The sequence below is a fragment of the uncultured Microbulbifer sp. genome (assembly GCF_947489355.1).
Classification (GTDB): Bacteria; Pseudomonadota; Gammaproteobacteria; order Pseudomonadales; family Cellvibrionaceae; genus Microbulbifer.
Window position 1 is genome coordinate 57672 of sequence record NZ_CANLDD010000010.1, and the last position, 42266, is coordinate 99937.

General features: G+C 54.3%; 37 protein-coding genes and 1 pseudogene (1 of these 38 only partly in view). 20 read left to right on the forward strand and 18 right to left on the reverse strand.

Annotated elements, in window-relative coordinates; all coding sequences use genetic code 11:
* From Q1A48_RS06745 to Q1A48_RS06755, 3 genes and pseudogenes are all read left to right on the forward strand, one after another.
* On the forward strand, positions 1 to 19 hold the final stretch of the coding sequence (locus Q1A48_RS06745) for a hypothetical protein (RefSeq protein ID WP_299942699.1). The gene continues 572 nt to the left of window position 1, outside the view; only the last 19 of its 591 coding nucleotides appear in the window; its start codon lies beyond the left edge, outside the window; it ends in the stop codon at positions 17 to 19.
* A 333-nt stretch (positions 20 to 352) separates the two neighbouring features.
* Positions 353 to 667, forward strand: a pseudogene (locus Q1A48_RS06750) (transposase); the annotation flags it as partial.
* Between the two features lie 505 nt (positions 668 to 1172).
* On the forward strand, positions 1173 to 2378 hold the full coding sequence (locus Q1A48_RS06755) for a lysozyme inhibitor LprI family protein (protein WP_299942701.1): 1206 nt from the start codon (positions 1173 to 1175) through the stop codon (positions 2376 to 2378).
* A 242-nt stretch (positions 2379 to 2620) separates the two neighbouring features.
* On the opposite strand, the gene Q1A48_RS21760 is transcribed toward Q1A48_RS06755, so the two are convergent.
* Both Q1A48_RS21760 and Q1A48_RS21765 read right to left on the reverse strand, forming a co-directional pair.
* Positions 2621 to 2968: a transposase gene (locus Q1A48_RS21760; RefSeq protein ID WP_366523388.1), complete on the reverse strand. Its 348-nt coding sequence runs from the start codon at positions 2966 to 2968 to the stop codon at positions 2621 to 2623.
* Positions 2949 to 3500: a phage integrase N-terminal SAM-like domain-containing protein gene (locus Q1A48_RS21765; protein ID WP_366523389.1), complete on the reverse strand. Its 552-nt coding sequence runs from the start codon at positions 3498 to 3500 to the stop codon at positions 2949 to 2951. Before Q1A48_RS21765 ends, Q1A48_RS21760 begins: the two co-directional genes overlap by 20 nt.
* A gap of 177 nt (positions 3501 to 3677) precedes the next feature.
* Here Q1A48_RS21765 and Q1A48_RS21770 point away from each other — a divergent pair, with 177 nt between their 5' ends.
* From Q1A48_RS21770 to Q1A48_RS06765, 3 genes are all read left to right on the forward strand, one after another.
* Positions 3678 to 4325, forward strand: coding sequence for a phytanoyl-CoA dioxygenase family protein (locus Q1A48_RS21770; RefSeq protein WP_366523386.1), 648 nt, complete (start codon positions 3678 to 3680; stop codon positions 4323 to 4325).
* 107 nt (positions 4326 to 4432) lie between these two features.
* Complete coding sequence (locus tag Q1A48_RS06760) at positions 4433 to 4819, forward strand: hypothetical protein (RefSeq protein WP_299942704.1); 387 nt, start codon at positions 4433 to 4435, stop codon at positions 4817 to 4819.
* Positions 4819 to 5427 carry a hypothetical protein gene (locus Q1A48_RS06765; RefSeq protein WP_299942706.1) on the forward strand — a complete coding sequence of 203 codons (609 nt, stop codon included), beginning with the start codon at positions 4819 to 4821 and terminating at the stop codon, positions 5425 to 5427. Before Q1A48_RS06760 ends, Q1A48_RS06765 begins: the two co-directional genes overlap by 1 nt.
* 266 nt (positions 5428 to 5693) lie before the next feature.
* On the opposite strand, the gene Q1A48_RS06770 is transcribed toward Q1A48_RS06765, so the two are convergent.
* The 5 genes from Q1A48_RS06770 to Q1A48_RS06790 form a co-directional block, all read right to left on the reverse strand.
* Positions 5694 to 6455 carry a TerC family protein gene (locus Q1A48_RS06770; protein ID WP_299942708.1) on the reverse strand — a complete coding sequence of 254 codons (762 nt, stop codon included), beginning with the start codon at positions 6453 to 6455 and terminating at the stop codon, positions 5694 to 5696.
* Positions 6456 to 6756: 301 nt separating this feature from the next.
* Positions 6757 to 7107, reverse strand: coding sequence for a DUF2007 domain-containing protein (locus Q1A48_RS06775; RefSeq protein WP_299942710.1), 351 nt, complete (start codon positions 7105 to 7107; stop codon positions 6757 to 6759).
* A gap of 223 nt (positions 7108 to 7330) precedes the next feature.
* Positions 7331 to 7729 carry a hypothetical protein gene (locus tag Q1A48_RS06780; protein ID WP_299942712.1) on the reverse strand — a complete coding sequence of 133 codons (399 nt, stop codon included), beginning with the start codon at positions 7727 to 7729 and terminating at the stop codon, positions 7331 to 7333.
* A gap of 309 nt (positions 7730 to 8038) precedes the next feature.
* A complete protein-coding gene (locus Q1A48_RS06785; protein WP_299942714.1) occupies positions 8039 to 9547 on the reverse strand; it encodes an aldehyde dehydrogenase in 1509 nt (502 codons plus the stop codon).
* 90 nt (positions 9548 to 9637) lie between these two features.
* Entirely contained in the window at positions 9638 to 10300 is a 663-nt protein-coding gene (locus Q1A48_RS06790; protein ID WP_299942716.1) for a fumarylacetoacetate hydrolase family protein, read from the reverse strand.
* Between the two features lie 146 nt (positions 10301 to 10446).
* Here Q1A48_RS06790 and serA point away from each other — a divergent pair, with 146 nt between their 5' ends.
* The 4 genes from serA (at position 10447) to glk (ending at position 14481) form a co-directional block, all read left to right on the forward strand.
* Positions 10447 to 11694: a phosphoglycerate dehydrogenase gene (gene serA / locus Q1A48_RS06795; protein WP_299942718.1), complete on the forward strand. Its 1248-nt coding sequence runs from the start codon at positions 10447 to 10449 to the stop codon at positions 11692 to 11694.
* 251 nt (positions 11695 to 11945) lie between these two features.
* Positions 11946 to 12854: an EamA family transporter RarD gene (gene rarD, locus Q1A48_RS06800; protein ID WP_299942720.1), complete on the forward strand. Its 909-nt coding sequence runs from the start codon at positions 11946 to 11948 to the stop codon at positions 12852 to 12854.
* Between the two features lie 151 nt (positions 12855 to 13005).
* Positions 13006 to 13314, forward strand: a complete 309-nt coding sequence (locus tag Q1A48_RS06805; protein WP_299942722.1) for a DUF1272 domain-containing protein — start codon at positions 13006 to 13008, stop codon at positions 13312 to 13314.
* 204 nt (positions 13315 to 13518) lie between these two features.
* Positions 13519 to 14481, forward strand: a complete 963-nt coding sequence (gene glk, locus Q1A48_RS06810) for a glucokinase (RefSeq protein WP_299942723.1) — start codon at positions 13519 to 13521, stop codon at positions 14479 to 14481.
* Positions 14482 to 14682: 201 nt separating this feature from the next.
* On the opposite strand, the gene Q1A48_RS06815 is transcribed toward glk, so the two are convergent.
* The 7 genes from Q1A48_RS06815 to Q1A48_RS06840 all read right to left on the reverse strand — a co-directional run bounded on the left by Q1A48_RS06815 (position 14683) and on the right by Q1A48_RS06840 (position 23135).
* The gene (locus Q1A48_RS06815) at positions 14683 to 16203 is read right to left on the reverse strand and encodes an efflux transporter outer membrane subunit (protein WP_299942725.1); all 1521 of its coding nucleotides are present in this window, start codon (positions 16201 to 16203) and stop codon (positions 14683 to 14685) included.
* Positions 16181 to 17302, reverse strand: coding sequence for an HlyD family secretion protein (locus Q1A48_RS06820; RefSeq protein WP_299942727.1), 1122 nt, complete (start codon positions 17300 to 17302; stop codon positions 16181 to 16183). The genes Q1A48_RS06815 and Q1A48_RS06820 overlap by 23 nt, the downstream gene beginning before the upstream one ends.
* A gap of 2 nt (positions 17303 to 17304) precedes the next feature.
* Positions 17305 to 17517, reverse strand: a complete 213-nt coding sequence (locus Q1A48_RS21775; protein ID WP_366523387.1) for a DUF1656 domain-containing protein — start codon at positions 17515 to 17517, stop codon at positions 17305 to 17307.
* A gap of 17 nt (positions 17518 to 17534) precedes the next feature.
* Positions 17535 to 18038: a hypothetical protein gene (locus Q1A48_RS06825; RefSeq protein ID WP_299942729.1), complete on the reverse strand. Its 504-nt coding sequence runs from the start codon at positions 18036 to 18038 to the stop codon at positions 17535 to 17537.
* Between the two features lie 5 nt (positions 18039 to 18043).
* Entirely contained in the window at positions 18044 to 19741 is a 1698-nt protein-coding gene (locus Q1A48_RS06830; RefSeq protein ID WP_299942731.1) for an FUSC family protein, read from the reverse strand.
* A gap of 269 nt (positions 19742 to 20010) precedes the next feature.
* Complete coding sequence (locus tag Q1A48_RS06835) at positions 20011 to 21414, reverse strand: sigma-54 dependent transcriptional regulator (RefSeq protein WP_299942762.1); 1404 nt, start codon at positions 21412 to 21414, stop codon at positions 20011 to 20013.
* A gap of 125 nt (positions 21415 to 21539) precedes the next feature.
* Entirely contained in the window at positions 21540 to 23135 is a 1596-nt protein-coding gene (locus Q1A48_RS06840; RefSeq protein ID WP_299942733.1) for an ATP-binding protein, read from the reverse strand.
* An 85-nt stretch (positions 23136 to 23220) separates the two neighbouring features.
* Here Q1A48_RS06840 and Q1A48_RS06845 point away from each other — a divergent pair, with 85 nt between their 5' ends.
* Positions 23221 to 24849, forward strand: a complete 1629-nt coding sequence (locus tag Q1A48_RS06845) for an NAD+ synthase (RefSeq protein WP_299942735.1) — start codon at positions 23221 to 23223, stop codon at positions 24847 to 24849.
* 51 nt (positions 24850 to 24900) lie between these two features.
* Here the strand turns inward: Q1A48_RS06845 and Q1A48_RS06850 are convergent, their stop codons facing one another.
* Complete coding sequence (locus Q1A48_RS06850) at positions 24901 to 25833, reverse strand: outer membrane protein assembly factor BamD (RefSeq protein ID WP_299942737.1); 933 nt, start codon at positions 25831 to 25833, stop codon at positions 24901 to 24903.
* Positions 25834 to 25951: 118 nt separating this feature from the next.
* Between Q1A48_RS06850 and rluD the strand changes: the two genes are divergently transcribed.
* The 5 genes from rluD (at position 25952) to Q1A48_RS06875 (ending at position 35347) form a co-directional block, all read left to right on the forward strand.
* A complete protein-coding gene (gene rluD, locus Q1A48_RS06855; protein ID WP_299942739.1) occupies positions 25952 to 26905 on the forward strand; it encodes a 23S rRNA pseudouridine(1911/1915/1917) synthase RluD in 954 nt (317 codons plus the stop codon).
* A 92-nt stretch (positions 26906 to 26997) separates the two neighbouring features.
* Positions 26998 to 27771 (forward strand): peptidoglycan editing factor PgeF, encoded by a 774-nt coding sequence (gene pgeF / locus Q1A48_RS06860; protein WP_299942741.1) that lies wholly within the window; start codon positions 26998 to 27000, stop codon positions 27769 to 27771.
* 341 nt (positions 27772 to 28112) lie between these two features.
* Positions 28113 to 30719 carry an ATP-dependent chaperone ClpB gene (gene clpB, locus Q1A48_RS06865; RefSeq protein ID WP_299942744.1) on the forward strand — a complete coding sequence of 869 codons (2607 nt, stop codon included), beginning with the start codon at positions 28113 to 28115 and terminating at the stop codon, positions 30717 to 30719.
* Between the two features lie 500 nt (positions 30720 to 31219).
* The gene (locus Q1A48_RS06870) at positions 31220 to 32254 is read left to right on the forward strand and encodes an efflux RND transporter periplasmic adaptor subunit (protein ID WP_299942746.1); all 1035 of its coding nucleotides are present in this window, start codon (positions 31220 to 31222) and stop codon (positions 32252 to 32254) included.
* Positions 32255 to 32272: 18 nt separating this feature from the next.
* Positions 32273 to 35347 carry an efflux RND transporter permease subunit gene (locus Q1A48_RS06875; RefSeq protein WP_299942748.1) on the forward strand — a complete coding sequence of 1025 codons (3075 nt, stop codon included), beginning with the start codon at positions 32273 to 32275 and terminating at the stop codon, positions 35345 to 35347.
* Here the strand turns inward: Q1A48_RS06875 and Q1A48_RS06880 are convergent.
* Together Q1A48_RS06880 and Q1A48_RS06885 are read right to left on the reverse strand one after the other, a co-directional pair.
* The gene (locus Q1A48_RS06880; protein WP_299942750.1) at positions 35337 to 35795 is read right to left on the reverse strand and encodes a hypothetical protein; all 459 of its coding nucleotides are present in this window, start codon (positions 35793 to 35795) and stop codon (positions 35337 to 35339) included. The two genes, Q1A48_RS06875 and Q1A48_RS06880, sit on opposite strands and share 11 nt — an antisense overlap.
* 884 nt (positions 35796 to 36679) lie before the next feature.
* Positions 36680 to 37159: a DUF4124 domain-containing protein gene (locus Q1A48_RS06885; protein WP_299942752.1), complete on the reverse strand. Its 480-nt coding sequence runs from the start codon at positions 37157 to 37159 to the stop codon at positions 36680 to 36682.
* 442 nt (positions 37160 to 37601) lie between these two features.
* On the opposite strand from Q1A48_RS06885, the gene Q1A48_RS06890 reads away from it, so the two are divergent.
* The 4 genes from Q1A48_RS06890 to pssA all read left to right on the forward strand — a co-directional run bounded on the left by Q1A48_RS06890 (position 37602) and on the right by pssA (position 41872).
* Entirely contained in the window at positions 37602 to 39338 is a 1737-nt protein-coding gene (locus tag Q1A48_RS06890; RefSeq protein WP_299942765.1) for an acetolactate synthase 3 large subunit, read from the forward strand.
* 10 nt (positions 39339 to 39348) lie between these two features.
* Positions 39349 to 39840, forward strand: a complete 492-nt coding sequence (gene ilvN, locus Q1A48_RS06895; protein ID WP_299942754.1) for an acetolactate synthase small subunit — start codon at positions 39349 to 39351, stop codon at positions 39838 to 39840.
* 24 nt (positions 39841 to 39864) lie between these two features.
* Complete coding sequence (gene ilvC, locus Q1A48_RS06900; protein ID WP_299942756.1) at positions 39865 to 40890, forward strand: ketol-acid reductoisomerase; 1026 nt, start codon at positions 39865 to 39867, stop codon at positions 40888 to 40890.
* A gap of 112 nt (positions 40891 to 41002) precedes the next feature.
* Positions 41003 to 41872, forward strand: coding sequence for a CDP-diacylglycerol--serine O-phosphatidyltransferase (pssA, locus tag Q1A48_RS06905; protein ID WP_299942758.1), 870 nt, complete (start codon positions 41003 to 41005; stop codon positions 41870 to 41872).
* Between the two features lie 113 nt (positions 41873 to 41985).
* Here the strand turns inward: pssA and Q1A48_RS06910 are convergent.
* Positions 41986 to 42266: hypothetical protein (locus Q1A48_RS06910; protein WP_299942760.1), on the reverse strand; the 281-nt coding region annotated here is incomplete at its 5' end.

The following is a 42266-nucleotide window of genomic DNA, read 5'->3' on the forward strand; positions in this document are numbered from 1 at the left end:
GAAAGACGGTTACTACTAAACTTCATAAAAAAATACAGTACCTCAGCCACTACGATGTATGGACCTCCACAAGCTTTGCTTGTTCCGGCCCGTGTGCTTTGCGTTATGTGCCTGAGCCAGAGAGACTGAAGATTAACAATTAGTGGTCACTTCAGAAGAGAGTCAAAGGTGATGCTGTGGCTATTTCTAGCTTCGTTTATCATTGGTTTACTTGTTGCAATACTCTTCCCAAACTTTAAAGTTTCATTCCAATAGGATAACTGTCTAGATTCAGGTGGCAGCTTTGATTATGAGCTATGCCCACGTGACCAACCACCCGTATAAGGAAAACCACCAGTGCAAGTAAAAAAACATGACAAGAGCCGGCACGATCAAAAATGCTGCACATTTTTTGGATCTCAGCGGCAAAGATGGCATCCTGACCCCGCTGATCAAACAGCTTACCGAAGCAGCTATGAGCGCGGAGCTGGAGGAGCACCTCGCCGGCGAGGGCAAGCCCAACCGCAAACATGGTCATACATCCAAAACCATGAAAAGTCTGGCGGACAGCTTCGAGTTACAGACAACGCGGGACCGCGCTGGCACCTTCGAGTCACAGATCGTCAAGAAGCATCAAACCCAGCTTACCGACGAGCTGGAGCGCAAGATCATCGCCCTGTTCATCCTCAGGTGGCGTTCGTGCCCTGAGGGTCTGGGTATTGCGACCCGTTTGACGGGGTGGGGCTGGGAGTAGCCCTCAACCAGGGCTCGGCGTAGCGCGGGCCAGAGTGACTTTATCCACTGGGGATAGTCTTCGATGGAGATACCATCGACACCAGTGGCGCCTTTGTTCCGACACACTTGCTTCCAGGCAGTACGCAGGTTCTCCGGCGCCAGTACCTGCGCATACAGATTACTCTACAAAGCTGGGAACAAATCACTGCCGCTATGGGATTGACCGTCGTTTGTCGGCTCGCAGGTTTGCGCTCGGGCCTCCTCCAGACAACCCCTCGCGGGGTTGTCCTTGCCGTTGGCTAGTAGTTATGATCACCGGTAATCCGGTGATCAGGCTCTCCTACAGAGGACTTTCACCTCATTAGTTCATGCCCATGCTGGGCGTACACAAGCGCTGCACCCGACTCCGGCGGTATCCCGCCTCCGCGGGTGAGTTTGGAGTTAGGCGAACAAGAAATATGAAATACTTTTTAATCTTAACATCAATACTTTCGATAAATTCTTATGCGGCAAGCTTTGATTGCTCTAAAGCTTCTACAAAAATTGAGCACGCAATATGCTCAAATACTCAATTGAGCGAATTGGATGATAAATTGTCTGCTTCTTTTTCCGGTTTGAAGGTCCAGCTAGAGAAAAGCGATTTTCAAATACTTTTAAGAGAGCAAAGAAAGTGGATTAAACAAAGAGCTAATTCTTGTGAAGGTAGTAAAAGAATAAATAAATGTTTGGTTCGGACTTACGAAAATAGACTAAATACACTTGATATATTTTCGATGAAAAAGTTACCACCTCTAACTGACTTGGATGCTATCTGCTCCGGTAAATCTAAAAGAAACACTGTAAATGAAAAATTATTTGATATAAATAATGATGGAGCAAATGAAGTGGCAGAACAATGCAGGGGAGGAACAATGAACAACCCCTGTATGAATTTTAAAGATTTAAATGGTGAGAGGATATCGCTTAGAACAATAGGATTTGAATGGAATACATATTGGACTCGCTATTCGAGTTACTTTGAATACAACGGTAAAGTTTACAACTCTCATGAAACTGACAAAGGCCCTTCACATATACGATATACAACACCAGAAAACCATAGCTATGTAGTATGTGAATTTGAGAATATAGAATCAGAAAAATTTCACCCAACACAGGAATCTTCAGTAAGCAGTGATATTTGTTCTTTAGCAGGTGATAAAAAGCTTCAATATATATCTTTAAATGACAAGCCACAGATAACTCGCAAGCAGATCAGGGAGGTAGGGAGATATGAGACAGGTATAGAAAGACAAGGGTATTTAGATGTCAATAATGATGGGGGTATGGAGCTTGTCGCTCAGGTAGACTATGCGAGTGGTGCCGGCAGGGGATGTGATTTCCTATATTATGATGAGCTAAATATTGAGGATGGAACCTTTAAAAATACCAAGGGGCAAACTCCCCTATTAAAAATGCAAGGAGTCAATTTGGATTATAGACACCCTAATTGTGGAGGCATGAACAATAGCCTGTTTAGGCATGATGGTAAAATTTACTATGAGATAAACACGCGTAAGGAACATCGGATATCCATATTAGAAGGGGACCAAATAAGGAATATTTGTGATGTTAAGAGATCTGTGGAAACAAATGTTAAATACATCGGCCCGCCTAACAAATAAGGATAGGTTGCGCTTGCCGCAACATATCTGGTTGTTGAACAAGCCTGGCCAGCTCTACTTATGTAAATAAATTGAAGGGGAATTGGTTTCGGAAGGCCGACGTGAGTTTTGGTAATTTTTTACGGGCGAGCAAGAGCCTCGCCCCACAAGCGATTGCAAAATTCGTTGTCACATAGAGTGTTGGCTCCTTTGCCTAAGGCCCGTTAATCCTCGCGCTGGTGTCGTCCGTGCACTAACCGTTTTTATCCAGGTTGGGGTTTTCGAGGGTAAATACCCGTCATCCGCATAGGGCTGCGGCAGTGAGGGCAAGGCAAGCTCGCGGATATCTGCTTCGGTGGCGCCCGCCTTTGTACATTCAGCACCCGCTGCAGAATGCGCATAGCCGCTTTCACGTTGCCATGTAAGTACCCGTAGTCTCGTGCACGGCGAAAGCCCTTTGGCAAACGGCGTTGCAGGATCAGTCTGATAAACTGCTCGCCGGTTACTGTACAGGTTTTCCATTGATCGGTTTTGGCATCGCGGTAGCGAAAGGCCACGTTGCAACCGTTATCGGACAAAATGTTGGTATGACTAATGACGCCACGATACAGATAAGGGCAAACTCATGCGGAAGCAGGTGAGAATGGAGGTCTGGTAGCGCCGTTCGCGGGTACCGTTGATCAACCGCTCCAGCTCTTTGAAAGTCAGCACATCGGGAAGGCGTCTCTCTTGAGGGGGTCTGATAATATATACCCACTGCCAGTCGCGCTTACGCTTACTAGTAAAGCAGGAGGGAAGAATGCCCCTCTGCCAGGATCGTATGAGGCATGGATGCCGATTACGAGCGTACAGGGAGGTATTCACAGCGTGTCCTGGGAGAGGGGTATTCTTTCCTTCCGACCCGGTAGTAAGTACGTGCTTGTAAAAGAACTGAAGGCCATTGCGATCTCCCTCTGCCGTTGGCCAGGAGTGAGTACTGATGAGTGGCTCGAAATAGTCCTCAAGCTGCCTTTGGGCGAGAGTGTCGGGCGGGCTGTCAAAGTACTCGCAGACGCGCCGTATGGCATGGCTGTATAGATTCAATGGTCGATTCGGCTTTGCCCTGGCGTTTGAGTGCGCTAAGATGTTTTCGCTACAGTGAATCGAATCGTTTCTGCTGTGCTTTGTTCATAAAGATATTCCTCTGGTTGTCGTTCTCGGGGGTGAGTACGTGGAGGAATTATCTTTATTTCAGCGGAGTTACCTTTGCCGCGTAGTGGCTTCGTTCAACAAGCATCAGCACGAGCGCTCGCGACAAACGCGGACTCGGCGTTACATGGTATGACTAAGCATCTAGTGAAATTCAATGAAGATGGATTCATCGTTGTCCCAGATATAGTTTCTATCTCTGAGGTACACGAAATCAGTTTACGCTGTAAGGACTTACAATTTCATAGGGCCGGGACGCGCAACCTGCTTAATCATAATTGGATTCAGGCGCTGTCTCTGCGTATTTCTCTTCATCCAATAATTAGTCGTCTTCTGCCCTCAAAAGCAAAGTCAGTACAGTGTACCTACTTTCATAAGTCCAAGGACAAAAACTGGCTTGTTCCCCTGCATAGAGACACCAGCATTCCAGTGAAAGTCAAGTTCGAGGCGCCCGACTGGGACGGCTGGAGCAAAAAGGAGGGGGTTTGGTTTGCAAAGCCGCCTGAGGAAGTGCTGCGAAACCTGGTGGCCGTACGCGTCCACCTTGAGAGAAACACGATCGAAAATGGAGCGCTTCAGGTAATCCCGGGATCACATCGACACGACGAAGTTGCAAATAATCGCACTACCTGTGACATACCATCTGGGGGCGCATTGGTAATGCACCCATTAATTCTTCATTCTTCCTCGAAGTTGAGTTCAGGGCGTCGAAGAGTACTACATTTTCTCTATGCACCACCTACTTTACCGGCTCCAGCGGAGTGGGCGCATGCCATGTAACCAGTCTATGGTGCATCAGCTCAGCAAGCTGGACTTGGACCTCCATTCTGCGCTTTCGGCGCTCCATTACGGTCGCACAGTAAAAGTATTATGTGTAGGGGGAGAATGTGAGTAATTCTGATTTAGAGCATAAGTTCGAGCTATCCTCGGGACATTCTTGTCAGCTGTTGCGAATCCGAAAGGATTTAATTCCAAATTACTATATTTTAGCTTTTTCTAAAACACAGGGAGAACCAACTCCTGAAGAAGTTACAGAAATGTTAAAGTTAGGTACTTTTCATGCGCAAAAATTAGCAGAAGAAGTTGTCGGTGACCCTGAAGCCTTTACAGTTTTATATAGTGGATATAGCGCTAGACGTGAAAAAGGCTGGCACGTGCATATTGTTTTGTTGGGAAGCCGGTGGAAGAAAGCTTGGCTTTATATGATTTTATCTGGCAAGAACCTCTCTCAAGCATTTGGTTTGCGTAAAGATGATGCTCCAGGAATTAAATAATGGAGGAATCAAAGTGGCTGGAATTAATGGAAAGATTAGGCTTCGATTCAAATATTGAAACCTATTTAAAATTGCAGTCTCATTATGATAAAAAGCATCGCCATTATCATAATTCCAGCCACATAAATGCCACATTAAAGAATTTAGAGCAAGTTAAGCATCTGGCAAATGACTATAATGCCTTGGAAATTGCCCTTTGGTTTCATGATGCTATCTACAAAGTTTTTTCATCAGGCAATGAGTTAAATAGCGCTAATTGGGCGTCTCAGTTTCTGAAGATAAATAAGGCTCAAGATAATTTTATAGAAAATGTGCATCGATTAATTATGGCAACTCTACATAATACAGTATTCTATGACAATGATGAAAGGCTTATTGTAGATATTGATCTATCGATTCTGGGAAGTCATGGTGAACTTTATAATAAGTTTGAGCTATGGGTGGGGAGGGAGTACAAGCTCATTCCCGGTTTCATATATAAGAAAAAGCGCAAAAAAATCTTAGAAGGCTTTCTGGCTAGAAAGAGAATATACTCCCATGAATATTTCTTTGAAAAGTTTGAGGAGTCAGCAAGAAAAAATATAAGAAATACTATTGATAGTTTATAAATCATATCCGAAGCGCTGTAATCGGACCCTGCAAACTGCCACACTTTTTGCTCAAAAACCCCGCCAGCTTGTTGCGCAGTTGAGTTGTGCGTTATACGCACTGAGAGATGCCTTCTTTAACAGAGGCATAGATGAAAAACAAGAAAAGTTAGCCAGACGGTCTTACCGCCGCTATTGTAGCGCGATTATAGATAGCCACGTCGTCGCCATTGTGCGGGGCGCCATACGAACCCCCGCACAATGGGCAGTGGTAGACCATTGCCCCCTTATTCCCCGCTGTCATTGCGTAGCCTGTGGTGTAACTTGATCGGCGGGGCCTGCTGCTTCTTGCTGCGCAGGCGCAGGTTGAGCATCTCCACCATCATGGAGAAAGCCATGGCAAAGTAAATATACCCTTTGGGTACATGCACATCAAAGCCTTCCACCACCAGGGTCAGACCCACCATAATCAGAAAGGCCAGCGCCAGTATCTTTACCGTTGGGTGCCGATCAACAAAATCACCGATGGGTTTGGCCGCAACCAGCATCACAGCAACGGCCAGGACAATGGCAACCGCCATAATGGAAATCTCATCTACCAGTCCCACCGCGGTAATGACCGAATCCAGGGAGAAGACAATATCCAGAAGTGCAATCTGCAACAGGACTATGCCGAAGCCGGCGCTGCCCAGAGTCGCGGCGTCCGTCTCTGCCCCTTCAAGGCTATTGTGGATTTCGTGGGTCGCCTTGCCTATCAGGAACAGGCCACCCCCAATCAAAATGATATCGCGCCCGGATATTTCCATTCCAAACAGGCTAAACAGGGGTTCTACCAACCCCATGATCCAGACGATGGAGAACAGCAGGGCCAAGCGGGTGACCATCGCCAGGGTCAGGCCAATAAAGCGCGCGAATTCCCGCTGCTTGGCCGGCAGCCGACCGACGAGAATGGAGATAAAGATAATGTTGTCGATGCCCAGTACTATCTCCAACGCGGACAGGGTGGCCAGCGCAATCCAGGCCTCCGGGTTGACTACCCACTCGAACATAAAAGTGTTCCTTTTTTTGAATGCGGATATTGTGTCACTGTTAACTTTGTCGGCGACCAGCTTAGCACAGCGCAGGGAAATGCCGCAGCAAACACAATTTGGCCCAAATGCCAGAGGGGGCGGCAGTGCTGCCTAGAGGCTCGGCTCTTTCAAAAACGATAACAAAGGGGAGGGAGCAGGTAACCGGTTTGTTGGTGGGTTTAAATAATGAGCGTGTGCGTTGTTCCCGCCGTTGTTCTATTCGCCCTTGCGTCCTGGTGTTTCAGATTCAATACCTGGCGCTCTCCTTTGCGGCCCGGTTCTAGCGTGGCTCTCGCGCTGTCGGCCTGGTACCACCACACTGCCAGCAATAGTCAAATGCAGCCCCATTCTCTTCACTACAGTGCGGGCAGTGCCAGCCCTGCCCTGTTTCGACATCCTCCAACAGCCGACGTGCATGCTCAAAGTCACGGTCCCGTTCCAGCCACAATTCCGGCCATGCCTGGTTGGGAGCCAGCTCTCCGGATGCCCCCTGGGCAAACGCGTTTTTCAGGAATACCGGGATACCGGCCACCTCAAGGCGGCTTTTCGCCAATTCGACCAACAGGCGGTTTTCGTGGGTGTAGATCAGCTTCATCATAAAATAGGGCGCAGTACCCTCGGCAATTAACACGTGTTTTTGTGGACGACTGGATTGCTGTTGCGAAAATTGGGGCGCCAGGAAGATGCTGTGGCCTGTATTTTAAGGGGCGCATGCGGGGGCGTGACCCGAAGCGGCACTTTCCTGTACCCATTGACAACCCGGCTGTCTATTTGGTTGCCAGTTTAACAAAACGACGCGTGAAGTAACCCTACAGAGTGACGGGCCAGGCAGAAATTCGAAACAAAGTGACCCGTTACTCCGGCTCGGCCAGGGTGCAGTCCTCTACCGCACAGTAATCCTCATGGGACACCGTGATAATTTCCAGAACGTTGCCCAGTGAATTGAGTGCGGCCCGACTATGCACCAATACTCTGCCGGAGCGACTGGCGATATATTCGATGACGGCTCTGCCTTTGGAGCTTTTGTACACCGCCAGGCGCTGGCCTTTTTCCACTGAGTCGCCGTGGCTGACCAATAGCTGAATCCACTCCCTGGGGTGAATCTGTGCGGTACCCGTGCGCGAAGTGCCCGCGTGACCCTGCCCGGTGCCCAGCAGACCCGCTATCTCTCCGAGGGGAGGGGTCTCCGCTGCCCCTACTTGTGTCCATCCACTGAGAGTCAGGATCACTAAAAACAGGAGGACTCTTTTCAACCCATTTCTCCCACACGCAGTTGACTTCGCGGGAATACAACCCGCACCACTGGGCATGTCACCATCGCCTTTTGCAAGGGGTGATATTTTAGGTATAGCTGACTCGGTAATTCACGCCAGAAAAAGCGCCTGTGCGCCGTCTATGTGTGGGCGCGGTGGTGATTCGGGCTTTCAGTGAGCCTGGTGGTCACCGTCTCGGAAATCAGGGGGGGTGGCGCGCACTTACCTGTATAGCAGGGCTGCGGCGCCACCGCTTTGTGGCGTCAATACCCGGAACCTGAGTGGGGGCCGGGTTGGTCGGGGCGTGGTTCAGCCAAGATCAATCCAGGTGGATTTCAGCTCGCAGTATTTGTCCAGCGCATGCAGGGATTTGTCGCGGCCGTTGCCAGACTGCTTGAAACCGCCGAAGGGCACCGTGATATCGCCACCGAAGTAGTTGTTTACCCACACGGAGCCCGCATAGATATCGCGGGCCATACGGTGGGCGCGGCCCAGGTTGTTGGTCCAGATACCCGCTGCCAGGCCGTAGATGGAGTCGTTGGCAATGGCGAGGGCTTCCTCTTCGGTCTCAAACTCCATTACCGACAACACCGGCCCGAAGATCTCCTCGCGGGCGATGGTCATATCGCCAGTCACGCCGCGAAATACCGTGGGCTCATAGTAGTAACCCCCCGCGACCGCTTCCACGGGTCTGCCGCCACATACCAACTGGGCTCCCTGCTCCAGGCCCTTGGCGACGTAAAATGCAACCGTATCAAACTGGCTGCGGTCGATCAGTGCCCCCATTGCCGTATTCGGGTCCTGGGGATGACCGGGTTTGAAGTGTCGAGCGGCTTTGCGCACCTTTTGGGTAAACGCCTCAGCGATACACTTTTCCACCAAGAGACGCGAGCCGGCGGTGCAGGTTTCGCCCTGATTGTAGAAGATGGCCAATGCCGCCGCTTCGGCGGCCCTGTCCAGGTCCGCATCGGCAAAAACAATATTGGGGCTTTTGCCGCCCAGCTCCAGAAAGGTGCGCTTTAGATTCGATTGGCCGGCATATTCCGTGAGGGACTTGCCCACCGCGGTGGAACCGGTAAACGTGAGGCAATCAATGTCCATGTGCAGACCCAGCGCCTTGCCCAGGCTGCTGCCCGGCCCCGGCAGTACATTCAGCACGCCGTCCGGCAGGCCCGCTGCCTTGGCCAGCCCCGCCAGTTTGATGGCGGTGAGCGGGGTATTGGAGGCGGGCTTTAAAATCACGCTGTTGCCGGTGGCCAGTGCCGGGCCCAGTTTCCAGGCGGTGGTGGACAGGGGGAAGTTCCAGGGCACAATTGCCGCCACCACCCCCAGGGGCATGCGGGTAATCAGGCCCAGTGTGCCGGGGCCTGTGGGTGCCACTTCGTCGTAGATTTTGTCGATGGCTTCGCCACTCCAGCGGAGTGTGGTGGCCGCGCCGGGAACATCCACCGCCATGGTATCGCCGATGGGCTTGCCCGCATCCAGGCTCTCCAGCAGGGCGATTTCCACCTGGTGCGCCTCAATCAGTTCGGCGAAGCGCACCAGCACTTTCTTGCGTTCCGTTGGTGGCATTTTCGACCAGATGCCGGATTCAAAAGTCTCGCGCGCCACGCGTACCGCCCGATCTGCGTCCTCGGGGCCACAGCTGGCAATCTGTGCCAGTGCTTCGCCATTGGCTGGATTGTGGATAGTGCGGGTTTTGCCGGAGAGGGCATCGACATAGTGGCCATTGATAAAGGCGCGGTCCTCAATCTTCAGAGAACGCGCTAGGGCCTGCCATTCCTGCAGGTTTCGGGGCGTAGTATTTTGTACTGACACGGCACACCTTGTTTGGGGTTGAAACTTGTTCGGGTTATATCGAAAACGTGATCACAAATCAAAGGGCATCTGTTGGCGGTCGCCTTGGGTTCAGGCCACCCGGGTCTCCACCTGCAACCAGTCTTCCTGCAACTGCATGGTGATTTTGTCACCGCGATGTAGTTCGCCAACCCCCGAGGGAGTGCCGGTCAGCACCACATCGCCGGGTTCCAGGGTAAAGTGGTTGCTGATATAGGCCACCAGATCAAGGATCGGCGTGAGCATTTGCCGGGTCATACCGCGCTGGCGCAGCTCGCCATTTAGCCACAGGGCATAGTTGAGCGCATCCCAGTCCGGTAGCGAGCCCAGTCGGACAAAGGGGGACAGGGGGCAGGAGTGATCAAAGCCCTTGGCCTTCTCCCAGGGGTGCCCGGCCTTTTTCAATTGCGCCTGCAGCGTGCGCAGGGTCAGATCCAGCCCCAGTCCCAGCCCCGCCAGCGCCGGGGGGACCTCGGCGGTATTGGCACCGCGCAGCCGGCGGCCGATCAACAGCGCAAGTTCCCCCTCAAAGTGACAACTGCCGCGCCCCACTGGCAGGTGAATAGGCCGGCGTATATCCACAGCCGCCGTGGCCGGTTTGATAAACAACAGCGGTTCCTCGGGCACCGGGTTATTGAGTTCCGTGGCATGGCTGGCGTAATTGCGCCCCACGCACACGATCTTGCCCAATGGGAATGGCGCCGGGTGGCCACAGTTAAATTGATGTTGATACATAAATAAACAAAATAGTTAGGATAGTTATTTCGAATAAAGTGATATAAGCCGCCTGTGCTATGATCGCGCTTTTGCTTGGCGCCGGGCAATCGAGAAGCGCCCAGCAGGAATGCGCGCCCTATTCACACCCGGTGAAGAGATAGTTTATGGCTCCACACAATCCCGATCAAAGAAAGTCCCTGCAAAAAGACAAGATTCGTATCCTGCTGCTGGAGGGCGTGCACCAGTCCGCTGTGGATCTGCTCGCTTCCCGCGGCTACGCCAATGTGGAGTATGTAAAGACGGCACTGCCCCAAGAGCAATTGATTGAAAAGATTGCCGATGTGCACTTTATTGGTATCCGCTCCCGCACCCAGCTTACCCGCAAGGTATTGCAGAGTGCCCCCAAGCTGGTGGCCGTTGGCTGCTTCTGCATCGGTACCAACCAGGTGGACCTGCCGGCTGCTACAGCGCTGGGAATTGCCGTATTTAACGCACCTTATTCCAATACCCGCAGCGTGGCCGAGCTGATGATCGCTGAGGCGATCCTCATGCTGCGGGGCATTCCGGAGAAAAACGCTGTTTGCCACCGCGGTGGCTGGCTCAAGTCTGCCAGCGGCGCCTTTGAGGCCCGCGGCAAGACGTTGGGTATCATCGGTTACGGTGCCATTGGTTCTCAGGTTTCCGTGATGGCGGAAGCCATGGGGATGCGGGTGAAGTTCCACGATGTGGTCACCAAGCTGCCCCTGGGCAATGCCACCCAGGTCTCCTCCCTGGAAGTGCTGTTGCGGGAGTCGGATGTGGTATCACTGCATGTGCCCGAACTGCCCTCCACCAGGATGATGATCGGTGCAGAGCAGATCGCTCAGATGAAGCCGGGCGCTATTTTGCTCAACGCCTCCCGCGGTACCGTGGTGGATATTGATGCACTGGCACAGGCGCTGAATCGCAAGCACTTGGCCGGCGCCGCCATCGATGTTTTCCCGCGGGAACCGCGCAGTAACACGGAAGAGTTTATCTCTCCCCTGCGCCACATCGACAATGCCCTGCTGACGCCCCATGTGGGTGGCTCTACCGTGGAAGCCCAGGAAAACATCGGCACCGAAGTATCGGAAAAGCTGGCACACTACTCCGACAACGGCACCACGACCAGCTCGGTGAATTTCCCCGAAGTGGCACTGCCCAGCCACCCCGGTGCGCACCGGCTGCTGCATATCCACGAGAACGTGCCCGGCGTACTGAGCGCCATCAACCAGGTATTTTCTGAAAACGCCATCAATATCTCCGCCCAGTTCCTGCAGACCAACGAGACCCTGGGGTACGTGGTGATCGACGTGGATGCGGCGTACTCGGACCTGGCCCTGGGGAAACTGAAAACGATTCCCGGTACCCTGCGCTGCCGTAGACTTTTCTAAGCCGTTTACCCGGCAACCTCTATTGGGTTGCCGGGTGAACCGCCAGCCGAGGCAGGCCCAATAGCCGGATACGTTTTTTTGTCAACGGGCACATGGTCAAAAGATGCCCTCACTGGCAGCCAAAATGATTGATCCCGACTGGCAGCTACTCCTACAATAGGGCTTCCTATTCTGTTGCCCCTGCACCAGGCACCGCGCTTCCCGTGCATCCCCTGGTTTGGCATTTCACTTTTTTCATTGCGAGTGTTCCCTTGCGTAATCAGGATTCCGCCACTACCGGCCTGCTCGCCGGCGTTGTCGCCTTTTTTATTTGGGGGCTGGCACCACTCTATTTCCACCTGTTGCAGGGTATTCCGACAGCGGAAATCCTTGCTCACCGCAGTATCTGGTCACTGGTTCTGGCCCTGTTGATTCTGTCTTTGGCACACCGACTGCCGGATCTGGCCAATACCCTGCGCGACGGCAGGAAAATGCGTACGCTTGCCCTGACCACGCTGTTGATTGGCAGCAACTGGCTGGTCTTTATCTGGGCGATCAATAACGGCCATCTGCTGGAGAGCAGCCTGGGCTATTACATCAATCCCTTGCTCAATATCGTCCTTGGTGTGCTGTTTTTGGGCGAGAAGCTAAGGCGCCTGCAGTGGTTGGCGGTAGCCCTGGCAACGACCGGTATTGCCCATGAACTCTGGCAGTTTGGCCAGGTGCCGGTGATCGCCTTGTTCCTCGCCGGCACCTTTGCCCTGTATGGATTGGTACGCAAACGCGCCCCGGTTGAGAGCCTCACTGGCCTCACGATCGAAACCCTGTATATGCTGCCGGTGGGGCTGCTCTATCTACTATGGAGCGACAGTCCCACCAGTAACCTGCTGCACAACAGCTGGCAGTTGAATAGCCTGCTGGTGTTGGCCGGCCCTGTCACTCTGGTTCCCCTACTGTTGTTTACCATTGCAGCGCGCAGGCTGAACCTGTCTACCGTTGGCTTCCTGCAGTACATCGGCCCCACCCTGATGCTGGTGGTTGCCACCCAGGTTCTGGGTGAGCCCTTCCGCGAAGGCAAGCTCACCACCTTTATGCTGGTGTGGCTTGGGCTCATACTCTATTCAATAGATGCCCTGGCGCAGCGGCGCAAATTGCATTTACAGGGCAAGGCTGTGCTGTAACGGGCGGCAGCCTGCGAAAGCGGAGTTGGGGGAAAGCGAGCAGCGGGGTGAGCGCTTATCGGTCTGCAGTGGCAACCCCCTGTGCCGTTTTTACCCGGCAACCGTTTGAGTGTCGGGAAGACAGAGGCATCGCCATTAAGGAGGATTCCGGGTGTTGGCGCTGAGACCAAACTGTGAGTGTTGTGATAGAGATCTGCCGGCAAATTCCCCTGAGGCGATGATCTGTTCCTACGAATGTACTTTTTGCAGATCCTGTGTGGAGAAGGTGTTGAGTGATGTCTGTCCCAATTGCGGCGGTGGCTTTTGCCCCCGCCCGATTCGCCCGCAGATAGCCAGGCGCGCCGGTGTGGGCATTGACTTCCAACCCGCCACTACAAAGCGGGTGTGCTCAAAATACAGTAGGGAGGAGATGCGGGCGTTTGCAGCGGCCGTAAAGGATATTGCCCCGCAAGTGCGCTGATGGCGCGGGCACTCTGGTCGTGCGTTCCCGGTATCCAGGGGTAGTGGTTGTACCGGTGGGACTTAAACAGGCTGCGCCCCTGTTCGATGTAACCGCCAGGCAATTGCTGGCTTTCTCTCCCAATCCCCCGGTCTGGGGCTGGCATTATTGCCCCAGACACCGTAATTTATATCGCCTTTTTTTGGGGATCTCACAGGGGTAACTATGACGAGTATCGTAGCGGACATCGGCGGCACCAACGCCCGTTTTGCGATTGCCAAACCCGTGGCGGAAAGCTATCGCCTGGAGGGGCTTGAAGTGGTGGACTGCAAGCGGTTTGACGGCTTCGATGCCGCCTTGCGGTACTGGCTGGAGGGGCTGGAACAGCCCAGGCCCGAGAAGGCCTGTATCGCCGCCGCCGGCCCCCTGGAGCGAACCCCCTCCGGCGGCAGCGTCTATATGACCAATCTCGGCTGGCGCATTGATGCGGGAGCGCTGGCAAAGGCGTTTTCGTTCCCTCACCTGGAGCTGATCAATGATTTCGCTGCACTGGCGCAGTCCCTGCCGCGCCTCTCCACCGCGGATTACCGCGTGTTGCGCGATGTGCCCCGTGTACAGGGCGCTCCCATGGCAGTACTGGGCCCGGGAACCGGCCTGGGCGTCGCCGGTCTCGCCGAGGTGGATGGCCGCTATCATGTGCTCGCGGGTGAGGGTGGTCACGCCAACCTGACCGTTTCCACCCAGAGGGAGCTGCAGCTGCTGCGGATTCTGATGCAAAATCGCACCCCGGTATTCAATGAGTGGGTCTTGTCCGGCGGCGGGCTGGTCAACCTCTATCGTGCTGTGTGTGTGCTGAATGGGCAATCCCCTGAAGATCTGACACCACCGGATGTGAGCGCGCGGGGGTTGGAAGGCTCCGATCCCCTGTGCCGGGAAACCTTGTTGGACTTTCTCAATTTCCTCGGCAGTGCCGCTGGGGATGCGGCTTTGTACCTGGGTGCCCGTGGGGGTGTCTTTCTCGGTGGGGGCATATTGCCCCGGATCGCGCAATTGCTGCCGGAGAGTGCATTCGAGCACCGCTTTCTCAGTAAGGGGAGGGTCGCCAAATGGATGGAGGCGGTTCCCGTCTTTGCCCTCAACACCGGTTATCAGGCGCTGATCGGTGCCGCAGTGCAGCTTGAGGGTTGATATTCTGTAACAAATTAGCCCCGCAGTGTGCGGTTTGGGGCGGCTAATTACGCAGTGTTGGCGGAGTGCACAGCCCTTCCTGTCGTCCCTCCCCAAGGCGAGGCCGCAGGTTGACAGCACCCGGCGCGGGGGCGGGATGATCTCGGCCTTGCAGAGGGGCTACACCTGCGCATGGCAGCCCGAAGAGGCCGGCTGGGCACGCTACTCGATGATCTTGTCCCAGTAGTGCGTACGCCGGAGCATTTCCTCTTTTACCGCTTCTGGCAGCAAATCAACCGGTGGGAGACCTTCCCGTATCTGCCAGCCACCGCCCAGTGACAGATAAACCTGTACCAGATTGGCGGCCACAGTGCCCTGAGTAAACGCCAGTATATCCTGTTGCTGTACATCCGAAGTCAGGGTCGAGATAACGGTGTTAAATTCTACCAGGCCATTGGTGTACTGGGATAAAGAGAGCCTGACCGATTCCTTGGAAGCCTGCGCCGCGGTTTCGTAGTAGGTCAGTTCTTCCTGTGATTTCAGGTAGGCAACGATGGCATTTTCCACATCGGCCTGAGCCAGCAGCACTGTCTGGCGATAATCTGCGAGGAGTTGCTGGAAAGTGGCATCTTGTAAACGCACATTGCTTTTCAGGCGCCCATAGTTGAATATATTCCATTGAAATTGCGCAAATAAATCCCAGGCTCCGCTGGAACCTTCAAACGGTCCATCTTTTATATCAATCGTACCAATGGAACCACCAATCGAGAAAGCCGGGTAGAGCTCTGCTCTGGCAACGCCAATTTGCTCCCCCTGTGCTGCGAGCAGACGCTCCGCCTGGCGGATATCGGGGCGCTGGCGCAGGAGGTCCTGGGGCATGCCAATCGCAATACGGGCCGGGACGCTGGGGATCATTGAAAATTCACCCAAAAGATAATTGAGGTCGTGCGGCGGCATACCAAGCAATACCGCCAGGGTGTTTTTAAGCTGTTGCAGGTTGACTTCTACTCTTGGAACGGTGGCCTGGGTATTGCTCAGCAGCGCCAGGGCCTGTTCGGCGTCGAGTGCACTGACCTCTCCCGCCTGAAATTTTACCTCGGCGATCCTTAGGCTCTCCCTTTGTAAGCGAATATTTTCCCGGGCAACCTCCAGGCGCCTCTGAGCGGTGCGGATATTGATATATGTCTGCGCCACCTGGGCAACGATGGAAACCAGGACGCCGTCATACTCGGCCATACTGGCTTCAAAATTCGCAGCTGCGGATTCCACCAGGCGTTTGAATTGTCCCCACATATCCAGCTCCCAGCTCAGATTAAAATCCAGGGTGTATTCACTCTGGACAACGCCGGGCTCAAATGAACCTTTTGAACGGTCGGCGACGCCGACAATTTCCTGCACTTGTGGGTACTGATTCCCGATCGCGATGGCCAGTAGTTGTTGGGCCTGCAATGCCCTCAATGCGGCTGACCTCAGTTCCAGATTGTTATCGACCGCCAGGGCGACCAGCTCGTCCAGGGCGACATCGGAAAAAGCCGACTGCCACCAGAGGGGGTTGACGGCATTGAGACTGTTTATGCGTGTATCGTGCTGGTATAGCCAGTCCTGCTCGATACTGACCGGGGGGGGGTGGTAATCCGGGCCGAGTGTGCAACCATAACCAGCGAGGACAGCCAATATAGCGGCGTGTAACGAGAGGCGCAGAGCCCTAAAGCCCTCCCGCTTAGGGAGTTTGCACCGGTTCATCTTGTTTGGCGTCCGCAGTACCACTCATCACAAGCACTGAGCTGGTAAAGCCGACTCGAAGTTTCACGGAGGCAGGAAGGTCGGTCAGATAAATTCTCACCGGTATCCGCTGTGCCAGGCGAATCCAATCAAAGGTGGGATTGATCTGGGGCAGCAGGTCGTTGCCAGCGGTTCCATCCTGTTGTGCGATTCCCCAGCCAATACTTTCCACATAGCCCTCTAGGGGAGTGTCCGGGTAGGCCATCAAGGTGACGATGGCCCGGTCTCCGGGGGCTATTCTGCGAATGAAGGTTTCGCGGAAATAGCCGTCCACCCAATAGCTGTTAACATCCACAACGGACATTGCCGGCCTGTTGGCGACCGCCTGATCCCCGAAGCGAAAATCTATATTGGTCACATAACCGGAAACCGGTGCGATAACGGTGGTATATTCCAGGTTCAGCTCGGCTTGGCGTACGATAGCCAGTGCAGCGCGTATCCCCGGATTTTTTTCCCCCAGTGCACCCAACTGTGCCTGCGCCTGCTGCAGTTCTGCCTGTGACTGCTCCAGGGTATGCATGGCCTCCACAAGTGCCGCCTCGGCACCAATGCGGTACTCCACAGCGGAATCGTATTCGGCCTGGGCAGCCTCAAGAGATTTTTGCGAAGTGGCGCGCAGGGGCAGCAACTCTTTTTGACGCTCGAACTCCGCTTTGGCTTTTACAATCTCGGCCTCCAGCGCCTTGATATTGCTTTGTGCCTGATCTATTGCCGCCATGGATTCGCGCAGCTTCGCTTCAAAGGCCAGAACATTCTGTCTTTGCGCTTTATAGGTGTCGATGGCCTCTTCGTATTCCGCTCTGACTTCTGCCAGAGTGGCCTCATAGGTCCTGGGGTCAATCTGGAAAAGAAGATCTCCCGCATTGACGAATTGATTGTTCCTGACCGGCAACGCTACAATCTGACCGGACACCCTGGGTGTTACCTGTACAATCTTTGCCTGTACTTTGCCATCCCTGGTCCAGGGATTTTGCAGATACTTCCACAGCTGCAGGAGTATCATCAATAAAGCAATGAAAACCACACTGCCTGTCAAAATATATTTGTTGGAGTAGCGCATTATTATATCCCCACAAAAAACGTTCCTATGAGGATGGTGTAGATAATACTAACCGCAATAATAACAGCGGGTGGGTTTGCGAAATATCGGGAAATTCGGTAGCGATCCAAAAGGCGTGCAGTTAATAGTGCGGCCGCTATGCCGAGCAGGCTCGACATCAATAGAGGAGAAAAGTATATTTCTCCTATAGATAATTCGTGCGGCACTACTAGCATTTCAAGTCACAGATAGTTTAAAGAAATCTGTTTTCACAAAAACGTCTCCAGTCAATGGTTTTCGTTGCGTTAAAAAATTCTGTCAAATAGCTATTGATGTAGGTTGAAACTCCCAGGAAGTATAAAAACTTCACGATCTCTTCTTCTGTTGGCAGTGTGTCCTCTTGTTTTGACGTTAATTGATTTGTGTCGAATATCTCTTTTCTAAAAAGATTTTTATTTTTTTCCTCCAAGGCTTCAAGATCTACATTGTGCTTATAGCCGGAAAAATAGAGGAGTATCTTTCTTGTAACAGATCTCCACTTCAGTACTTCCTGAATTATCTGTTTCGGAGGATTAAGCGGATCTTTCAGGTTGTCAATTTTATAGAGTATTTTAATTTGATTGCTGGTCAATATCACAAGTTTCGTTATTTTTCTAAGTTGAATTTCTGATATTCCTTTTTTGTCAGTTACGTCTAAACCGCTTCTCCAGTACTGAATGGTTTTGGGTGTTGCGATTACTATATTAATGTGATACATGGCAATCAGCCGATGGATAAAAGAAGTTTTTTATTGTTCTTGAATGCTCCTGTAGATATCAGGTATGCCGCACTGTGAAAAAATCGCTTTATGGTTTGTTTAAATTTATTTTCTGGTCGCAATGAGAAGGGTATATTCTTTGAAATGGCTAATATTGTAAATATTATCGGTACGGTAAACAATAAATTTGCATAGTTTAGGAAGTCGTAAGTTTGGTGATTGGCCAAATTGAAAACGTTGTTAGGGAAGAGCAGCATTATCATCCTTACTAAAGGCTGGTCTTCAAAAAATTCTAATGTGATAAAGCTTACACTGAAAAAGAAAATGAATATAAATGATCCAAGCATGTAATAACTGGATAATTTTGGCAGCAAGAAGAAGTAAAACGGAGCGGGAATTATGCAGGCTATGACAGTATATAAGCAGGTTGTAGATAGGTTTGTCATTGGGCTGGTGGAAAGTAAGCTGCCGAGAACCCCGGTAAGGGTGATCACCAGTAGGCCATCGATCATATCGGGTATAAAGATATACGCCAGATAGGCGATCCATATTGCCACAACCACTCGAAGAACGCTGGCGATACGATCCGGATCAGGCATAAGTATGCCAAGCCATTGTATTTTAACTTCGTTTGGGTAACCCAGATAGGATTGCCCGAATGCACGAATATCCTGCACCGAGATGACCAGAGAGCGGGTTTCCAACTCCAGTTCTTTCAGCTTTTGGTAGGTGACGGTCAACGCTGCGGCATCAAAAGTAGACAGAGTCTTTACGCGATCAAGCTTTATTTCAATCTTTTTTTTAACCGGAGTTTCGACCGCCTTTTCTTCAGAGAAATACATCTGTAGGCGTGTCAAGCGGCGATTCAGTTCCTCGAGCAACTCATCTAGATTGGCGAAAAAGTTCGCAACCCGCAACTGCCTTGAAAGGGCCAGGCTTTCGTCCAGCTTTAGCAGTGCCTGTGTTACTGCCGTTGCGCGATGTCCATAGTGACGCCACTGCCGGCGACACTCCCAGATTTCATAGCTATCGAAACTGGCGTCATCAACGGCTGTGCGCAGTCGAGTATCCGCTTGCAAGATCTCAAGGCGATGTTGGGAAAGCTCTTTTGCTTCTTCTTGACTGTATAATTGTGCAAAGCAGCGGGTACCAAACCGGTGTTGAGCGGCAGCCAGTGCGGTCGATGCTGTATCCAGTTCTCCCCGACTGCGGTTAGGCCATATCAGCACAGCCACAAGACTGTAGACGACAACCCCCAAAACCGTTTCCTGTATGCGAAAAATCCCTTTTTCAAACGACAGGGTAAAATCACCGCCGGTGGCATTCCACAGAACGAGGGTGACAAAGGCACTGACGATCCAAAAATACTCGTAGTGGGATCTTTGCAAAAAGTAAATACAGGCGCCAATCCACAGAGAGAGGCTGACCATAAACAGCCAGCGATCCTGCGGAAACACGGCGAAAATGATCCAGGCAGCCAGCAGGGCGAGCAGCGTACCAAATACCCGCATAAGGACGCGACCCAGGGATTGCCCGAGATTGATCTGGCTGCACACGGCAACGGCAAACCCCGCCCAGTACGGTTTGTCCCAGTCCAGGCTCAGGGCGATTCCGTAGGCGATCACCAGCGCCCCTGCAACTTTAATGGATTCCTTGGCGTTACGTGAAAGGGACACAACTCTCTCCGACCCTATATTCAACACTACAGCGACGCCTTTTTACTCCATGGCACAGAAAGCAATGTACAACATGAAATTGTATTGGGCAGACCTACAGAAGTATGGCATAAGCGGGGGGGGCAAATTTACACACGCAATAGGGGAAAAGCGGCGTAAAAATCCCGGTTTTGAGCCTGTTTTAGATACTGGGTCTCAGGCGCACAGTGGAACAGAGAGTGCACTACCCGCCGATCAAATGAGGGGCCGGGAGAGTCATCCGGCCAGCCCCGGCGAATTCTTCAGCCGGATAGGGTTTAACTCTCCAGCCCCAGCTTTTTCAATCGATAACGCAACGATCTGAAACTGATTCCCAGTTTCTGCGCCGCTGCGGTACGGTTCCAGCGGGTTTTCACCAGGGCATTTTCAATCGCTTCTTTCTCAATACTGTGCAGAAATTCATCCAGAGAGGCATACCGGCCGGAATCGAAGTGGTCGGGGTTTTTGGGTTCACTTGCGTTGGCGTTGGCGTTGGCGTTGGCAGGGGGCTCGTCTTTCTCGAAAGGTTGCCCATCCTGCGCCAGTAACAGGTCGTGGCTGCGGATCTCCTGTTGGTCGCACAGTGTCAGGGCTCGCTCCAGAATATTCTCCAGTTGGCGAACATTTCCAGGAAACGGGTATTGTTGCAGGGTCGAGAGTGCGCCAGCGCTGAGCCTGGGGGTGGCGAGGCCGGCGCTAGAGGCGATGCGTTGCATAATCACTTCGGCAAGCAGCGGGATGTCTTCGCTGCGCTCGCGCAGAGGAGGAATCGAGATTTCAATGACATTAATACGGTAGTAGAGGTCGCTGCGGAAACACCCCTCGCTCACTGCTCTACCGAGATCTTTATGGGTTGCGCTTAGGATGCGCACGTCGATAGGGACTTCCCGGCTGGCGCCAATGGGACGTATGCATTTCTCTTGAATAGCGCGCAGCAGTTTTACCTGCATATCCAGCGGGAGATCGGCGACTTCGTCCAGAAACAGGGTGCCCCCCTGGGCGCTTTGTAATAGCCCCGGATTATCCTTGTGGGCGCCGGTGAAACTGCCCTTTTTGTGACCGAAAAACTCACTTTCCATCAGCTCGGCCGGGATAGCGCCGCAGTTAATGGGCACAAAGGGTTTGTCGGCGCGGGCACCCTGGGCGTGGATGGCGCGGGCTGCCAACTCTTTACCGGAACCGGATTCCCCGCTGATATAAACCGGCGCATCACTGCGGGCAACTTTGGCAATCTGCTCGCGCAGCATGCGCATGTTATCGGCATCCCCCAGAAGCAGTTGGTCTGCGTTTTTATCCTGTGGGCGGTGGCGGTTTTGATTCAGACGCAACGCCAATTGGACCAAGGTGCGCAGACGTTCCAGATCTACGGGTTTACTGACAAAATCGAAGGCACCCAGCTTCAGTGCCTTGATTGCGGTATCCATATTGCCATGGGCGGTAATGACGGCAATGGGGACATCCCGGTGGACACCGTTTTGAATATACTCCACCAGATGCAGCCCATCGCCATCGGGCAGGCGCAAATCGGTGAGGCAAAAATCATAGCGGTTGTTGACCAGAAAACGCTTGGCTTCTGTGAGATTGGCCGCACTATGGCAGTCCACCCCCATTCGCTGCAGGGTCAGGGAGAGGAGTTCACAGATATCCGGTTCATCATCGACAACCAGGGCCAGAGGTAGCATCAATGCTCGGCCTTTTCTTGTTTTGTTGATTTTGTTGAAATTGCTGGCAAGGGTGCCGAGACTGTTTATATCAGAAATTCTTTGCTCATAATCACCCCTGGCTTGAAAAAAATTCCTGAGCGAAATCAAGTTACACTAAACGCGTGTACAAATTCAATCCTGAAACAGCTCTTATTGTCCGCGCTGCGACAGTGGTAGAGGTTGGTCTTATTCGCTTCACACAATTCCCGGGCGATATAGAGACCCAGCCCGCTGCCTTTGTTCCCTGTGGTGAAAAATGGTTCAAAAATCTGCGAGCGGTGTGCCTCTGGTACACCTGGGCCACTGTCTTTGATATCCAACTGGGTGCAGTCCCGTTGTGGATTGTAGTAAGCGCAGATTGCCGCATGGCGCCTGCCCGTGGCAATCTGGGAGTGGTGTAGGGCATTTTCCGTGAGGTTGGTGACCACCTGGGCCATTTGCGCAGCGTCAAAGCGGGTTCTGAGCGGCGCTTCGGGCAGCTCCAGTTCAATTTCATCGCCGCCGGTAGTGCCGGCACGGAAGTCCTGAATAAACTGTTCCAGCCAGGCAGTCAGGTCGTACTCCTGGGGATCTCCGGCACGGCGGCGCGATAGCTGCATCACATTTTCAATAATCTGATTCACCCGCTGGCTCTGTCGGCAGATGATGTCGGTCAGATGGCGTTCTTCCTGGCGCAGATGGGAGGACTCTGACAGGAGCTGGGCTGCGTGGCTGATGGCCGCGAGGGGATTGCGCACCTCGTGGGCGATAGAGGCTGTCAGGTGCCCCAGGGAAGCGAGTTTTAACTTCTGGGCGGCCTCGGTCAGCTTGCGGTTATCCTCGACGAAAACCAGAGTGCTGTTGCCGCTATCGTGCCGGAGGTCGGCAAAATTGAGGTGCAGTTCAACGCCATTTTCCCCTCGTAGCAGAGCATGGCCGGGAGTTTTTTTGCTGCGCCATGCGCCAATAGAGCGGCACAAGCCGTCGGGCGGCGCTTTGTCTGCTTGCAACTGCGGGCCCAGTAGCCGCTCTGCAGCCTGATTGATCAGTTCCGGCTTGCCGGATGTTCCCAGTACCAGAACGCCGGTATCCATACGTTCAATAATCTGCTCGGCCAGGCGCTGCAGATGCGCCGCCTGCCGACTCTGCAGATCGGCGCGCAGATTTGCGCTGCGGATGCGTGCGGACAAGTATTGCAAGGCACTGACGGTGGCGAAAAGTAACAGGCCGAGACCTCCGGCGGCAACAATATCCTGTGTGGTTCCCCGCCCGGATACCAGGTTGAACAGTTGCAGGCCGATCACCCCGAGGCTGGCAATGGCGGCAAAAAAGGCACCCATGCGCCTATCCAGAAGGATGGAACCGATGGAGCAGTTGATGAGCAGCAGATAGCCAAGGCCTGAATTGAGGCCGCCACTGGCTTCGATCAGCAGTAGAAAGGCGAGGATATCGCTGCTAAGCATCATCCCGATCTGCATAGGTCGCGCTCGATAGGCGCTCTTGTGCAAAAAAACCAACCAGCCAGAATTGAGCAGGGTGTAAACAACCAGGGTGTAGAAAAACAGGGCCGGCGAGAATCCGCCCAGAGCGCCTGCACCTACGTCCGAGTAGAAAACCCCCAGCAGGACCAGAGCAATTGCCAGGCGGTAAACTGCGCAGATACGCAGGAGTTGGCGGTGCTGGATGGGGGGCGTTCTGGTGCTGGCAGGGGAGGTGCTCAATGTAGATGCCCGGTATTGTTATAGAGTGGGTCGCTGTGGCTCCACAGGGGTTACAATAGCGGCCCGTTTTGCCCAGGGTTCAACAATGTCTACTTTGCAGTTAGTGCTGGCACAAATCAATTCCTCGGTCGGGGATATTCCCGGCAATACCGCCAATGTGATTGAGGTGGCGCGCAGGGCCCATCGGGAATTCGGGGCTGATTTGGTGCTGTTCCCCGAGTTGACCTTATGTGGCTATTCGCCGGAGGACCTGCTCCTGCGCCCCAGTATGCAAAAACGTATCGAAGTGGCTTTGGCACAGTTGAAAGCGGCAAAGCTCCCCTGCGCCATTTTTGTGGGCTATCCCTGGCAGCGGGAGGGCAAACTGTTCAATACGGCCGGCCTGATTGCCGACGGCGAACTGGTGGCAGAGTATGCCAAACAAAAACTGCCCAACTATCAGGTGTTTGATGAGAGGCGCTATTTCACCCATGGCGAGGCGCCCTGTGTGGTGGAGGTCAAGGGCGTGCCTTTGGGGATCAGCATTTGTGAAGATATCTGGCACCCGGAACCCCTGCGGCAGGCGGTAGAGGCGGGGGCCCAGTTGATGCTGAATATCAATGCCTCCCCTTTCCATCGCGGCAAGGCCCAACAGCGTCTGGCGCTGCTCGCCGGGCAGGCGCGTGCGGGGCAGGTACCCATTGCCTATGTCAACTGGTGCGGAGGCCAGGATGAACTGGTTTTTGACGGCGGTTCACTGGTTGTGGATGCCCGGGGTCAGGTGCGCGCACGGGCGGCGGAATTCTCAGAGCAGTTACTCCCTGTGACCATCTCTCAACAAAGCGGCAGGGTTACCTCACTGCAGGGCGAAATTGCACCACCGTTGGGTGATCTGGCATCGGTCTACCAGGCCCTGGTGCTCGGAGTACGTGACTATGTGAACAAGAATGGTTTCAAAGGGGTGGTGCTGGGCCTATCGGGGGGGATTGACTCTGCCCTGACGTTGGCTGTTGCGGTGGATGCACTGGGCAAGGAGCGGGTGGAGGCGGTAATGATGCCCTTTCGCTATACCTCGGACCTGAGCAAGAGCGATGCTGCCGACCAGGCCCGGCGCCTTGGCGTACATTACCGGGAAATCGGTATCGAGCCCATCTTCGATGCCTTTATGGGCGCTTTGTCGGAGGAGTTTGCCGGCCGCGAGCGGGATGCCACGGAAGAAAATCTTCAGGCCCGCAGCCGCGGTGTGTTGTTAATGGCCATTTCCAACAAGAAGGGTGCAATGGTGCTCACCACGGGTAACAAGAGCGAAATGGCGGTTGGCTACGCCACCCTTTACGGCGATATGGTTGGGGGCTTCAATGCCCTGAAAGACGTACCCAAAGTACTGGTGTTTGAGTTGTCCCGCTATCGCAATACCCTGTCGGAGGTCATTCCGGAGACGGTGATCACGCGCCCGCCAAGCGCTGAGTTGGCCCCGGACCAGATAGATACCGACACCCTGCCGCCCTATGAGGTACTGGATCAGATTCTCAATCTGTATGTGGATCGCGACTGCAGTGCCGAAGAGATCATTCGCTGTGGTTTCGAGAGAAAAGTCGTGGAACGGGTTGTGCACCTGGTTGCCCGCAATGAGTACAAGCGCCGGCAGGCCGCGGTGGGTGTGAGAATATCGGAGCGAGGTTTTGGGCGGGATCGCCGCTATCCGATTACCAATGGCTGGAAGGCCGGCGAATAGCGGCATGTAGGATGGGCAAGGCGCTGGTGGCGCCGTGCCTGATCGCGCGGCTTACAACAGTTCCGGGGGCAGGGGCGTCTCGTCCCGATTGTACTCGGGGTTGTACAGTTCGCGGCTGTCAAAACCGCGGGGGTCGGACTTCTCAAACAGGCCAAGGGTGGCGCGGTGCACGATACTGCGGCCTGCGGCGCCCTTGTAGTAGTTGTAGTTGAAAGTGCCGTCTGGGTTGAAAGCGGGATGATTCGGGTAATTGTTGCGTATGACACTGAGGGCGTTGGCTTCCAGTTCCGGCATTTCCAAAAGATGGTAACCCTGTACCATAACCGCTAGGGCGTCCGGGACCGCGGGGGTTTGCTGGAAGTTTTCCACAACGTAGCGGCCCCGGTTGGCAGCAGCCAGGTAGGCGCCGCGCTTAAAGTAGTAGTTGGCCACGTGAATTTCATAGCGCGCCAGCAGGTTGCGCAGATGGATCATGCGCTTTTGCGCGTCTATGGCGTAGCGGCTCTCGGGATAGCGGGCCATAAGCTGGGAGAAGTAGGCGAAGGATTCCCGTGCGGAGCCGGGGTCGCGACTGGTCATGTCGGTGGGCAGGAAGCGTTCAAACAGACCCGCGCCCTCGGTAAAGGAGGATAGCCCTTTCATATAGTAGGCATAATCCACATTGCGGTGCTGCGGGTGCAGGCGGATAAAGCGGTCTGCGGCAGCGATAGCGGCATCGTTCTCGTAGTTGCGGTAATAGGCGTAGATCAGCTCCAGTTGGGCCTGTTCGGCGTAGTTGCCAAAGGGGAAGTTATCCTCCAATGCGCGCAGGTTCCTGACCGCCAGATCCCACTGGTTGCTCCTGAGTTGCCGCTGCGCGGCTTCGTAGAACGCCTGTTCGGTGCGGCTGCCGGTGGGCAGACCCTCTTCTGATTCGTCAGTGCTGGCGCAGGCAACCAATATCGCGGATACCATGGCCAGCCATAGCATTTTCCAGGTCTGCATAGCCCTTCGCTCTATCATTCTCACACTCTACCTTATTAAACTATCCACCAAGATCAACCTGGCGCGCTGGACATTTAACCACAGTCGCGGAGCTGCCCAAAGTATTTGCAATTGATTGATGAATGACCACCTGAAACTCGATATTGAAGTTCCGGCCAATATGGCTGGTCGAAGATTAGACCAGGTAGCGGCCGAATTAATTCCCGATTATTCCCGTTCGCGCCTACAGTCCTGGATCAAAGGGGGCCAGTTGAGGCTCAATGGCGCTCCCGCCAGGCCCAGAGACAAGCTATCCGGTGGGGAGCATCTCAGTCTGCGGGCAGAACTGGAAGCCCAGGGTGCCTGGCGCGCTCAGCCCTTGGACCTGGCTATTGTCTATGAAGACAATAGCCTGCTCGTCATCAACAAATCCACGGGACTGGTCGTCCATCCCGCTGCCGGTAATCCCGATGGCACTCTGCTGAATGGCCTGCTGCACCACTGCCCATCCCTGCAGAACATACCCCGTGCCGGGATAGTACACCGCCTGGACAAAGACACCAGCGGCCTGATGGTCATCGCCAAAACCCTGCCAGCCCAGGCGCACCTGGTGAACCAGTTAAAACAGAGAACAGTCAGTCGCCAATACGATGCCCTGGTTCAGGGGTACATCACCGGAGCCGGGCGTGTCGATGCCCCAGTTGGCCGCAACCGCCAGAATCGCCTGAAAATGGCGGTTGTGGACTTTGGTGGCAAGGAGGCCATTACCCGCTATCGGGTACAGCGACGTTTCCCTGCTCATACACTGTTGCGCTGCAAACTCGAAACCGGGCGCACCCACCAGATCCGGGTACATATGGCCCATATCCGTCATCCACTGGTGGGCGATCCACTCTACGGGGGCCGGTCAAAGTTGCCACCGGGGGCATCGGCGGCACTGATCCAGGCTTTGCAGTATTTCCCCCGTCAGGCCTTGCACGCTGCGGAGCTGGCCCTGGTGCACCCGGCCAGTGGCGAGGAAATGCACTGGTATGCGCCCATGCCTGCGGATATGCTGGACCTGCTCGACTTACTCGGTGCAGACAGCGCCTAGTGCGCCGAGTGTTCATTCAGACGGGCCTGCTCCAGTGGTGTCGGCTCCGTTTGCCTCTGGAAAACGTGTAAGGCAACAAGCTGGATATACCCATGCCCCGTGGACACTACCTGATTCCCTCATGGCCGGCTGCGCCATCTGTGCACGCCGCCACCAGTCTGCGAAGTGGCGGGCACAGTAGTGGCGCGTTCGCTTCGTTCAACCTCGCGGCCCATGTGGGGGACGAGGAATCCGCCGTGGCTGCCAATCGTCGGCAGTTGTGCGATGAATTGCGGCTGCCGACAGTACCCCAATGGCTGGAGCAGATCCACAGCGACAGGATAGTCGAAGCCCGTAACGATGCTCTGGTGCGCACTGCCGATGCCAGTTTCAGCTTGTGCACGGGCACCGTATGCGCGGTACTGACCGCTGATTGTCTACCGGTGCTCGTTTGCGACAAAGCCGGAACCAGGGTGGCAGCGGCGCATGCAGGCTGGCGCGGGCTGGCCAGCGGGGTCCTGCGCAACACCGTTGCTGCGCTCGACTGCGATCCGGCAGATCTGCTGGTGTGGCTCGGCCCTGCCATCGGCCCCGACGCCTTTGAAGCGGGGGTCGAAGTCTTGGAGGCTTTCTTTGACAATGCCCAAAGTGTTGCCCATACCCGGGCCATCGCCCAGTGTTTTCGACCCCATAGACGAAGGCCCCTGCATTTTCTCGCTGATATCTACGCCCTGGCCCGCGCAGAGCTTATGGCGCTTGGCGTTGAGGCTATTTACGCGGGAGCGTATTGCACTGTGGGTGAGCCCGATCAGTTCTTTTCCTATCGAAGAGAGAAAACCACCGGCCGTATGGCCACTTTGATCTGGTTGGCGGATAACCCCCGCTAGGTACCCCTGGTGCCGAATGGGTCCTCTGTGAGGTGCATGGCGCGTGGGATTGCGGGTGTGTATTATCGATTGACGTGAAGCCTTTCCCAGTAGCGGGTCTTTTAACATGGGGGTGAACCCCCCATAGTTCAAGCAAAATAACTTGCGCAAAGCGTGGAAAAACAACAAAAAAATACCGGCTATCTCGCACTCTTACGCAAATGTTCACGGTTTGATTTAAATCATTGAAAACCTTTTCCCTGCCCTTATTTTATTTCCCAACACTACACTGAAGGCGTGGTGCCACACTGGCACCATTTTTGATGTGTCACACCAAACCCCGAGTAGGAGAGGTTTCGTTCATGCGAATAGACCGAATGACAAACCCGCTGCAGGCTGCCTTTGCCGACGCCCAATCCCTGGCGATTGGGCGCGACCACAATCAGATATACCCGGAGCACCTGATGCTTGCGCTGCTCAATCAAAATAATGGCAGTGTCCCGGCGTTTCTGTCCCAGGCGGGTTTTAATCTTAGTGGCCTACGCAACGATTTGGCCAAAAGACTGGACAGCCTGCCGACGGTCAGCGCCCCTACCGGCGATGTGGGTATGTCTCAGGAGCTGGTGCGCCTGATGAATCTCACCGATAAAAAAGCGCAGCAAAACGGTGACAGTTTTATATCCAGTGAGACGGTATTGATCGCGGCATTTGACTCCGCCGCGGGGGAGATCAGTAAAATTCTGAAAGCCAATGGCGATCTGAAACAGCTGGAGGCAGCGATTCAGAAAGTGCGCGGCAGCGAAACAGTGAACGACCCCAATGCCGAAGAGGCACGCCAGGCGCTGGATAAATACACACTCAACCTGACAGAGCGCGCCCTGGCGGGTAAGCTGGACCCGGTGATTGGGCGGGATGATGAAATTCGTCGCACCATACAGGTATTACAGCGCCGCACCAAAAACAATCCCGTGCTGATCGGCGAGCCCGGTGTGGGTAAAACCGCAATTGTCGAAGGGCTTGCGCAACGCATTGTGAATGGCGAGGTACCAGAAGGGCTCAAAGACAAGCGTTTGCTTTCCCTGGATCTGGGTGCACTGCTCGCCGGAGCCAAATTCCGTGGGGAGTTTGAAGAGCGTCTGAAAGCGGTACTTAATGAACTGTCAAAGCAGGAGGGGCGGATTATCCTGTTTATCGACGAGCTGCATACCATGGTCGGCGCCGGTAAGGCGGAGGGGGCCATGGATGCGGGGAATATGCTCAAGCCGGCCCTGGCGCGCGGAGAGCTGCACTGTGTCGGTGCCACCACCCTGGATGAATACCGTCAGTACATCGAGAAAGATGCAGCCCTGGAACGCCGCTTCCAGAAGGTATTGGTGGACGAGCCCACGGAGGAGGACACCATTGCGATCCTGCGCGGTCTGAAAGAGCGCTACGAGGTCCACCATGGCGTCGATATCACTGACTCTGCGATTATTGCCGCAACGAAATTATCCCAGCGCTACATCACGGATCGCCAATTGCCGGATAAGGCCATTGATTTGATCGACGAAGCGGCCAGCCGCATCCGTATGGAAATTGACTCCAAACCGGAAGCCATGGATAAGCTGGAGCGCCGCCTGATCCAGTTGAAAATCGAGCGTGAAGCGGTAAAAAAAGACAAGGACGATGAGGCCACGCAGAAACGCCTGGCCAAGTTGGAGGAAGAAATCCTGCAGTTGGAAAAAGAGTATGCCGACCTCGAGGAGGTGTGGAAGGCGGAAAAGGCCCAACTCGCCGGCAGTCACGACCTGAAAGAAAAGCTCGAACAGGCCAGGCTGGATATGGAATCGGCGCGCCGGGCCGGTGATCTCACCCGAATGTCGGAACTCCAGTACGGGGTGATTCCCCAGCTGGAACAACAGTTGAATTCGGCCGCCACTACAGAAGAGGCCGCGGAGGAGCCGCGTCTGCTGCGCAACCGCGTTACCGATGAGGAGGTGGCGGAAGTGGTTTCCCGTTGGACCGGTATTCCCGTTGCAAAAATGCTGGAGGGCGAGCGGGAAAAACTGTTGCGCATGGAGGAGGTATTACACACACGTGTGATCGGGCAGGGGGAAGCGGTGGAGGCGGTTGCCAATGCGGTCCGTCGCTCCCGTGCCGGCCTGGCAGACCCGAACCGTCCGAATGGCTCCTTCCTCTTCCTCGGTCCAACCGGTGTGGGCAAAACCGAACTCTGCAAGGCCCTGGCGCAATTTCTTTTCGATACCGAAGACGCCATGGTGCGTATCGATATGTCGGAGTTTATGGAGAAACACTCGGTCGCCCGTCTGATCGGTGCGCCCCCGGGGTATGTAGGGTATGAAGAGGGGGGCTATCTGACCGAAGCGGTGCGGCGCAGGCCCTATTCCGTGGTGCTGCTCGACGAAGTGGAAAAAGCACACCCGGATGTTTTTAATATCCTCTTGCAGGTACTCGACGATGGCCGCTTGACCGATGGCCAGGGTCATACTGTGGACTTTCGCAACACAGTGGTGGTGATGACCTCGAACCTGGGCTCGGATTTAATCCAGAAGTTGGCCTCGGAGGAAGAGGGTGACGATCTGGATGCTGAAATTCGCTATCGCCAGATGAAAAGTGCGGTGATGGAGGTGGTGGGTGATCATTTCCGCCCCGAGTTTATCAACCGGGTTGACGAGATTGTGGTATTCCACCCGCTCGACAAAACAGAAGTGCGCGCCATTGCACAAATCCAGTTGAGGCAACTGTGCCGTCGCCTCAGCGAGCGTGACTTAACACTGGAAGTGTCCGAGGCCCTGTTGGATAAGCTGGCGGAAGTGGGGTTTGATCCGGTGTATGGCGCGCGTCCGCTCAAGCGCGCCATACAGGTATGGTTGGAAAACCCTTTGGCGCAAGATGTACTGGCGGGAAAATTCGTGCCGGGGGCTACCATCCAGGCAGATATAGAGGGTGGCAAGGCTGTATTTCATTAACCTTTCCGAAACTTTCCCGGATGACTCAAGGGGTTTCTCGACGCCTGAGCACAGGCAGTGACCGGCGCCGGCACCAGCCCGGCGCGGACCGGTGGAAGCCACAGATGCCTCTCGCAGAGGGGCCGGCAGTCCCGCGGCGATAACCCCACCGGCTGTCAGTACCGGTGGGGTTGCGAGGTTTATAAGAGACGCCAGCGGGTGCCGGCGTTTCCTCTTTTTTGTGGTCTGCAGGCGCAATAATCTTCATAAACCCGTTAATGCGGCTTCTGTGCGTAATAGTGCAGGGGTTTAACTGCGTGCGTGAGGATTTATTCATAAACTGAATTTTATAGCCTGTACAGGTACGGGCAGCTTTTTCTCAACATTCGAGACTGGTTTGTCGAGGACATTTGTCGGTTAGTGGTCGAGGGCAAATTATTAGCAAACGCATGGGGTTGATGCTGCTGGGATGTCTGTTGTTGTTCGGCGGCATTTTTGCTTTCAAATTTTTTGGCTGGTACATGATGAATCAGTTTCTCGATACCATGCCCCTGCCGGCGGCCACCGTGACCTCCACGGCGGCGACAATACAATCTTGGCGGGAGGGTTTGAGTGGGGTCGGCACTGTCCGGGCCATCAATGGCGTGGAAGTCACCACTGAAGCTGAGGGGGTTGTCAGTGCCATCCATTTCAAGTCTGGTCACTTCGCGCACAAGGGGGATCTGCTGGTAGAAATCTTTGCCGAGCCGGAAAAGGCCCAATTACAGGTGTTGGATGCGGAATTACGTCTCGCTCGGCGTAATTTTGTACGCATTGAGACCCTTACAAAACGCGGGGTTACTACTGAAGCGGATCTGGACAACGCGCGCAGTACACTGGACCAGGTGGTCGCCAATATTGAAGTGCAGCGCGCCAGAGTCGGTCAGCGCAGGGTAGTGGCCCCCTTTAGCGGTGTACTCGGGATTCGCCGTATTGATTTGGGACAAAATGTCAGCCCTGGGGAAGCGGTCGTGTCAATACAGCAGTTGGACCCTATCTTTGTCGATTTTTCCCTGCCCGAGCAGGCATACTCCATGGTGAAGCCGGGTATTCCGGTTGTCCTGACGACCGATGCTTTCCCCGGAAAACCCTACCACGGGAAAATTACTGCGGTAGATCCCCAAGTGGATAATGCCACCCGCAACTTCCTGATTCAGGCGACCCTCAACAACCCCAAAAAGCACTTGCGTCCCGGCATGTTCGCCCAGGTGGCGGTATTGGTGGATGCGAGTCGCCAGGTGCTGGTGGTACCGCGTACAGCCCTGATCTTTGCGCCTTATGGCGTGTCCGTTTTTGTGTTGGAGAAGGATGCGCAGAGTGGTGAGATGGTTGCCAATAAACGTTTTGTCAAAACCGGCGAAGAGCGCGGTGATCTGGTGGAAATCGTGCAGGGCTTGCTGGAGGGGGATGTGGTTGCCAGCAGCGGCCTGCTGAAACTGCGCAATGGGGGACGGGCAATCATCAACAATGAAAACAAGCCGCCGGATAATCCTTATCCCAAACCTGGCAATGGTTAAGTATCGCTGAGTGCGCCGGTGAATTTCACAGAGATTTTTATTCGCAAACCGGTGTTGGCTTCAGTGGTCAGCCTGTTTATTTTTTTGCTGGGGCTGCGCTCCATTACGGAACTCAACGTTCGCCAGTACCCCGAGTTGGAAAATGCGGTGATTACGGTTTCCACTGAGTATGTGGGGGCAGACTCCGGTCTCGTACAAGGATTTATCACCACGCCCCTGGAGCAGGAAATTGCCACTGCCGATGGCATTGACTACATGGTGTCCACGAGTGTGCAGGGCCTCTCTACCATCAGTGCCTATGTGCGCTTTGACTACGACCCCAATGAGGTGTTGACTCAGGTTGTCGCCAAGGTCAATAAGTTGCGCAGTGATCTCCCCGAGGAGTCCGAGGACTCCAGTGTGGAAATGCAGCAGGGGGAGACCACTGCGGCCATGTACCTGTCGTTTTCTTCAAATATTCTTGCCAACAACCAAATCACGGATTACCTGACCCGGGTGGTGCAGCCCAAGCTGGCGAGCATTGCCGGTGTGCAGCGTGCCCGCCTGCTCGGTAACAGTACTTTCGCCATGCGCGCCTGGTTAAAACCCAAAGAGATGGCGGCATTGGAGGTGACACCTGCAGATGTGGCCAATGCGCTGCGCGACAATAATGTGCTGTCCGCTGTGGGTGCAACCAAGGGCTCACGGGTGACCATGGAGATACGTGCGGATACAGATATTGCCCGGCAAATGGATTTTCGCCAGTTGGTGGTGCGCGCTGCGGGCGATCAACTGGTGCGTCTTGATGACGTGGCTGAAATTGAACTGGGTGCTGAGTCCTACGACAGTTCGGTGACCTTTAATGGCCAGCCCGCCACCTTTATTGCCATTGAAGTGGCACCCAATGCGAACACCCTGGATGTGGTCAAGCGGGTCAGGCAGAAACTGGAAAAAGAAATCTTTCCACAACTGCCCAAGGGCATACTGGGGGAAATTCCCTATGACAGCACTGAGTATATTCAAGACGCCATTGCCGAAGTGGTAAAAACCATTGTCGAGGCCGTATTGATCGTGATTGCGGTAATCTACCTGTTTCTCGGCTCTGTACGCAGTGTGTTGATACCGGCAATCGCATTGCCTTTATCCTTGGTCGGCGCACTTTTTCTAATGTTGTTGATGGGTTTTTCTATCAATCTGCTGACGTTGCTCAGTATGGTATTGGCTATTGGTATCGTGGTGGACGATGCGATTATCGTTCTGGAAAACGTGTATCGCCATATTGAGGAGGGGCTGTCACCCTGTGAGGCGGCCATTGTCGGTGCGCGTGAGCTGGCTTGGCCCGTGGTCGCAATGACCACCACCTTGATTGCCGTGTATATCCCCATCGGGTTTCTCGGCGGGCTTACCGGGATCCTCTTTATTGAATTCGCTTTCTCCCTGGCTGGCGCCGTACTTTTATCTGGCGTGGTGGCGCTGACCCTGTCGCCGATGATGGCCTCCAGAATCCTCAAGCCCCGCGACGGTGGTGGTACCCGCCTGGAAGCCTGGTTGGAGCGTCAGTTCGAGCGCCTGCAAAAAGGCTTTGAGAAGCGCCTGCACAGTGCACTGGATGAGCGTCGGGTCATTTTGGTTTTTGGTTTGATTGTGTTGGCGAGTTGCTATTTCCTGTTCGTCACCTCACCGCGGGAACTGGAACCCACGGAGGATCGCGGACTTGTACTCACCATCTCTACCGCAGACGCCTACGCCACCCTGGATTATGTCGAGCAGTATAGCGGGCAACTCAATGATATTGCCGAGCGCTACAGTGCAGTGGATAACCTTTTCCTCTTGAATGGCGTCGGCACCTTTAGCAGCGGGGTCAACAATGCTACTGCGGGTTTCGTTCTGGCACCCTGGGAAAAGCGTGATCAAGATACAGAACAGATGCAGGAATTGATTAGCAAAGATGTGCAAAAAATTGCAGGCCTGAAGGTTGCAGTGGTAGTGCCGCCAAGCCTGCCTACTGCGGGTGGGCAGTTGCCAGTGGAATTTGTAATCGGTGCCACTGAACCTATGGAAAACCTGGCTTATGTTGCCAGCGAGATCATGTCCCGTGCACTGGAAAGCAAAAATTTTATCTTCCTCGACTCAGACCTGAAGATTGACAAGCCCAAAGTGGTTATTGAAATCGACCGGGACAAAGCGGCCACTATGGGTGTGGAAATGGTGGACCTAGGCCGCGACCTGGGGGCCATGCTCTCCGGCGCCTATATCAATCGGTTCTCCCTGGACAACCGCAGCTACAAAGTGATTCCCCAGGTGGAGCGCGTCGACCGTTTGGCTGCGCAACAGTTGGGGCAATACTATATTCGTGCAATTAACGGCGATCTCGTCCCAGTCAATACCCTGGTGACGCTGAGGGAAACGGTGGAACCCCAGCAGTTAAAGCGCTTTCAGCAACTGAATGCAGTCACCATTTCCGGGGTCCCGCGTGCGGATATTACCCTGGGCGAGGCACTTTCAGTGCTGAAAAATGCCGCCAGCGAAATACTGCCGGCGGAGTATTCGGTGGACTACTCCGGTCAATCGCGCCAGTTTCAGTCGGAAGGTTCGGCTTTGGTGGCGACTTTTTTCTTTGCACTGATTGTTATTTATCTGGTATTGGCAGCGCAGTTCGAGTCTTGGCGCGATCCTTTGATTATGCTGGTCACAGTCCCCATGAGCGTCAGTGGCGCCATGATTTTTGTCAGTCTCGGATTGACCACGCTGAATATTTACACCCAAGTGGGACTGGTGACCCTGATTGGGGTCATCTCCAAACATGGTATTTTGATTGTTGAGTTTGCCAACAGGCTGCAAATGGACGGGGCGGACAAACGCGCGGCGATTGAGCAGGCCACCTCGATTCGCCTGCGCCCGGTTTTAATGACAACGGCATCGCTGGTGCTGGCTATGGTGCCTTTACTGATCGCCTCGGGCCCCGGTGGAGGGGCCCGTTTTGCCATGGGTCTGGTGATTGCCACGGGTATGACTATCGGCACGCTGTTTACACTGTTTATGGTACCGGCAATGTATTTGTACCTGGGACGCGATTATACCGCGAGGGCAACCGCAACGGGCTTCAGAGGCTAGCGCGGGGCAAACTGTTCCGAACAGGCCCCCCGGGTGTCGAACCGGTCTTCCGGGGGATTGTTGTGGCGGGACTGGCCGGGGCGAGGTGACCTTGCAGCCGGTTGAGCAGGTAGCACGCTGCGCCCGTAATGCGCTGTGTAGAATAAGGCATACCTGCTGGCGGGGACCACTGGCCTTTTAGACTGCAGGGCAAAGTACCGGTCCCGGTCTTTCCGCCAAACAGGCGTAGGCACAGGTTCATGAAGATGATTTCAAGCTGAACGTCAAGCTGCGCAAAGGCATGAAACGTCTGCTGGGTATATTGGTCAATTAAATGCACGAAATCATTAGCAGGTTGTTGAAAAAGGCATCCTGCCTTTTTCAAAACACGAAAAGCGAAAAATGTGATTTTCACTTTTTCTTTCAAAATCAACGAGTTAGTCTTCGCCGATTTTGCCGAAATATCCATATTTCGGTACCAGGCGTCGAAATTCTTCGAATTTCAACAGCCTGTTAGGGGAGCAAGGGCATTGATAGGGGAGCAAGGGCATTGATAGGGGAGCAACTACTTTATGGCACATGCCATTGCGGCGCCGTTAAATTTGAATTTCGAGAAAGACCTGAGTGGCTTACAGCGTGCAATTGTTCTGCATGCCATCGCTATGGAGCTATATGGGCCTATGGTTCGCCGAAAAATGTAACCATTGAAAAAGCCCCAGAGGCCACTACTGCCTATGTCTGGGGTGACAGGTCACTAGCGTTCCAACCGTGTAAGACCTGCGGGAATACCACACACTGGGCCTCGGTTAACCCCGATGGGGATAGGATGACGGTGAACATGCGTCTTGTACCCGCCGAAGATGTGAAGGACATTCGTGTGCGCCAGTTTGATGGTGCCAACAGCTGGTGCTACGTTAATTGAGAAAAACAGCTTGGCAAAGTCCGGTTTGCATCGCCATGGAAGCAACCTGTTTTTCTGAATGGGTTTGGAAAACGCGAAAGCCGCCTCAATCTGGTACATAGAGGTGACCTTTCTATCTAACTAATCCCCCTCGGGGGCTGCACTATTTTTATCGGCAATGTGCTGTCGATCAGTGCCAGCAAATGTAGTCACCCGGAGTGGGTTGTCCCTGCTATCTTGACAATGTCTGTTGTGAGCACTGCGCCGGCGTCTTCATTGAGGCACATGCCCAGAGTCGGCAGGGGCTTGTCGCTCATTTAGCTTGGTGGTTTCGGTGTATAAATTCAGTGGGAGCGGTAAATAAACCGGGCCAACCCGGAACCGTTTTCCGCTACACCCCGGGGAAATTGCTATGGCTGGGTTGAAAGGCGAAGCGGGTAATGGGCAGGGCTCTAGCAGTTTTTGCGAATACTCTGCTGCTCCTGAGTGATTCTCTGCTGCCGCTCATCCTCTCCCAACATACGCAGGTTGCCACTCTCGTCCATCTCCCGCACGCGCGCGTGGCTGTTCAATGTCTTCAGGGTTTTCCGGGATGCCTGGCACCGCTGCGCGCGTGCTGCCGCTTCAGCCCGGGCAATCTCCTTTTCCATTTGCGCAGGTTGCCGGGGCTCGGGTTGGCCTGCCGGCTTTTTCTCAGCCGGGGGCTTGGGGGCCGGGTTTTTTGATTTCTCTGCAGCCAGTGCCGACTGTTGCTCCGCCTCCCACTGCTTATAGCGCTCGGATTTGGGCTTCTTGATCACTTCCACATCGCCATCATTGGGCGGTTGCTCGCCGAAGTGCACCACACCGTTTTCATCCACCCATTTGTAGATACCATTGGCCTGTGCAACCAGTGCCAGGCTGGCAAATAGTATTGCAAGTGCGATGCGCATTGGACTCCCCCTTTGATCTTGGTTTTCCTTATCCGGTGCATTGTACCGTTATCGGCGGATTTTCCTGCAACGCTTTTAACATTTTGATTCGTACCGATTGACAACCAAGGTTCAATGGTTGGGATCGACCATTCCCGGTAGTCAGATATTTCCCAACGCTCAGGGGGCTGTTGTGATCCTCTGCGGAACACCGTGTCGCAACAGCGCCGAGCGGCCTCTGAGTGCCGGGCTATGTACACCGGACACCGGTGTGCCCGCTTTGAGTTGGAGTAATGGCTGCATTCGACGAACCCATCCTAAAAATCAGCATTAAAGCCACCAAAAGGATGATATTTATCACTGTTTGCCCCTATAATTGCCGCCCGGCATTCTTTTCTGAAGATAGAATGTTGGGTTTCTGGTGATGCATATCCTACCAGGCGAAGAAATTGAGGAGACGCAAGTGGAATTACTTTCCGGCGGCGATATGTTGGTTCGCGCGCTGCAGGATGAGGGGGTCAACCTACTCTTCGGGTACCCGGGCGGTTCGGCACTGCACATCTACGATGCCATTTTTCGGCAGAAGTCGATCAAGCACGTACTGGTGCGCCACGAACAGGGCGCGACCCACGCTGCGGACGGTTATGCCCGCTCCACCGGCAAGGTGGGCGTGGTGCTTGTGACTTCCGGTCCAGGTGCCACCAATGCCATTACCGGCATCGCCACTGCCTGTATGGATTCTATTCCCATGGTGGTGATATCGGGACAGGTGCCCAGGGATAAGATTGGCGAGGATGCCTTTCAAGAGACCGATATGGTGGGCTGTTCGCGCCCGGTGGTGAAGCACAGCTTCCTGGTCAAAAACGCCGAAGACATTCCAGAGGTGGTGAGAAAGGCGTTCTATATCGCCCGTACCGGCCGGCCCGGTCCGGTGGTGATCGATATCCCCAAGGACGTAACCAACCCGTCGGAGCGTTTCCCCTATCGCTATCCCGAAAAGCTGCGCATGCGCTCTTATACCCCGGCGGGCAAGGGGCACGGTGGCCAGATTCGCAAGGCGGTGGCCCTGCTGTTGTCGGCGCGCCGCCCGGTGATTTATGCCGGGGGCGGCGTGGTGCAGGGTGAGGGTGCGGCCCTGCTGGCCGAACTGGCACGGTGCCTGAATTACCCGGTGACCAATACCCTGATGGGGCTCGGCGCCTTCCCCGGCAGCGATAAGCGCTTTCTCGGCATGCTCGGTATGCATGGGACTTTCGAGGCCAACACCGCCATGCACCATGCGGATGTGATCCTGGCGGTGGGGGCGCGCTTCGATGATCGTGTCACCAATACCCCGGGCAAGTTTTGCCCTGGGGCTAAGATCATCCATATCGACGTGGATCCCGCCTCGATATCCAAAACCATTATCGCCGACATTCCTATTGTCGGCACTGTGGCGTTTGTACTGGGTGAAATGCTAGAGACGCTCAAATCCACTGAGGAGCAACCGGATCAGTCGGCGATAGTGGATTGGTGGCGCCAAATAGACGACTGGCGCGAGCGCCACGGCCTATACACCGCACCGCGCTATCAGACGGACGGCGCTCTGATTATGCCCCAGGAGGTGATTCGTGCGGTTTATGATATGACCGAAGGCGAGGCCTTTGTTACCTCCGACGTCGGTCAGCACCAGATGTTCGCCGCCCAGTACTATCTGTTTGACAAGCCCCGCAGATGGATCAACTCCGGTGGCCTGGGCACCATGGGTTTCGGCTTACCCGCAGCGCTTGGGGTGAAGATCGCCCACCCGGACAAAGAGGTGGTGTGTGTCACGGGCGAGGGCAGCATCCAGATGTGTATTCAGGAGTTGTCCACCGCTACCCAATACCACCTGCCAATAAAAATTTTGTGCCTCAATAACCAAGCGCTTGGAATGGTGAAGCAGTGGCAGGAAATGCAGTACGAAGGCCGCCTCTCCAACAGTGTCTACGAAGAATCCCTGCCGGATTTTGTCAAGCTCGCTGAAGCCTACGGACACCTTGGGGTGAAGATCGAGCGGCGTGGGGAGCTGCATGTAAAACTGCAGGAAGCCTTTGCCGAGAGGGATCGCACGGTATTTATTGACGTGTATGTCGATCCCTCTGAACACGTATATCCGATGCAGGTAATGCCGAATGGCTCCATGCGCGATATGTGGCTGAGCAAGACCGAACGGACTTAGGGGAAGGTCGATGCGTAGAATTATTTCGGTCCTGATGGAAAACGAGCCGGGTGCCTTGTCCCGCGTGGTCGGGCTGTTTTCCCAGCGCGGCTACAATATTGAGAGTCTCACCGTGGCACCAACAGAGGACAATACTCTGTCGCGCCTCACCCTGGTGACGATCGGTGATGACCGCAAAATTGAACAGATTACAAAAAATCTGAATAAGCTAGTCGACGTGGTCAAGCTGGTTGATCTCACCGAGGGATCGCATATTGAGCGGGAGTTACTGCTGGTGAAGGTGCGCGCAAACGGCGCTCAGCGCGACGAGGTAAAGCGCAGTGTAGATATTTTCCGCGGCCAGATCGTGGATGTGAATAGCAGTATATACACGGTGCAGGTTGCCGGGACCGGAGAAAAGCTCGATGCATTTTTGCAGGCGTTAGGTGAACACACCATTATGGAGGTGGTGCGCTCGGGCGTATCTGGCATCGCCCGCGGTGAAAAGGTTTTAAGTCTATAAATGGCAGGAAACAGGAATTTAGCAATGCAAGTTTATTACGATAAAGATTGTGATCTCTCTTTAATTCGCGAAAAGAATGTAGCGATTATCGGTTATGGCTCCCAGGGCCATGCCCATGCCAATAACCTCCGGGACTCTGGTGTTGCCGGCGTGGTTGTCGGCCTGCGGGAGGGCTCCAGCTCCCGAAGCAAGGCTGAGAATGCCGGCTTGCGCGTGGCCACGGTGGCAGATGCGGTAAAGGATGCGGATGTCGTAATGATCCTTGCGCCGGATGAATGCCAAGCCAATATTTACAAAGAGCAGATAGCGCCAAACTTAAAGCCCGGTGCCGCCCTCGCTTTTGCCCACGGTTTTAACGTGCACTTTGCATTGATTGAGCCACCGGAGAATGTGGATGTGATTATGGTTGCGCCCAAGGGGCCCGGTCATACTGTGCGCTCCACTTATCTTGAGGGCGGGGGTGTTCCGACCCTGATCGCTGTTTACCAGGACGCTTCCGGTAGAGCCAAGAATCTCGCCCTGTCTTATGCCTCTGCTAATGGCGGCGGCCGCTCTGGCATTATCGAAACCAATTTCCGGGAAGAAACGGAGACAGATCTGTTTGGGGAGCAGGCCGTATTGTGTGGTGGTGTTTCCGCCCTGGTAACCGCCGGCTTTGAAACGCTGGTTGAAGCAGGCTATGCGCCGGAGATGGCCTACTTCGAGTGCCTGCATGAACTCAAGCTGATTGTTGATCTGATGTATCAAGGCGGTATTGCCGATATGCGCTATTCTATCTCCAATACCGCTGAATACGGCGACTACATCAGCGGGCCGCGTATCGTCAACGATCAGACTAAAGCGGAAATGCAGCGGGTTCTGAAAGATATTCAAAGCGGCAGGTTTGCCAAGGACTTCATGCTCGAATCCCTGGCGGGTCAACCCCGTCTCAAAGCCGAGCGCCGTATCGGCAGCGAGCATGAAATTGAGCGGGTGGGTGCCAAACTCCGCGCCATGATGCCCTGGATCAAGGCCAATAAAATTATCGATCGAAGCGAGGGCAGCAGCTGACCGGTCTGGTACAGAAAAAGCGGCGGGGAGGCCCCGCCGTTTTTTTTTGTCCTGTGCGCGCACCGGCCAATGACGTTACACTCGCTGGCTGCAATGTACCCGCGGAGAGTTTATGAGCGTTCAAAGGGATGAAAATAAGCCCGCTGACTCAACAGCCGGCCCTAGTGAGGAAATTCGTTTACCGATCGACGAGCATATTGAGGAAGAGGTTTCGGCAAGTGGCAAAAAAGTGCGCGCGCGCGGTGTCTACCTGCTGCCGAATCTTATTACTACAGGGGCCCTCTTTAGTGGTTTCTACGCCATAGTCGCCGGTATGAACGGTCATTTCGAGGCCGCGGCTATCGCAATCTTTGTGGCCATGGTGCTCGACGGCCTGGATGGGCGGGTGGCGCGCCTAACCGATACCCAGAGTGCCTTTGGGGTGCAGTATGACTCCCTGTCGGATATGGTGTCCTTCGGCTTGGCGCCGGCCCTGGTGGCTTTTAGTTGGGCGCTGAAAACGCTCGGCAAATTTGGCTGGGCAATTGCATTTTTATACGCAGCCTGTGCCGCCCTGCGCTTGGCTCGCTTTAACACTCAAGTGGGTACGGTTGATAAGGGGGTGTTTATCGGGCTCGCCAGTCCAACCGCAGCGGCAATTGTGGCCGGTATGGTCTGGGCAGGTCACGATGTTGAAGTCGGCCCGATACTGGCAATTATTGCCGCATTGGTAACTGGTGCCGCGGGCCTGCTGATGGTATCCAATTTCCGTTATATAAGCTTCAAACGCCTGGACTTCAAGGGGCGGGTGCCCTTTGTGATGATGCTGGTGGTCATACTTGTTTTCAGTCTTGTGACTATTGATCCCGCCGGCGTACTGTTGACTCTGGCCGTACTTTACACTCTGTCGGGCCCAATAATGTGGCTGTGGGGCCGCTTTCACCCCAAGCCGGCAAGTGGTGCCACAGAGGGTGACAGCGTTGAGGCGAAGGACAGGGAGTAGCGGCAGTCTCGGATAATCCCGTTTGGGATTCCCTGCGGCCCACCCTATAATCGTTATGCGGGAGTGTGAGCCCACACGGACTTGTGGTCGTCGGGAGGTCGGATGCGGCCTCGTTACTCCCCTCTAAAATAGAGGGCTGTGCGGTAGCTGAAATAAGCCTTGCACAGAAGCACATCAGCCCGTATAGTTCGCGCCCCCGCCCGCTGTAGGAGTGGGGTTTTTGCGCCAACCGATTGATTTTCCGAGGAAATTCCTTCAGAGAAAGCGCTTGCCAAGCGGTCTTGTGCAGCTATAATGCGCGCCACTTCAAGCACAGTCAGAGCGGGCTGGTTGAGGTTGGGAAGGTGCCTTAAGCGCACTTTCGGTTTTGGCGGAGATCGCTGCGAGAAAGCAC

Excerpts from the sequence above, each read along its gene's own strand:
- Q1A48_RS06755 (WP_299942701.1), top strand. The coding sequence starts at position 1,173 with ATGAAATACTTTTTAATCTTAACATCAATACTTTCGATAAATTCTTAT.
- Q1A48_RS21770 (WP_366523386.1), top strand. The coding sequence starts at position 3,678 with ATGACTAAGCATCTAGTGAAATTCAATGAAGATGGATTCATCGTTGTC.
- Q1A48_RS06765 (WP_299942706.1), top strand. The coding sequence starts at position 4,819 with ATGGAGGAATCAAAGTGGCTGGAATTAATGGAAAGATTAGGCTTCGAT.
- Q1A48_RS06770 (WP_299942708.1), bottom strand. The coding sequence starts at position 6,455 with ATGTTCGAGTGGGTAGTCAACCCGGAGGCCTGGATTGCGCTGGCCACC.
- Q1A48_RS06790 (WP_299942716.1), bottom strand. The coding sequence starts at position 10,300 with ATGTATCAACATCAATTTAACTGTGGCCACCCGGCGCCATTCCCATTG.
- serA (WP_299942718.1), top strand. The coding sequence starts at position 10,447 with ATGGCTCCACACAATCCCGATCAAAGAAAGTCCCTGCAAAAAGACAAG.
- glk (WP_299942723.1), top strand. The coding sequence starts at position 13,519 with ATGACGAGTATCGTAGCGGACATCGGCGGCACCAACGCCCGTTTTGCG.
- Q1A48_RS06815 (WP_299942725.1), bottom strand. The coding sequence starts at position 16,203 with ATGAACCGGTGCAAACTCCCTAAGCGGGAGGGCTTTAGGGCTCTGCGC.
- Q1A48_RS06820 (WP_299942727.1), bottom strand. The coding sequence starts at position 17,302 with ATGCGCTACTCCAACAAATATATTTTGACAGGCAGTGTGGTTTTCATT.
- Q1A48_RS21775 (WP_366523387.1), bottom strand. The coding sequence starts at position 17,517 with ATGCTAGTAGTGCCGCACGAATTATCTATAGGAGAAATATACTTTTCT.
- Q1A48_RS06825 (WP_299942729.1), bottom strand. The coding sequence starts at position 18,038 with ATGTATCACATTAATATAGTAATCGCAACACCCAAAACCATTCAGTAC.
- Q1A48_RS06835 (WP_299942762.1), bottom strand. The coding sequence starts at position 21,414 with ATGCTACCTCTGGCCCTGGTTGTCGATGATGAACCGGATATCTGTGAA.
- Q1A48_RS06845 (WP_299942735.1), top strand. The coding sequence starts at position 23,221 with ATGTCTACTTTGCAGTTAGTGCTGGCACAAATCAATTCCTCGGTCGGG.
- Q1A48_RS06850 (WP_299942737.1), bottom strand. The coding sequence starts at position 25,833 with ATGCAGACCTGGAAAATGCTATGGCTGGCCATGGTATCCGCGATATTG.
- rluD (WP_299942739.1), top strand. The coding sequence starts at position 25,952 with ATGAATGACCACCTGAAACTCGATATTGAAGTTCCGGCCAATATGGCT.
- pgeF (WP_299942741.1), top strand. The coding sequence starts at position 26,998 with ATGCCCCGTGGACACTACCTGATTCCCTCATGGCCGGCTGCGCCATCT.
- clpB (WP_299942744.1), top strand. The coding sequence starts at position 28,113 with ATGCGAATAGACCGAATGACAAACCCGCTGCAGGCTGCCTTTGCCGAC.
- Q1A48_RS06870 (WP_299942746.1), top strand. The coding sequence starts at position 31,220 with ATGATGAATCAGTTTCTCGATACCATGCCCCTGCCGGCGGCCACCGTG.
- Q1A48_RS06880 (WP_299942750.1), bottom strand. The coding sequence starts at position 35,795 with ATGGATATTTCGGCAAAATCGGCGAAGACTAACTCGTTGATTTTGAAA.
- Q1A48_RS06885 (WP_299942752.1), bottom strand. The coding sequence starts at position 37,159 with ATGCGCATCGCACTTGCAATACTATTTGCCAGCCTGGCACTGGTTGCA.
- ilvN (WP_299942754.1), top strand. The coding sequence starts at position 39,349 with ATGCGTAGAATTATTTCGGTCCTGATGGAAAACGAGCCGGGTGCCTTG.
- ilvC (WP_299942756.1), top strand. The coding sequence starts at position 39,865 with ATGCAAGTTTATTACGATAAAGATTGTGATCTCTCTTTAATTCGCGAA.
- pssA (WP_299942758.1), top strand. The coding sequence starts at position 41,003 with ATGAGCGTTCAAAGGGATGAAAATAAGCCCGCTGACTCAACAGCCGGC.